This is a genomic window from Desulfovibrio intestinalis (assembly GCF_014202345.1).
Classification (GTDB): Bacteria; Desulfobacterota; Desulfovibrionia; order Desulfovibrionales; family Desulfovibrionaceae; genus Desulfovibrio; species Desulfovibrio intestinalis.
On the sequence record NZ_JACHGO010000010.1, the window covers coordinates 1 to 57,671 of the forward strand.

The following is a 57,671-nucleotide window of genomic DNA, read 5'->3' on the forward strand; positions in this document are numbered from 1 at the left end:
GGTGGTAATAGCTTTCATTGGGATGGCCTCCTGCAAAGGTTTTTAGGCTACCTTATGCATACCCGCTTCAGTCGGGCGGGGCCATCCCATCATTTCAAAGTTAATCTGCTCTAGACGCAGTATTTCAAAATAAGCGTTGGACCAGACAAAAACAGCCCGGAAGCTTCCGGGCTGTTTTTGTCTGGCATAATGCCCGTTGCGTAAGCGCGGGCAGCGATTCCTACAGGTAGGGTGAAAAAATCCAGCAGGCGGCGTTACGCAGTCTGACGGGCAGCGACAGTTTTTTCAGGTCTGCAGCAGTAATTTCTGTGCTCTGGGTTATGGTCGCGTCGATATGTGACGCGATCTGCTTGCAAAACTGCGGATCAAACACTTCCATATTCAGTTCAAAATTGAGGCGCAAACTGCGTGTATCCAGGTTGGCCGAACCCACCTGGCTGTAATAATAGTCCACGGTGAGCAGCTTGGTGTGGGCAAAGGGCGGCGGCTGATACCATACGCGCACGCCAGCTTCGATCAGCGTGGGCAGCAGGCGAAATTGCGCCCAGTGCACATAAAACAGGTTGTTTTTGGCGGGCAGGACCACGTTTACGTCCACGCCACGCTGCGCGGCGCTGCGCAGGGCCGACACAAGGCCGTGCGAGGGCAGAAAATAGGGCGTCATGATGCGAACAGACTGGCGGGCGGCATTGACCACCCCGCAGAAAATGTCGTTGAGCACATCCGCTTCTGAACCGGGGCCGTCCATAATGATGCGGCAGTGGCTTTCACCAGCGGGCAAGGTGCTGGCCGGAGGAAGCGGGGTGTACTTGCCCGTGCAGAAACCCCAATTGAGCAGAAAGGCCCGGCGTAGCTGGTCGACAATGGGCCCCTGGCAGTGAAAGTGCATATCCTGAACGTACTTGGTCTTTCCGGCTGCGATATTGTCGTCGGAAATATTCATGCCGCCCGTAAAGGCGGTATTGTCGCAAACAAGCATTTTGCGGTGGTTGCGCAGGTTGATGCTGAAATTGGGCGGAAAAAGGCGCGGCGGCAAAAACATTGCAACATGAACGCCGTGTTCTGCCAGTTTTTTCCAGGGTTTGCGCCAGGAGTACAGCATGCCTATGCCGTCTACCAGCAAACGCACGTCAACGCCGCGCTGCGCCGCTTCGGTCAGGGCTTCACCAAACTCTGTGGCGATCTTGCCAGCATTGAAAATATAAGTGCAGAGAAAAACCTGCTTTTGGGCTTCCCGAATGGCCTTGAGCATAAGCGGGTACGCTTCGTCGCCATTGTGCAGGGGAGTGAGGCTGTTGCCGACGGACAGATGTTGCTCCGTCAGGTGGCGGCCAATTTTTTCCATACTGATGATGTAATCGGGCAGCCCTTCCGGCGGTGTTTTGGGAAAAGGCGGATGGGCATAGTCTGGTTCAAGCGGTTCCTGACGCCGCATTATGCGGCTGGCGTGGCTCTCTGCCCGGCTGATGCCAAAGGTTGCGTAAAGAAGGGGACCCACCAGCGGCAGAAGCAGGGCCGTCACAGTCCATCCCAGAGCCGCACGGGGATCGTGCTTGGTCAGCAACGCGTGGCAGACGGCAATCCATGACAAGATGTGTACGGCCAGCAAAGCCAGTGTTTCCAGCACTCCTATGATCATGCCATATCCTTTGCGAGGGGTTGGTTCTAGAGCAGATTAACTTTGAAAACACACATTTTCAATAATACACGCTCATTGCGGCGCTTAATCGCGCAAATAAATAGCAGTGCTGTCTTCATCCGTAGCTTCGCGGCGGCCGTTGCCCCAAGGGCTTATGGATGGCGACAGCGATTGTATGGAGAAAACAGGGTTGTTACACTTGCTGCCTTTTGGCGTAGTTTCCTTCGTCACAACGCTTAAAGCCTGCGTCGCAACGGCTGAAGCTACGCTTATGCCTCCACGGCGGGCGTTTGCTCACGCAGTCACCTGAGCATTTCAAAATTGAAATGTTCTATTACTGCAATTCGCCGAACGCACGCCAAAAGGGGGCAGAACGGCCAGATGCCGGGCTGAAAAAAGATTTTCTGTCCCGGTTCTGGGCAATTGCAGGTTGGAAAATGTACGCCAGACTCAGGCCGCCCGCGTTATCCGGTTGACGGCCCGAGTCTGGATAAATTCATATTATCGGCCCTGGTGACGCGGGTTGAGCGCGATGCGGTTGCGTTCAACAGCTACGGACAGTTCGGGCAAGAGATCACGCAGGGCGTTCATGTCGTTGGCCTTGGCTGCACGTTCCACGCAGCGGGCCATGCGCGCCAGCACACGGAAACCGAATGCATCGGAATCGTTGGCAATGCGTCCGGCAGCTTCGCCAACGCCGTGGCAACTGCCCCCTTTGTATGCCCGTTGGGCGTCTTCCATTGCCACGTCCAGACGGTGTACCAGCTGTATGAGGGTTTTATCCTCCTGAACTGGCGGCGTCGCCATAGCTGGTGCTGTTGCCTGCGGCACGGGCTGGGCCTGCGCTTCTTCCTGCCGTCTCGTTGAGGGCTGTTCCGCAGGCGCATGGTTTTCTGCGCCTTGCCCTGCGGGCGGCGGCGTTGCACCTGCGATAAAGTCCACAAACGAGGGTTCGCTGTCGGTTCCTTGCCTTGTGGAGGCAATGCGCGGGGCACCGGACGGCTTTTCAAGGCCTGCCGGGGCAGGAGCAGAGGACGGAGCAACAGGTTCGGGTGCTGATTCGGAAGCAGCCACGTTGCCCAGAAGCTTCAGTATGAGCCTGCCTGTGGCCGTGCGAGGCAACTCCCGGGGCTTCTGGGCCGTTGCCACGGGTTCCTGAGCGGGCACAGCCGTTGGAGTGGCCGCTCCCTTGCCTTCTGTTTCAGAAAGATTGGGACCGGGCCAGGGGATGGCGCGCAAGGGCTTGGCAGGCGCATCTGACGTCGCAGCGTCTGTGCCGGGCAGGCTGGCATTCTGCGCCTTTGGCGTTGCCAGCGACCTTGCCTGAGCGGGGCGCTCAGCGCTTTCAGCGGAGGCGCTTTTGGTCATGGGCATGGGTTCGCCCACCCATTCGCCGGAACCAGACATGCTGGGGCTCACATAGGAGCGGGATTCCGGCGCGTTTTTTGCGGTTTGGGAAGCTGAGGCTGTTGCAGGTGCGCTGACACTTGCGGTACGCGCGCCTGTGGAAGACGGCGTGCCGATGGGCATGGGTTCACCCACCCACTCATCGCCTCTCAGACTGTCGTGCAGCGCTGCGTCAGGTTGGGGCAAATTGCGGTCCGGGTATTCCTCAGGGCTTGCTGCCTGGGCTGTCTCTGCCGTGCCCGCAGCGCGAACTTCCGGCTGGGCCTGAGGCTGTTCTGCCTTTACGTCCTCACCTGCGTGCGGGGTGTTCGGCTGCGGGGCGCTGGGCGCAAAAGACGCAGCAGGCGCGTTGACTGGCCGCAGTACGGCTTCACCAATTTTACCCTGAATCGTAATGACGGGCTGGCCCGCATGCGCGGTGGAGTTGCTTATGGCAGCGGCCAGACTTGCCGCCGGAGAACCTGTTTCGTCCGCACGGGATTCCGGCGCGGCGTCCACACCAGAAATGGCGTCTGTAAAAGCGGTATGTTCAGCAGCTCCGTCATTGGCCGGTTGAGCGTTGGTGGGGTCTGCTTCTGCTGTTGAAAGCTCTTCAGGCTGCGCTTCTGCGGGCATTTCTGCCGCATCAGAACTTTCGGTCAGGTATTCGCCCTCAACGGCCACAACATCTTCTGTGGCGGCTTCTTCGCCAATGTTTGCACCGAGTGGTTGGGCGGGTTCCTGCTGGCTTTGCTCTGGCCGGATCACTTCAGGTTGGGCTGGCTCAGACTGGGCTGGCCCTGTTTGCACAGGCACGGGCTGACCCAGAGAATCCTGATCTCCCACAGGGGTGGATGCATCAGGCTGGCCATCAGAAAAATGAATATCAGAAGGCTGCCGCGTTGCATCCTCTTGCGGTATGGTCTGTTCTGGCCCGGAAAGGGTGTTTTCAGGCGCAGTGGCATCAGCAGGGGGTTCAGGTGTCGAAATGCTTTCAGTGTCCCACTGAGGGCCTTCCAGCCCCGCAGCGGCAATGAAGTCGGCCGCGTCTACAGATGCATCAGACGCTTCGTGCGCCGTGGCGTTTTGTTCGGAACCGTCGGGTGCAGAAGCGTCGTGCGCAGTGTCAGTATCCTTGGCACTGTCAGGCGTCACAAAGGATTCAGCTCCGGGCAGAACGCTGTTGAATTCGCCCTGTCTGTGCTCCTGTTGGGGCTGTTCCGTCTGTTTGGGTGTGCCCTCGGCGGCCAACTCTTCCACAGGCTCTGCATGGGCTTGCGGCGTCGCGTCCGTCGTGTCGTCTTCAATCAGGTTCTGACCGTCGCCATCTTCAAGGCCAGCGGAAGCGGCGGCCTCACTGGAAGCGTCAGAGTCAATGGAATTATCCGTGGAACCCGTGGGATCTGGGGAACCTGAGGAATCCGTGGAGCCGAGGGTATCCGTCGCGTCGGCACCATCAAGCATATCTGCGGCATCGCTTGCGTCAGCGTCAGCGGTGGTGGCTTCTGAAGCGGCAAGAGATTCAAAGCTCAGGTCAGCGGAGAGTTCTTCATTGTTTTCGGCAACGTCACCCACGGCGCTGTTTTCGGGCATACCCGGCAAAGGCAGTTGCAGGGATTCCAGATTGGAAAGATCCGGCATATCGGGGTCATTGGGATCTTCCGGCTGTTCCGGCAGGGGAGCCATGTGGGGCAAAAGCACCCCGGCATCCGCAACCATAGTCGCCTCTGTGGCGTCAAGGTGGGCGTCCGCGTCTTCATGCGGTTCCATTGCGGAATCAGGGCCAGAAGTGGCGGAATCAGAAGCCTCGGGCCACGGCAGCGTTGTTTCGCGCATCTGATCGGTCATGCCGAGAATCTGCGGCAGGGCCGTAAGGTCGGGCAGACGCATGCTGCTTGCATCGTGAGGTGTCCAGGGGGAACTTGCGCCGAAAAGGTCGGGCAGCTCTGAAAGAGAAGCCTCTGCCGTGTCGGGGGCTTTGCCTTGGGCTTCTTCAGTATGACTGTGCCCATCAACAGTTTCAGCAGTTTCAGTATCAACCTGGGCATCCCCGCTATCGGGGGCTTCCTGCACGTCTTGCGCATTGAGGGAAGGCAAGGAAAATCCTGCTTCTTCAAATACTTCGCGCAGGGTCACAGCAAAAGCGGCCCGGTCTACCGGCTCCAGCAGTGCGTGGGTATAGCCGGACTCAGCCAGGGCGTCCCAGCGGCTGTCGTCGGCAGTGATGGCCAGTGCCTTGAAAAAGGGCAGGCCCGCGTCAAGCGCCTGATTTCTGAAGCGGTCCAGCGCGTCGGTTTCAGCAGGGCCGTCCATAGGCGAATGCACCACCAGCAGAAGGGCCGGAGCTTCCTTGTTGAGCTCCAGAGCTTCGCGCATGGTGCGGGCTTCTGTGCTTTGCAGGCCTTGGGCGGCGGTCAGGTGCGCCAGATCCTGACGCTCCACGGCTCTGTCGGCCACAATGGTCACATGGGCTTCACGCGGTTCTGGCGCGGCGGCTTCATGTTCCAGCGGTTTGAGGCGCAGGGTGAAGGAAATGGTTGTGCCGTGGGGGCCGCATTCCACATTGAGATAACAGTTGTTGGTTCCGGCGAGTTCCCAGGCCCGTGTGAGGGCGAGGGTAGAGCGGCTGCGCGGGGGAATGCCAGCGCCCGTATCCGTTACCGTAAAGAGCAGGTGGCCGGGGTCGGCGCTTTCCGGTACACGCCGGACAGAAAGGTGCACGGCCCCGTGCGTGGTGGCGCGTACAGCACTTTCCAGCAGCAAGCAAAGGGTTTCGCGCAGGGTTTGGGCCTGCCCTTCGTACATGTGCCCAAGCAGGGGCGGCATATACCAGGCCAGCCCTATGCCGGCATTTTCGGCTGTGGTGCTGACGGCGTCGTGAGCCTCGCGCACCATGTGCTGCAGGTTGAAAGCGCTGCGGGGCTCGCCAATGGCACTGTGGTCCAGGCTTTTACCGGGATTGTCCACGGCATGCGCCAGATCGGTGGCAGCCTCAAGCATGTTTTCAGCGTACTGCCGCACAGCCGGAGGCAGCGAGCAGTTGTTCAGGGCCGCGCCTTCACGCATAAGACGGTCAAGAGGCGCGCGCAGGGCATTTTCCCACAGGCAGGGATCAGCGCCCGAAAACGCTGACGGGGCAGTCCGGTTCGCGGCACTTGTTTGCGCAGGCATACCTTCGGGGCTGTTGTCACCGCCCCAGGAAAGTGTGGACTGCGAAGGCGTGCCCAGCGGCGCTTCTGCGCCACGCTTCCAGGCATTGCCGCTGCTGGCGGTGGGTGATGGCGGCAAAAGGCGCAGATTGGGGTCGTCCAGCGGCTGATCCAGATTAATGGCCCCGTCTTCCATCATAAGGGCTGCATCGGCATCACCTATGCCTCTGGCCGCCATATCGGACATGCCAGGGCCGCCAAGGCCTTCCAGACCGGGCAATGATTTGCCTTTTTTCTTGCCTTTTTGTTTTTTGTCGTCAGCGCTGTTCTGGGCCATGTCGCGCGGGGCTCCGGTGCCCGCGATGATAAGCGCGCTCAGGGCCGTGCCCCACAGAGGGGCGGACGCCATAAGATTGGCGGCATAGCCGCTGTCGACACCAAGAACCCCGGCAACCACAAAGGCAGGCGGCAGCAGGCAGCCCAGCAAAAAGCGTCTTGCCCCTCCAAGGCCCATAACGGCTCCGCCGATGGCGCTTGGCACAAAAATAAGAGTGCATATGGGCCACAAGGCCAGATAGCGAATAATCCAGCTGAAGCCCGGCATGAGGGGCAGCAGCGCCAAGGCTGCGCCCGGCAGAGAAAGCAGCACAAACTGCGCGTCCAGCAGGCGGGAGCGCTGCTTGGTGCGCAAAAGGTGTCGGCCCACATGCGGCAGCAGCATAAGCGCCACACCGGGGCTTATCACGGCGGCAGCCTCAAGCATGGTGATATGCCCGGAACCGTAGCCGGGCATGCCCATAATGGCCTGCGCCAAGGCAGCGGCCACATACAGGGCTGTCCAGATGCGCCACTGGCCTTTTTCAGAAAGGCCGCGCAAAAGGCAGAGCAGCATGACCACGCCCATAGCCAGAATTGCCGCTGTTCCCGCAAGGCTGCCCCAGTTGTTGGCGGCGTCCTGCGGGGTGCGCAGCATGGGTTCAAACCACAGGCCGGGCACGCCGTCGAGGCGAATATAGCAGGTCAGCGGTTCGCTGGTGGCCTCGGGCAGCAGAAGCACGTCACGCTGGGTTGGAACAATCTCTCTCCATTCTACACTATCAGTAAGAGGATTGACGTGCGGTTCGTAAAGAACAGGGCCGTCGGGCACGCTGGCCCCCATATCAAGCAGCATGGTTCCCGCTTTTGCGCCCTGGGGCAGCGGGGCAAGCGTAAAGCGCAGCCACATGATGCCCACGGCGCGCGGCAGGGTTTTCATGTTCAGCGGCTGAAAGGCGCTGGCATTGGCCGGGGTTGCCACTTCTTCCACGTCCATAGTGCCTGTCTGGTCAATGAAATACTGAAGCCGGGGCAGCAAGGGGGCGCTTGAAGCGGACAGGGCGGGAGGCACCATGCTTTTCTGAATGCTGACGGGAGGCGGCGAAAGCAGCGCCTCTGTGGGCGCAGCCCTGAGCGCGCCCGGAAGTGCGGCCAGAAAAAACAGGCACAGCAGCGTGGCGCACAAGCGCGCAGCAGCATTGCAGCCACGCCGGGGCTGATGAGCCTCGGTGTGATTTTTGCCGGAATGGGGGCCGGTATGGATGTATGTCATGATAATTCCGCCTGTATCCTCTGGCTGTATGCGGCAAAGCCCCGGTAAAGGGCGTATTTTGAACCCAGAGGCGCGGCAGCAAGCCGCGCCTTCAGTTTTAATGCAGGTGCTCCATCAGTTCGGAAACGGGCTTGCCGTCCGGCGCGCGCGCGGCGGGATTCACCTGTAAAAGGCGTTTCCAGGCAGCCTCGGCTTCGTCCTTGCGCTTGAGGTCGTAGTACAGCACAACGCCTTCATTGAACATGGCGTTTTCAAGGTCGGGCTGTAGTGACGAAGCTTTGCGGAAGCTGGCCACGGCCTTGTCGAACTGGCCAAGTTCGCGCTGCATGATGCCAAGGTCGGTGAGCACGTGCGCGTTGCCGGGTTCAATGGACAAAGAGCGCTCGTAGGCGGATATGGCCTTTTGGGGCTGCCCGGTGTCAAAATAGAGATTGCCCAGGCTGATCCAGCGTGAAGCGTCGCGGGGATTATCCAGCACGGCTTTTTCCAGTTCACCTATGCGCGCCGACAGTTCGGGCGTAACTTGCGGCATTCCTGCTTGCGGAGCGGGGCGCGCATTTTCAGGAGCCTGCGCGGATGAAGCCGGAGCGGCCGCCTGCTGCTGCGGCATGGACTGGGGAGAGGAATCGTGCAGCATGGATGGAATCAGGCTGCCCACATACAGGCCGAGCACCAGGGCCACGGCCACGCTCATGATATATGTGCCTTTGCGCACGGTGCCAGCCGGGGCTGCCTCAGGCTGGTCGTGCCTGACGGAAGCCTTGGAAGCTGGCTGTGACACTGGCTGGGTGCCGGGAGCCACACTGCTGGACGTGGTGGAAGAAGGCTTTTGCCCTTGTTCCGAGCCGGGAGAATTTTTGCTTTTACGACGGGCCATGAAGTCCTCTTGGTGTATTTTCGCGCCGGGGTTGTAGGTTCCCGCAGCGTTGCATACGCCGATGCGGCGTTTTAAAGCGTTTCACTTTTGTAATGCCCGCAAGAATCTGGACACAAACTCTTGCCGCGAAGCACATTGCGGGCCTTGCTTGCTTTTGAGCGCCAGCTGTACGCGTGCGCTGCGTTGGAGCAGATTACATTGAGAATGTGTATTCTCAAAATTTTCGGCACGCCTGTTATGGCGTTTGCCCGTGCCAATACATAGTCGGACAGCGGCTGCTGCTGCGCGTATGCCTCTATGGCGGGCGCTATTTACACCGCCGTTTGTGTATTCTTGCATGAACGTACACAACACGGACAAAAGCGCGCGTTCGCCGATGCGCCTTCAATGCTGGCGGTATTTTCCCCGCTTGCTATGATTGTTGCGGTCTCGGGGCCGCAATATTTGCTGTAAAAGGTACAACCAGTAAAAAAAAGAGGCAAGCCCGCAGCTTGTGTAAGCGCTGCGGGCTTGCCCGTATTTATGGCCTGCATCCTGCCCCTTTGTCGGGCATGGCCGGAAAGTTGCTCATTCTGGTTCAATGCCTGGGTGTTCCGTCCGGGCCAACCCGGATGAAGCAGGCAGACGCCAACTTATTTTGCATTTCCGGCGGGAGCCTTGGCTTTTGCGGCCTTGTCAGCGCTTTTGTTTTCAGGCTTGGCGCTCTGTTCTGCTTCAGATTTGGCGTTCTGTTGCGGCTGCTGCGCCTTCTCCAGTTCCTGCACCATGGCCTTTTTAAGCTCTTCAGCGGCCTTGGGATCATTGAGGCCAGCGCTCAGGTGTTCCACACCCTTGGCCGGATTTTCAAGAAAATAGATGTACAGCACGCCAAGACTGTAACGAACGGAAGCCTCGTCCTTGATGACAAGCACTTTTTCAAGCGCTTCGGCGGCTTCCTTGTTGCGTCCCTGATTGTGCATGATGACGCCAAGCAGGTAGAGAGGCTTGGAGTTGCCAGTATCAAGCGTCACGGCACGCTGGGCAAAGGTTTCAGCCGCATCCCAGTTCTGCGCGCTTACAAGGTGTTCAACCAGATGGATCATGGCGGTGCTGTCGTTGGGATTTTCCGCCACCTGACGCATGAGCTTGCCTATCTGCTGGGCATCGTCGTCCTGCCCGCCAGCCTGAGCCGCCGGACCGGGCCGCCGCTGTTCGGTAAGCGAAGGCTTTTCAAAACGTTCCTTGAGCGAAGCGGCCAGCATGATTACAAGGCCCAGAGCCAGTACAATGATAAGCGCGCGCGAAGAAGTTGTGCGCTTGGGGCTGTCAGTCATGATTAATAATCTCCCATTGGGCAAGGCGTGCGGCAAGAGCGCGCTGGCGCGCCCCCATAAAGGCCAGGTAAGCGCCAAGGCCAATCCATACGGCGGCGTTGGCCATGATGATCCAGGTCAGGGTGTCCATATGTCCTCCGTAGCAAGCCCGCCTCGCGTCCGTTCGCACCAGTGGGGAGCACGCGAGATTTTAGGCCGTGCGGTGCGGTTACAGTCCTTCTTGCATCAGCCTGTTCTGTTGCAGCGTATCAAGGCGGGCAGCCAGATCAAGCTGGCGTTTGCGCATCCAGACCAGCCCGGCCCACAAAAAACCGAAGGATATTACGCAGGCTATTACCGTGAGGCGCATTTCCGGCTCCAGCCCGCCGCCCTTGCTGCCAAAGACAGCCGGATGGATGGAGCGCCATATGCGTGCGGATAAAAAGACCAGCGGCACGTCAAGAAAGGCCACAATGCCAACCACGGCGCACACCACGTTGCGGCGCAGCGGCGGCAGGTCAAGCCCGCGCAGTACCAGATAGCCCGCATAGATAAACCACATGATGAGGGTAGTGGTCAGGCGCGGGTCCCACGTCCACCAGACGCCCCACGAGCGCCGCGCCCACAGCATGCCCGTGACGAGCGCCAGCGCGCTCAAAAGCACGCCCACTTCGGCGGCTGCGGCACACAAACGGTCGGCACCGGGATTGCGCCGCCACAAGTAGGCCACGGAGCCCAGAAAGACGACAAAAAAACTTATGAGCGTCCACCAGGCCAGGGGCAGGTGGATGTAGAAAATTTTCTGCGGCAGGCCCAAAGTCTGCTCAACTGGAGCATAGGCATAAATGAGCCACTGGCAGGCGGCAAAGGCCAGGCCGCCCGTGAGGGCCAGCAACTGCGGCAGCGGCGAAAACTTTGGCATTATTCGTCTCCTGCGTAGATATGGCCGAACAGCAGAAGCCCGGCTCCAAGAAATACGGCGTCAAAAGCTGCGGCCACGCCAAGCCACACGCCGGGGCCATCGGCACTGGGCGCGCCAAGGGCTTGCGCCCCAACGCTTATGCCCGCCAGCAAAAGAGGGGTCAGCAGAGGAAAAAGCACAATACTCAGCAGCGATTCGCGTGCAGCCTGCCCTTGGGCCAGAGCGCCCAGCAGCGAGCCCATAGCGCACATGCCCACATCAGTAAGCGCCAGCGCAGCCAGCGCCTGCGGCAGCGGGCCGCTCAACTCCTGACCAAGAAAAACCACGCCTGCGGGAAGAAATATGACTTGCGCCAGCAGCAGCAAAACCAGTCCCGCGCAACCCTTGCCAAGCCAGACGGCCTGAATGGGCGCGGGGCAGAGCAGCAGCCCCAGGCGGGCGTTATTGGCTTCCTCAAGAGCGTAAAGCTGATTGAAAATCAGCACCTGACAGAAGGCGGAGCTGAGCCAGAACACTGCAGCTGCGCTTTGCGGCGTCATGCGTTCGCCCACGCCCTGAGACAGGCTGAAAACAAAGAGCAGCAGCAGGCCGAGCAGCAATGCCTGCACCAGACCGCTGCCGCGCGCCAGCGTCAGGGAAAGGTCCTTGCGGGCCATAGCCAGGGTCAGGCGCAGCACTGTGGGCCTCCCTGCGGGGCTTCGCCGTTTTGTCCAGAATTCTGTATACAGCCGTCATTGTTTTCAGGGCCTTGAGGGGCACCTGACGTGCTGCCTGCAACTGCGTCACTGGTTTCAGCCTCGGCGTTGCTTGCAGCCGTGACATTGGACACAACTGCCGTACCGGGCAGGTACCCTGATGGAGAGCCGTCGTAGGCCAGTTTGCGGCCTTCCAGAGCCAGCAGGCGGTCGGCCAGTGGCGCGTCGCCTGCCAGATCATGACTGATAAGTATGACGCAGGCGTCACGAGCACGGGCATCAAGCACTTCACGGCGAAGCAGAGCCAAAGAGCTGGCGTCTAGCCCTGTGCCCGGTTCGTCCAGCAACAACAGGTTGGGTGCCTGCATGAGCACGCGAGCCAGATTCAGGCGCTGCGCCATACCACGCGAGAACACTCCGGCGCGTTCATGCGCGTGGGCTTCAAGCCCCACACGCTCAAGAGCGGCCATGAGACCCTGGCTGGAATACGCAAGCCCGCAGGCAGAGCGCCAGAAGTTGAGGTTTTCCAGCGCCGTGAGGCCGGGATACAGAAACGTGGAGTGACCGAGGTAGCCCACGCGGGCGTTTTCAGCCAATCGTGATTCGCCAGCGCTGGGGCGTGAAAGCCCCGCCATAATACGCATGAGCGTGCTTTTGCCCGCGCCGTTGCCCCCAACCAGCATGGTCACGCTGGCGGGCGCAAAGGCACAGCTCACATCCTTGAAGATGACCTTGACCCCGTAGGTCTTGGCAACACGCACAAGTTCCAGCACTGGCGGCTCTCCGGCGGGCTAGGCCGCTCCGTTCCTGCGGTTGGCTCCGGCTTCATCGTCATCATCGTCTTCGGCCAGTTCTGCGGCCTCGGCGGCGCTGGCCTGCTTGCGGCGGCGCAGCCCGATCAGGGGTACGATGCTCATGATGGTGCCGCCAATCCACAACCAGTTGACCAGCGGTTCCACACTGAGCTTGACCACAACGTGCGAATCTTCGTCCAGACCAAGCAGCGACGCGTATATTTCGTTGCCAAAGCTGGGAATCACGTCAACTTCAGAGAACTGCATGCTGCCGAATTTTTCGTACAAGCGGCGTTCGGGAGCCACAATACCAAGGTCTTTGCCGTCTTTGTCGGTAATACGAACGCGTGCGGCAATATAATCGTAACCGGGACGGGTGCCTTCATTCAGTTCCAGCAGCGTTGCGGTGTAGCCAGCCAGTTTCTGGGACTGCCCCACGGTAAAGTGCAAGTCGCTTTCCTGCTTGTACGGGCCGGAAAAGGCGATGCCCAGAGCCATGAGGGCCATGCCGAGGTGCGCGCCAAGAGCACCAAGGCTGTTGGGCTGCCTGCGCACGGATTTGTCGGCCAGTTGAAAGAGTATACCTGTGAGAATGGCGATGGCAGAGGCCGCGCCAAGCAGGGCAGTGGGCTGGCGGAAGCCCATAAACCAGATGGCCGCGCCGCTGGCCACAAAGACGGCCACCACGGCAAAGAAGGCGTTTTTGTTACGCAAACCGCCGCCCCAGCCGAGCCAGGGGCAGGCCGCCATCATGAGCATGAGCAGCGCGCCCAGGGGCAGACAGACGCGGTTATAGAAGTTGGCATCAAGCCCGCGCGGGGCAGAAGCCCAAAGTTTGCTGATAACGGGCCACATTGTGGCCACAAGAATGATGGCCGCCAGAGCCAGCAGCACCCAGGCCACCAGCGTCAGGAAGCCCTCGCGGCTGTCCAGACCAGCCAGGGGGCGGCCCTGCTTGGGAGCTATAAGGGGCACCCAGAGGGAGATAACAAGGCCAGCAATGATGAACCACGTGAGGGGCGTGCCCACACCGCCGTCGCCAAAGGCGTGCACAGAGTCAATAACGCCGCTGCGCACAAGATAGGTGGCAAAAAAGGCAGAAACCGTGGTCAGGGCCATCATGGCCACGTTGACGCGGCCAAGCTTGTTACGGCGGTCTTCAATAATCAGGGTGTGCAGTGCTGCGGAACCGATGAGCCAGGGGATGAGAGAGGCGTTTTCCACCGGGTCCCATGCCCAGTAACCGCCCCAGCCAAGTTCCATATAGGCCCACCACGCGCCAAGCACGATGCCCGAGGTCAGGAACAGCCATGCGAGAATGATGACCGGGCGCGAAATGCGGTACCACGCGCCTTCAGTGGACGCCTGACCCGAAAGGGCCTGGGCCAGCGCCAGACATGCGGGAATGGTAAAGCCGCCGTAGCCCAGAAAGAGCAGGGGCGGATGAAAAATCATGCCGGGGTTCTGCAGCAGGGGGTTCAGACCGTTGCCGTCCGCCGGGGCGGGGCTTTGCAGAATAAAGGGATTGCTCCAGCTGGTAAGGATAAGGGCAAAGAAGCCCATGATGGAGTAGAAAAATGTCCAGTACCACAGGCGCGTGGAACCACTCAGGTTCTTATAGGCGCGCGTACATGCGAAAAGCGAGCCGCTGACGCCCACGGCCAGCGCCCAGAACAGCATGGAGCCGGGCTGCCCGGCCCAGAATGCGGTCAGGCGGTAAAAGACCGGAAGAATGCGGTCGGTATAGCTGGCCACATACTGCACCTGAAAATCGTACCAGAACAGGGCGTGCAGCAGAATGGCGGAAGAAAGCAGCAGTGCGCCGCTGATGACTACATGGGCTTTTTCGACAATTCGCAGGGAGTCTTCGCGTCCTTGCCACAATTGCAGCAGGGCCAGGCCGCCGCCGCCCAAAGATGTGAGCAGGGCCAACAGAAGGAGAGCAAAGGCAAAAACGTACATGGGACTCCTTTTACAAGGCCTTGAGGCCGTGGTGCGGGGCCGCGCGCCGCCTTATGCGGAAGGGCTGCCCCCATGCGCAAAATGTCCGGCAATGCGCCGGGCCAGGGGTCTGTCAGACCAAGTTCACAGCGATGCTTTCGCCATCAAGGCCATTGCATCATCTGGGGCATTTTTACTTTGAAATATGTAGCTAATGGCAAGGCATCGCTGCCATCGCCGCAGCAGTTGCCCGCCATTGCGGCGCAAGCGCAGTTTCAGTTGTCTCGCACAGGCTCTGCGTGAGACAGCGCTGCCATTTCTTTGCGCTGTTAAGCGCCAGAGAGAGCGTTGTAAATCTGTCTCGCAATCCGGCGTCAGCTTTGCCGATTTTCTTTTTCGTACTTGGACGGGCACTTGGTCATGAGCGTTTTGGCCACAAAACTGCCCTGGGCGTCCATGCCGCCTTCAACGATAACTTCCGCGCCAGCCTTGAAGGTGTCGGGCACGGTGCCGCTGTAGCGCACGGCTATGGTCTGGCTGGCATTGTCCTTGTCTTCAAGCAGAAAATTTACACCCGTCCCTGCCGAAGTTTTTTCAATGCCTTCAGGCGCAACGGTCCCGAAAAGCCGGGCAGAGGTCAATTTTTCAGGGGTAGCGGCTCTGGCTTCAGAAACGTTCAGAAAGTAAACGCTGTTTTCCGAAAAGCCCGAATAGGTCAGATAGCCGACGCCGCCAAGAAAAAGCAGCAGGGCTACTATATAGATGCCGGTGTTTTTTTTGCGGGCCATGAGTACCTCATTTCTTCGGTATGCGCGGTTTGTCACCAATCGGAAAACACGCCGTGGCAGGCGTACCCCGCAAGTGAATCATAGCCCGTGACGTGGTGGGCCCATATGCGCGTCTGTACGGGAAACAACCTAGACCATTTCCAACTCTCTGACAAGGTGAGAATAATTATTGTTAGAAGGGCCAGGCGGGCAGCGGCGCGGATTTTGTGATTCAGACACAGAGGACAGGGTACGGGAATTCCCATCTTAGAACTAGGCAAGTGATTAATTACTTAAATAAATTCCGCAGCGGCACGAAAATATATACGCGCAAAAAATGGGCGCGTCAGTCGCCTGCATGACAGTTTGAGGGGATTACGGCAGGCAAAAACTTTTTTTGCGTGGCCGGGTGTTGGCGTCATTTTTGTCACTTGGCAGGCTGTTTTTGTTCGCTTGCAGGAAATGGGCGGGCGTTTCCTGCAAAAAAAGACGGTTTGCCGTCGGTGCTGCCGGGTTTATGGCCGACGGGGCAGCCCGTGTTTAAAGGGCTGCCCTGCGTCGCTGGCCTACATGTTTTTGATAAAGGTCACATAGTCTTTAGCGTTCTGGGCGACGCGGGGCAGGTATTCCGTACCTTCTTTTTCCGCCTGTTCTGTGCCGTAAAAGGCGAAAAATGAGCGGTAGTCGGCATGGCAGTAGGAAAAGCTCAGTTCAAAGGGCCGTAGAATTTCTGTCAGGGTATAGTGGTATCTGCCAGTGGAAGAGTAGTCATTGGCGTCAACGCCAGCGCTTACGGCCAGAGCGATTTTACGGCCTTGCAGTTTTTTTCCCTGGGAACCATAGGCCCATCCGTAGGTGAGAACCTCATCAAGCCATTTTTTCATCATGGGCGGGCAATTGAACCAGTACAGGGGAAATTGCAGCACCAGTTTGCCGTGTTGCTCCACAAGGGCCTGCTCGGCAGCGGCATCAATGGCGCTGTTGGGGTAGATTGCTTCAAGATGGCGCACCGTGAACTGATCGGTATGTTTTTTCAGTTCCTGGCCCCAGGTTTTGTTGATTACCGATTTTTCAAAACTTGGGTGTGAAAGTATGACAAGGGTTTTCATGAGGCATTCTCCCCGCGCTGCTTATAAGAGCGCATGTGTTTCAATTTCGGGATGGCCGCTTCCCCGGCGGGTGCTTCCATAAAGCGCAGCCACACCATAGAGAGTTGTATGCCTGTAGGTATTTTTGTAAAGTATGCACATTTATAACATATACTAACTTTTAGGAAAGTGTGGATGGAAGAAGATACGCAGCTTTGTTGCCTCACGGGCGTCAACGTAAAGGATACGGGATTCGGCTATACGCTTTCCCTTATTGGCGGAAAGTACAAAATGACGATTCTCTACTGGCTGGCCGGGAAAAAGGTGTTGCGGCACAATGAACTGAAGCGGGCCATTGGCGGCATTTCGTTCAAGACTTTGAGCGTTATGCTCAAGGAACTTGAAGGAGACGGCCTTGTGCTGCGCCGCGAGTACCCCCAGGTGCCGCCCAAGGTGGAATACTCGCTGACGGAACGCGGGCTTTCGCTTATCCCTGTGCTGGATGCCATGTGCTACTGGGGCGAAAAAAACAGGCCGGATCAGCCCGTAAAGGCATGATCCGACCCGTGTTATTGTCGCGTTGCCGTGTAACGCTGATGGTTTTTCCAGACGATAGGGGCTACCTCTAGAGCAGATTAACTTTGAAAATACGTATTCTCAAAGTTTAATACACGCTCATTATGGCGGCCTTCATGGCGGGCGTCTGCTCACGCAGCCACCTTGGCATTTCAAAGTTGAAATGCTCTAACCGGAGAGCATTTGCCCCAAGGGTAAGAGAAAGGCCCTTTGACGCAGCCTGCTGAACCCTTAGGGAATATCCCGAAAAGAAGGGGCCGGGGGCCGCCGGGACTGATCTGCCCCGCCGTGAAAGCACATGTGCCTGATGATGCCGTCTACCAGCCCCACCTTGGGAATAACGAATCTGCCCGCGCCGGATCTGGCCGCCACGGTAAGGAATATCTCCAGAGCTGGCACAATGACGTCTGCCCTGTATTCGTTGAGGCGGTACCGGGCCATGCGCTCGGCATAGGGCAGGCTGCGCAGGTCTTCATACAGGGCCTGCAATTCGGCGCGGCTGGTGGCTTTGCCTTCTTTTTTATCCAGAAGCTTCGCGGCCTTGTTGATGTTGCCGCCCGAGGCAATGATCTGGCGTGGCCTGTAGATTTCGGCCATGCGCGCCAGATGGGCGTCAAGGCGCAGCCACTCTTCTGGCGCCACAACCTTGGCCAGCATGCGCAGGGTGCCCACCTGAAAGGACTGAGCCTCCAGCAGGGTGTTGTTTCTGACGGCGATGATCTCGGTGCTGCCGCCGCCCACATCCACGTAAAGCGCGGTTTCGTCCGAATCAACCCAGCCGGAAAAGACATTGGCCTCAAAAAGAATTTCTGCCTCTTCAACACCGGATATAATGGAAATTTCCAGCCCGGTGGCCCGCCCCACGCTGTTGATAAGTTCCGGCCCGTTGGCGGCGTCGCGCATGGCGCTGGTGGCGCAGATGCGGTAGTGGTCCACGTCATAGGCCCGCATAAGGTGCACAAAGGCCGTCATGGCCTCCATAAACATGTGCTGTCTGGCATCCGAAATGCGGCCACTGGTGAAAACATCGGCCCCAAGCCGCACAGGAATACGCAGGTAGGCGTTTTTTTTGACGGATTTATCCGGGCTCAGCCCTGTGACATCACTGATAAGACAGCGGATGGCATTGGAACCCACATCCATAGCGGCGACGGTTTGCAGTTTCATCCTATTCTCCGCACGAGGCCGAGGCCGGGGCCGTGGTTCTGGTTGCCTGGGCTGCCGTAACGGTAGCGGCGGAAGGTGCCAGGCGTTCTTTCAGGGAAGAGGCAACAGCCTGCGGTGCGGGTTTGCCGCCGCTGTGCAAATGGGCCTTGTGCCGGTAATAGTCGTGCAGCATGATCTGCGACCGGCAGGGAATGGACGCAAGCCCCGCATGGTAGCTGTTGGCACAGGTGTCGGTAAGCACGCGGGCCTTGATGTTGTCTGACCACTGGATGGCAAAAATATCCCTGAGGGTCTGGGCCAGTTGCGGGCAGTATACGGGGGCGGCCACTTCAAGCCGTCTGTCGAGATTCCTGGGCATCCAGTCTGCACTGGAAATAAAGACTTTTTCCTCGTCATTGTTGCAGAAGATGATGATCCGCGCGTGCTCCAGAAACTTGTCCACAATGCTGATGGCCCAGATGTTGTCGCTCAGGCCCGGCTGCTGGGGTTTGAGACAGCACGCGCCGCGCACGATAAGGCGTACCTCCACTCCGGCCTTGCCTGCCCTGTAAAGCAGATTAATCATGCTCTCGTCGGTCAGGCTGTTGAGCTTGACATAGATGTAGGCTGGCTTGCCCGCCCGGGCGTTCTTTATTTCCGCTTCGATAAGCCGTGAAAAAACGCTGCGCATATTGTGCGGAGCCACCACCAGCTCCTTGCTGGTCATAGGTTTGTGCGAGGCCCCAAGAAAATTGAAGATGCTGCGCGCGTCTTCGGCAAAGTTCTGGTTGGCGCTCAGCAGGCCAACATCGCTGTAAAGGCGGGCCGTGTCTTCATTAAAATTGCCCGTACCTATGTATACGTAGCCTGTTTTTTTGCGGCCTTCTGTGCGTTCTACCAGCACCAGCTTGCAGTGCACCTTGAGGTCCCTGAGCCCGTGGATGATACGCACCCCCGCCTGATGCAGGACATCTATGGTCTTGACGTTGCGCTCTTCGTCAAAGCGGGCCATCAGTTCCACAAATACCGTAACCTTTTTGCCGTTCTGGGCCGCGTTGACCAGCGCGTTGATAACGCGTGAATGGTCTGCCGTGCGGTAGAGGCTTATGGAAATGTCTGTAACCTTGGGGTCAATGGCTGCCTCGCCAAGAAAATCCACCACATGATTGAAGGTGTGGTAGGGAAAGTGCAGCAAGATATCCTTTTTCTTCACCACCTTGAGGATGCTCGAAAAGGGTTTGATGTCAGGGTGTTCCAGCGGCGGCATGACGCGGTTTTCAAGGTCGGGCCGTACGCGGGGAAAATTCATGAGGCTGCGCATCATATGATAGCGCGCGCCGGGATCAAGTTCGCCGCTCTTGAGGCTGAGTTTGGAGGCCAGCAGGTTCAGCAGATCCTGCGGCATGGCCTGATCGTAGATGAGGCGCACGGGGCGTCCACGCAGTCTGTGCTCCAGCCCTTCTTCCATCTTTTCGATGAGGCTTTTGGACACGTCGTCGTCAAGCGTCAGTTCGGCATCGCGCATGACCTTGAAGGTGTATGCCGAAATGGCAGCGTAGTTGAACATGAAAAAAATATCGTTGAGGCAAAGGCGGATGATGTCGTCCACAAAGATGATGTCGCTGCATCCGGCGGTAGAGGGCATTTCCACAAAGCGCGGGCACTCGGCGCTGACCGGAATGCGTATGATGGCATAGCGGTTTTTTGTGCCGCTGGCTGGCTGCATTTTAACGGCGTGGTAAATGTGGCTGTCTTGCAAAAAAGGCAGATTGGCGCTCTTGTTGAGCATGAGGGGAACCAGCTGCGGATTGATGACCTGGGCGAAATAGTCGCGGCAGAATTTTTCCTGCCCGGGCGTGAGCTGGGTTTCATTGCGCACGCGAATGCCCTGCTCCTGCATGGCGGCAAGGATGCTCTCATACGTTTCGCGAAAGGCGGTCTGCGCTTTGCCCACCTTGCTGTTGACGCGTTGCAGGGCTTCCTGCGGGCTGAGGCCACCCATAAGCACGATTTTTTTGGGGTCACGGCTGCGTGAAAGACGCGCCAGCGAAGCGACACGCACCTTGATGAATTCGTCCTGATTGCTGGAGAAAATTCCAAGAAAGCGCAGCCGCTGCACGAGGGGATTGGACGCATCGCGAGCTTCTTGAAGTATGCGCTCGTTAAAGCACAACCAGCTCAATTCCCTGTTATTCATCTTGGCACTGTCTTTCATGGTCAAAGCTCCAGGCTCCGCGATATGTTATGGTTGCCTGTGCATGTACTATTTCTATGTGAAGATCATGTGACAAAAGGAACAGAGCGTGATTTTGATTTTTGCGCGATGGAATATCTGTAGCGGCAGTGTGGGCCGTTAACTGCAAAAATCCACATGCGTGCTTGCAGTCTTTGCGTAAAAGATCTGTGAAATGCAGGTGATGAGACAAGCATGCGGTGCGGGGTAATGAGTAGTCACGGGTAGTAGGCGCATTAGTTTTTCAAAGTTACCATGCGCTAATCGTACGCTTATTGAGCACAAGCCAAAACAGGAAAGCCCGCGTTTGCGGGCTTTCTGTTCTGTGGCGAGATTTCTGCGGCACTGCCAGTGGCAAGACAGCTGCGGCATATATTCAATGGTGTTAGCGTAACTTGAACGCGAAGGGCAGCACGACCAGCGTGTTTACTGGTTGCCCCTTGAGCTTGCCGGGCGCAAAACGCATATTTCTTGCGGCATTGAGGGCAGCCTCTTCAAAATAGCCGTCCGGCGTGGCGCTGATAACCTCACAGTTACGGGGCTGGCCGGATGAATCCACCACAAGGCGCACCTTGACGGAACCCTGCACATTCATACGCCGGGCCTTGGTGGGGTATTCAGGCTCAACACGCCGGGTAATGCTCGGCCGCTGGTCCAGCGTATCGCTCTCATAGGCGCTGAGGCCGCCTACTGTGCGCGGCTGGGGGCCAGCGGGAGCAGACGGCGGCGGGGGCGGAGGCGGAGTGGCTGCCTGCTCCTTGGGTACGGGCTTGTCGCTTTTTTTTGGGCTGATCTTTTTTACGTCCGGCTTTGGTGCTTCCAGTTTTTGTGGCTGCACTTCTGGCTTTTTGGGTTCCGGCGGCGGGGGCGGTGCTGGCGGCTCAACCGCCGCTGGCGGGGGAGGCGTCAGAGCGGGAACCGGGGCAAACTCGGCAAGGGCCACGCGGTACACTCTTTCCGCGTTGTTTGGGGCTTCCCTGGCAATAAACACAAAGCCGCCCAGCAGCAGAAAGTGCATGCTCAGGGAAAAGAAGAGGGTCATGCCACGAGCGCCCACCTTCATTGCAGATTGTCCTTTTTGCTGCCGGAAGCCGCTGCCCCGCTGGTTTCCGCGCCGGAGGCGTCGTCGGGCAAGGATGTGGTCACAAGGCCCACGTCGCTGACGCCCGCACCGCGCACGCGATCCATAACGTGCATGACCATGCCGTACGGAACGTCTTTGTCTGCGCGCACAAAAAGCTGCCGCCCGGCGTTCTTTACGCGCGTGGTGAGCACTTCGGGCAGGTCGGCCAGCCCGGTTTCATACTCGTCGAGGTAAAGCGCCCCATTGGACTTGATGGTGAGGATGATGTGGTCATCTTCGGTAGGTAAAACCTCTGAAGTCTCCACCTTGGGCAGGGCTACATCAAGCCCTTCGGTCATCATCGGGGCCGTGACCATAAAGATAATCAGCAGCACCAGCATGACGTCCACGAAGGGGGTCACGTTGATATCGGCAACAAAATCGTCGTCTGTGGATGCGGCCATAATCAGCGCTCCTCGGCAAAGCTGATGCCCTTGCTGTATCCTGGCGCTTCGTGCTGAAGCCGATTGAGCAATTGCCCGGCGTAGTTGATGCACACGCCCTCAATATATGTCAGCTTTGCACGGAAGATGTTGTAACCGCACACTGCGGGTATGGCCACAAACAGGCCGACCGCCGTGGCAATAAGCGCCTCGGCGATGCCGGGGGCCACTGTTGCCAGCGAAACGCTTTTCATTTGGGCTATGGCTGTAAAGGAATGCATGATCCCCCACACGGTGCCGAACAGGCCGATGAAGGGAGCCGTATTGGCTGCGGTGGCCAGCAGCGCCAGCGATGATTTGAGCCGCGCCACTTCTTCGGCAATGGCAAAGTGCAGGGCACGGCGTACGTTGTCGTTGAGCAGTCTGTCGGTATCGCCCGTGCGTGTGAGGCGGTTATATTCACGTACTGCGCGGCGGGTGATACCGTACAGGGGTGACTGCCTGTCAGCCTCCATCACGGGCAGGGCCTGACTCAGATTCGCGGCATCGTCAAAGGCCACCAGCCCCTCTTGGGTTCGGCTCTGAGCAGCGCGCAACGTGAACCATTTGCCGCACATATAGGCCCAACTGGCCACAGACATAAACAACAGCAGCACCAATACACATTTTGAAATAAGTGTAGCCTGCAATACGGCCTCAATCATGGAATTCACTCTTTTCCCCCTTGCTCAAATTTTGAAATTAAAACAGCGCTGCCTGATTAAGCTCAATAACCTGCCGAATTGATTGAGTCCGAACTGTGTATGTTCTCACGTTAATTTTATACGCATCTAACATTGTTGCTTTTGACGCATAAATTGCGTGTGAGAACATAGCTTAATCTGACTATTATGAAATAGAAATTTAATTTCTATTTTAATTTGTTCTTGTCATCACGTCAAGATTATTGAGCAGTGTCATTTCTTACTTTGTTCCATAGCGTGACGACGGCATATTTTTTAAGTACTGGTGCAGCTACGCAACGTCGGCGATCAACTTTCGCTCGTACAGGCGGGCGGCATTGAGCACAACGAGAACGGAACCAGCGTTGTGTACCAGGGCTCCTGTTATGGGGTTGAGCAGTCCCATGACCGACATGCTGATGGCGACAAAATTTATTGCCATCGACAGGGTAATATTGAATTTGATGGTATTGACAGTGGCATCAGAGAGGCGCTTCAAGTAGGGGATTTTTGCGATGTCGTCGCCCATCAGCGCGATGTCGGCTGCGTCAATGGCAATATCGCTGCCCATAGAGCCCATTGCCACACCAACATCAGCGATTTTCAATGCCGGGGCGTCATTTACGCCATCGCCAATCATGCACACAACATGGCCTTGCTGCTGCAATAGTTTGATATGCTCGACCTTCTGCGCAGGAAGCAAGTCAGAATAGACAAGGTCAATTCCGGCCTGTTTCGAAAAATAACTGGCAGTTTGTTGATGGTCGCCAGTCAAAAGCACAACACCTGTTCCCATATCATGCAGTTTATTTACCATATCTTGCGCACTAGCCCGGAGAGTGTCTGAAAACGCCACTGTTCCCGCGCAGACGCCTTCAAGGGCTATCAAAATTACGGCCTTGCCCTGCATACGCAGGTCTTTCAAGACGGCAGCGGTTTTTTCATCCACATGCACACCGTTGTCCTGCAAGTAGCCGATGTTCCCGATGAGCGCGTCAGTGCCGTCAACACTGGCGCTGATGCCCTTGCCGGGTGTCATGATAAAGCCGTCTGCCTTTGACAGAGGAACACTCTTTTCTTTGGCATGAGCCACAATGGCCTTGCCAAGCGGATGCTCTGACAGCGCCTCCATCGAAGCTGCAAAGTGCAGCAGGCCGTGCGGCGTTTTTTCAGGCAAAAAGGAAATGATATCGCTGACAGCCAGTGTGCCGTGGGTAAGTGTTCCTGTTTTGTCAAAAGCTATGCGGTCAACCTTGCCCATATTTTCCAGAGCTTCACCGGATTTAATCAAAACCCCCTGTTTGGTGGCCTGACCAATGGCGGCCATGATGGACGTGGGCGTCGCCAGCGCCAGAGCGCAGGGGCAAAAAACCACAAGAACGGTAACAGCCCGTACGATATCGCTTGTGATGGCGTATGCGCCAACGGCAATAATCATCGCTATGGGAACAAGCCATGCGGCCCATTTGTCCACAATGCGCTGCATGGGCGCTTTGCTGTTTTCTGCCTCTTGCACCATGCTGACAAGTTTCTGCAAAGAAGAGTCTTCGCCGGTCTTGATGGCTTCAATATCAATTGCCCCGAACCGGTTGATTGTTCCACTGAAGACGTCGTCTCCCTCAGTTTTATCTACTGGCAGAAACTCTCCGGTCATGGCTGACTGGTCTATGGATGTGTTGCCAGCGCGGATAGTTCCGTCCACTGGCACAGTTTCACCCGGCAAAACCCGCAACAGATCACCGCAGCGGATTTGCTCAACGGCAACCATTTCTTCACGCATGGTTTCGCCGTGTATCGTAAGCCTACGGCCCTGTAGGGGCATGAGGCTGATTAATTCCTTTATGCCTTTTTTGGCCTTCTCTACGGTTCTTTCTTCCAAAATGGCGCCGATAGCCATAATGAACGCGACCTCTCCGGCGGCAAAAAGTTCACCAATATAAATGCACGCAAACATGGCTATGGAGATAAGCAGAGCGGATGTAATACGGCGTTCAAAAAAGACGCGGTACAGAGCGAGATAGACTAAAGGAAACCCGCAAATGAAAATCGTAACCCAGGCCGGGTCTAGCGGCACATAAATGTCCCCCAGCAGGATCACAAGGCTGGCGGCCAGAAAAACGCCCCCCAGTACAGTCATGCGTAGCCCGGACAGGGTATAGAAGAGAGTTTTAAGCATGCGTGCGTTTCCTTTTTTGCGGTAAAAATAGCTTTTTTATATACCATGTACCCCTATGGGGTATGTGAGGTAGGAGAAAAAATATATGTGGCAGCACCACATATATTGGTAAGTCAGACAATTCTTGAAAACTGCTCAATGGCTGATGTCAGCCGCTTCAATACTTCGGCCTCGTTTCCATTTTTGACGCCGTCCAGAACACAGTGCTGCATATGGCCCTCAAGCACGACCTGCCCTGTTTTATGCAAAGCAGACTTGACCGCGCCTATCTGGATAAGAACGTCTTCACACGGCTTGTCATTCTCGACCATCTTTATGATGCCTTTGATCTGGCCTTCAATACGCCGAAGCCGCTTGGTAACAGCGTCGACGTCCATACAGTCTCTCATGCTTCCACCCTCACTTTTACGAACGCTATACCCCTGTGGGGTATAGCGTCAATAGGTACAACAAATACCTCATTTTGCAACAGCGAGGTATCTTCCCAATTTTCAAAGGTTATTGACAGGAAATGTTGCACCCTTTATGTTCATAAAATGAAATTCATTTTCATATTTAATCAGGCCGTAAGCGTCAGGCCCCGGATGTTCAGCTCTTCCTTATGCGTGTCATTGGAGAAGAAGGTGTCCGTTGCCGCGGTACAGTTTGACGGCTCAAAAGACAGAGGAGTGGCGTATTGAAGCTACAGGGCCACCTGCTGCGCTGATTTTGACACTCATGACACATAAAAGAGGCAACGCATGAAACTACCTGATGAATGCTGCAATCTTGGGGATATTCGTTGTGAAATTGACCGCCTGGACAGTGAAATTATCAAGCTTCTCGGCCATCGCCTTGCCTATGTTCTTGCAGCGGCACAGTTTAAGAAAAGTGAAGAAGATATTCCCGCTCCAGAGCGTGTGAAGGCCATGCTGGCGGATCGGCGAGTCTGGGCCAGGGAAGCAGGCCTTTCTGAAGACTTCATTGAGAACTTATTTGAACAGATAACCAGCTGGTATATTGCAACGCAGATTGAGCACTGGCAAAAAACGCGCGGCCAGGTCAAAGGCGCCAGTCATGGTTGAAGCAATACACTCCCCCTTGCGCTTTGCCATTCAGGGCGCCTGCCGAAGCGCATCGCAAAAAGGACGTCCAGTGCTTGCCGTTGCGGGCGTTTCTGTGCCCACTGTGGATATGCTCTCTCTTTTTGCACGCTATTCCCCGCAAATGGACGCAAGCTTGTGGCTTGGCCTGAAGAAAAAATCACTGCTCGGGCTTGGGGTGGCCCTTGAATGCACAGGGCATGGCGCAGACAGGTTTACGGCCGTTTCTGCGGAATGGCATACCCTTATGGAAAATGCCGTGGTGGTGGGCGATGCGGCTCCAGTTGCTCTTGGCGGTTTCCGGTTTGATGCCGCTTGCCCGGCGTCTTCCATATGGCTGGGGTTTACTGACGGTGTGCTGGTGATCCCCCGGTTGACCATTTTTCAAGATGGGGCAGACAGCTGCCATATTGTTGCGGCGGATCACGTTCCACCTGGCGCGGATGCCGCTGCACGCCTTCAAGCCATACTTTCTACCTTTAGCAGGCGGGCGGATGACGAGAAGATGACTTCTCCTGAACAGGAAGGGCATGTTTCCATTTTTGATCCCGAAGAAGCAAAAACTCAATGGCACGGCCTCGTTAATGGCGCTATGAACGCCATTTCACGAGGTTCTGCAAGAAAGATTGTTGCCGCTCGTGCCATACAGGCCACGTCCACAGCTCCGTTCACTGTGCCGAATATTGTCAGACGGCTGCGGGCAGAGAACTCCAAGGCCGCCGTTTTCGCGTTTGGCCGTCGTGGAGCCTACTTTGTGGGAGCCACGCCGGAGATACTCATAACCGCCAGTGCAGGATCATTTCAGACGATGGCTCTGGCCGGAAGTGCTCCCCGCAGTGAAAACTTGGAGCAGGATGCCTTATTGGGGCAGGCCCTTCTGGATTCTGATAAAGATCAGATTGAGCACGATTTTGTGGTGCAGGCCATGCTGCGGGCCTTAAAACCGTATTGCAGAAAAATTGTGGCAGACTCTGCGCCATCCTTGCACAAATTGCGCAAGGTGCAGCATCTTGTCACGCATTTTTCGGGGGATATTCTTCCCCGCAAGAGCCTCCTTGACGTTGTTGCGCGTCTGCACCCCACACCCGCTGTTGGCGGGGTTCCCACAGAATCCGCGTTGGCTTTTTTGCGTGAGCACGAAGGCGTTGACCGGGGATGGTACGCCGGGCCCGTTGGCTGGCTTGATGCCGACGGCAACGGAGAATTTATGGTGGCCCTGCGCTCGGGCGTGATCCACAGGCAGACCGCTGTGCTTTTCGCTGGCTGCGGACTTGTGGCGGGCTCAGACCCGGTCAAGGAATATCAGGAAACGCGGCTCAAGTTTTCAACAATGCTCGACGGTTTGTGCCCCGCTCGCAGCAGCGCAAAGGCTGGCGGTCAGACAACCCACTAAAGCTGCCGAGCTGCGCGTTCTGCAAGGGTCGTTAACAAGTTTGTCCGATGCCTCCACACAACACGCTCTTACCAGTCAGTCTGGTCGTCTGGCAGGGCGGCAGGGCTGCCACACAGGAAAGCGGCTATGAATACAGGTAAAAGAACTCGTCTTTCCCGTATTATGGATGAAAGCTCCAACCGGACGCTCATTGTGCCTATGGATCACGGAACAACATCTGGAGCCATACAGGGACTGACAGATGCGCGGGAAACCATGAAGGATATGGTTGCCGGAGGTGCGGATGCGCTGGTTCTGCACAAAGGGCTTGTGCGGCAGGGGCATCCAGCAGGTAGAAGGCGCGCGGCTTTGATAATGCATCTCTCTGCCTCTACCGACCTGTCGCCTCTTTGCAACAGCAAGGCGCTTGTGGGGTCGGTAGAAGAGGCTTTGCGGCTCGGGGCCGATGCTGTTTCAGTGCATGTCAATCTGGGGGATGTTGAAGAACGCCGAATGCTGGTGGATATAGGCAGGACCGCGGAATCGTGTGACAGTTGGGGCATGCCCCTGCTTGCCATGATATATGCGCGTGGCCCACATATTAAAAATGCTCATGCGCCTGAAGTGGTCGCCCACTGCGCACGCGTGGGTATGGAACTGGGAGCCGATATTGTCAAAGTGCCCTACACGGATGAAGCTGGCGCGTTTACTGATGTAGTAAAAGCGTGCGGCGTGCCTGTGGTCATTGCTGGCGGAAAGCGCATGTCGTCGGATCACGAGTTTTTGCACATGGCGGCAGATGCAATCAGGGCAGGCGCATCTGGTTTGTCCGTGGGACGTAACGTCTTCCAGCATCCCCGGCGCAAAGCGCTGCTTAAAGCGTTGAGGGGCATTGTGCACGGCAACAAAACTGCAGAAGAAGGTTTGGCCTTACTGGCAAGACCAGGGCCGCAGATTTCTGTTGCGTGACCTAAGTGCGGCTGGCCTGCAAGCGTGCTCGTACCTGCCTGCGTGCGTCCATGTTATTCAGGAAAGCATGCAATAAATAGCCGTGGCTCCGGCAGGAGCCACGGCTATTTCAGTACCATCGCGGTTGAATGCAGGGACTTGCCTGTCACATAACCGCGTTAAAAAGGGCAGCCTTATTTATTCAGACTGCCCGGATTGCCCTGCCATTAAACGTGAAAATCACTCGGCTCAGGCAACTTTTGCCAGGGCCATCACATCGCCATTAACAATCAGTTCAAGGTGTTCCGTCAGTTTGTCAGCAGGCCAATCCCACCATGCGATATTTTGCAATATGTCGATTTCCTCGTCGGAAAAACGCATGCGGATAAGCTTGGCCGGATTGCCGCCAACAATGGAATAGGGCGGTACATCTTTTGTCACCATTGAGCATGAGGCCACGCACGCTCCGTTTCCTATGCGGATGCCCGGCCTGATAACCGAGTTGAAACCAATCCACACGTCATTTTCAATAACCGTATCACCCTTCATGGGCAGTTCAGAAATGGGTGGCGTGACCTTCTCCCACCCATTGGCAAGAATATGAAAAGGATACGTGGAAATTCCGGTCATCTTGTGGTGCGAGCCGTTCATGATGAATTTGACTTCCCGGGCAATGCCGCAAAATTTGCCGAATATGAGCTTATCTCCCATAAAGGGGTAGTGATAAAGCACAAAGCGTTCAAAGTCGTCCACTCCGTCCGGCAAATGCACAAGGGTATAGTCGCCCGCAATGATATTGGGATTTGTTGTGATGTTTTTCAAAAACCGCACGCTAGGCGCAGCCGCCATGGGCTTTATGGTCAAGGGGGAAGGGCCGTACATCTTTCCTCCGGTATGACATTTTGTGTTCACCGCGGCCATGAACCAGGGGGTTTTGCCTTTCAGGGAGTTTTTCCGGCAAGAGCGGTAAAACAACGACTGTTCTGTTACGTTTTGTGTGAGACAATTGAAGCTTCCGCCGGGCCACAGGCAGGACAGCTTTATATCCACGGCGATGGGATGGTTGCCTGTTTGTTGGTTGCCTCAGAGTGAGTTGGAACAAGGAGCGGTTCGCGCTCCCTGTTCCAACAGGGCGGGAGTTGTTGAAACGTATGGGGAATCCGCAGATCAGCTGGCGGGGGCTCCTACCTTCCAGCTTTGGGCTTCCTGACGGCTGTTCCACAGCCGTTGGTACAGCGGGCTGGTTTCAAGCAAAGATTCATGCCTGCCCGTGCCTTCAATGCCGCCCTTGCCGTCCAGAACAACTATCTGGTCGGCACTGGTAACCGTGGCCAGGCGATGCGCCACCAGCACAACGGTTTTTGTGCGAACAAGAGCATTGATGGCTATCTGGATCTGGCTTTCATTCTCTGGGTCAACCGAGGCTGTCGCCTCATCCAGCAGCACGATCGGGGTATCTTTCAGAATAGCCCGCGCAATGGATATTCTTTGCTTTTCACCGCCGGAAAGTGTGGCTCCAGCCTCGCCAACCTGCGTTTCATACCCTTGGGGCAGGCCGGTGATGAAATCGTGGCAGCGAGCCATGCGGGCAGCCGTGTAAACTGCTTCGGGCGAAGCTTCAGGCGAACCAAAAGCAATGTTTTCAAACACTGTGCCGCGAAACAGATAGACATCCTGAAACACCATGCTGAGACTGCTGAACAGGGATTCGGCAGTAAGCTTTTGCGCGGGCACGCCGCCAAGGGAAATCTCGCCGCTGTCCACGTCCCAGAATCTGGCTATAAGGCGCAGGATGGTTGTTTTGCCTGCGCCTGACGGGCCGACAATGGCGGTGATTTTTCGGGCGGGAATTTTGAATGAAACATCCTGCAGCACCGGATTTTGGTCATAGGAAAAGGAGACCTTGTTGAAGTCAATGCCCACATCTTCGCGCGGGGCAACCTCTGTACCTTCTTTCAGCGGCTTTTCTTTCAAAAGGGCTTCAATGCGGTCAAGGGTTACTTCGGCTGACTGGGTGACTTCATATACGCTGCCCAATGCCTTGATGGGTTCATAAAGCCTGAGCCCAAGCACAAGAAAGGTAAGGTATGCGAACAGGCTGGTTTCGCCCCCCAGGAAAAGATATGCGCCAAAAACAAGCAGAATGATGAAACCCAGGTCAAGCAGGGCCTGAAAAGCCAGCATCAGAGGGGTGGTGCTGAAAACCAGGGCAAGGTTGTCGCGCTTGAACCGGGCCAGTGCCGCGGCAAAAGACCGAAAGCGTTCGCCCCCCTGCTTGAAACCTTTGACGACCTCCATTCCCTGCACATACTGGATGACGCTGGAACTGATGGTAACAAGGGAATCGCTGCGTTTACGCATGCCTTTGCTCAATGCCTGCTGGCATTTCTTGAGCAGGGGAATAGCCAGCGGCACTGGCACCAGTGCCGCAACGGCCAGCCGCCAGTCCACAGAAAACAGAAAGGGAGCCAGCACGATGGGCATCACCATTGCGCAGATAAATTGGGGAAAGGCCATGCGGGGCAAAAGAGTCAGCATCACCAGCTCATCAGACACAAGCGCCGTGGTATCGCCCGCATTTTTGCGGGAAAAGTAGCTCATGGGCAATGTGCGTAAATGTGCGCCGATTTTTACACGGATTTTTTCGCACAATTCGGTTCCGGCCGGGTATGCCGCTCTGGTGAACAGCCAGCAAAAAATGCCCTGGGCAATGTAGCTGAGGGCAATGCCCACGGTATAGAAACCCACGTTACTGGCGGTAAGGCTGCCAGAAAGCAGGTCATGCAGCATAAAAATCAGAATGCCGTAGGGGATGCCCATAAACAGGGTTTCAAGGGCTTTAAGCAGCGCCGCCCGGTACATCTGGGAGCGGATAGTCGGAACAATGGCCAGAATTCGTTTTATCAGGCGGATCATGCCAATGCCTCCGTGGCGGTAAGGTTCCAGTCTTTACTGGACATGTGCGCTGCCCACATTTTTTGATACAGGGGATTTGTCTCCAGCAGGTGTTCGTGTGTGCCCCTGGCTACCACGGCCCCACCGTCAAGAACCATGATTTCATCAGCAGACGTGATGGTGGAGAGGCGGTGGGCAACGACGATCAATGTCTTGTCCCGCACAAGGGCATTAAGGGCTTTTTGGATTTTTGCCTCGTTTTCGGGGTCAATAAAAGCCGTGGCTTCGTCCAGCACCAGCACCGGAGAATTTTTGAGCAGTGCCCTGGCAATGCAGATGCGCTGCTTTTCTCCTCCGGAAATGACGGAACCCTTTTCCCCGACAACATGAGCATATCCGCCTTCAAGCGACATGATGAAGTCGTGGCATTGCGCCATTTTGGCTGCGGCCTCAATTTCTTCTTTGGTTGCGTCGGCCTTGCCGATGCGCAGATTGGCTTCAATTGTGTCGTTGAAAAGAAAGATATCCTGAAAAACAAAGGAAACATGATCCATCAGGTCGTCCATGGTCATGTTGCGGATGTCTGCTCCACCCAGGCTTATGGAACCGCTTTTTACATCCCAGAATCGGGGAATAAGCCGGGCCAACGTACTTTTGCCCGCCCCCGACGGTCCCACCAGGGCCAGAAATTGCCCGGGATTCAAGTTAACGCTCACATTACGCAGTACTTCCTGTTCGGCATAGGCAAAGGAAACATCCTTAAGGCCAACGCTGCTGTCTGCCGGTTTGAGGGGCTGTGTTGTCTCTGGCAAGGTGGGGTAAGACAACAGGTAGTCTATGCGTTTGCGGCCCTCGACCTGGTGTTCGAGAAAAGACCCCAGGGTCATGAGCTGGTGCAGGGTGGCGCCGAGGCCAAGGCCCATAAGCAAGAACAGAAGAAGCACCGAAAGCGTGATGGAGCCGTTGAGGTACATCAACGCGCCCACGGGCAGAATGAGCAGCATGTTGGCATTGATGCACATGGTGAAAATCGTCATGGGCGTGGACCAGCGCTTGCACATCTCCGCCTCGTAATAGGCGCATTCCGAAACGCTGTCCGCGTATGCCTTGAATGAACTTTCCGTGCGGGTAAATGCTTTTATGATAGGCATTCCCTGAATGTACTGAACCATGGCGGCATTGGCATTTTCATTGGCAGTGAAGTACTTGCCGCGCATGTCCTTGTTTCGTGAAACGGTCAAAGCCTGTGCGACGATGCCAATAGGAAGAAGGCATATGGAAAGGATGGCAAGCCGCCAGTCAACGCAGAACAAAACACCCATGGAAAGCAGCAGGTAGAGAAAACTGCCCACAAGGTCCGGCAGGTTGTGCCCTATAAAAATTTCCATCTGCTCCACGTCTTCAAGCATGACTTTTTTGATCTGCCCGCTGGCGGTCTGGTTGAAAAAGCCCAGCGGCAGCCGTGGCAGCCTTTCTGCGATGGCAATGCGCAGATCATAAAGAATATCGTATGCAGAAGCGTGAGAAAGCGTCGAGGACAGGCCTGAAAAAACATACTTGAAGACAAGGCAGACAACGGCCGCGCCAATGAATGGCCAAACCATGCCGGGACTGGCGGCCTCTGCCCCGCCAGCGGCCAAACGGTCAATGAGAAAATACAGGATGATAAATGGCGCGATACCCAATAACTGGGTCAATAATGAAAAGATGCAGGCCAATGCCATTTTGCCCTTGTGGGCCCCAACCATCTGAAAAAGGCTTCCCAAACTGCTATTACTGGCGCGCATGCACTTGATACCTCCGTGGACGAAGTTTTGGCTCTCTGATTTGAAGAGAACCTGCCACATGGCGTGATACATGTTGCCGCGTAATCCGTAACGGAGTATGGGCAGCTTTTATCCTTAGTTTTGATCGGCCTTGAGAGTATGATTTCTCAAAGTTCAAGGCATGTTTGTTACAGCGTTTAACAGCACGAATGAATTGTGTTGTGCCATCGGGACAGGCGTTATTCACGCAGGCACCAGGGCAATTGCAAAATTAAATTGCCCCGCCCTCTGGTATAACTGGGAAAAATATGAGCAAGCTGGAGTATTGCTCTGATTAATATTGAATGTCAATTTCTTTTTCAATTTAGTCAGGTTCCAATTTGGATACGACTATTGCACAAGCAAAAGAAAGAATGTCTTCAGGGGGAAATACATTAGTAACATTACAAAATATTTAACATATATAGAGTAAATGCAATTGATTCTTAATTTATAAAAGTAGTGTTACACTATGTTATGGATCTGTAATAACACACAGGTCTACCTCAAGCCCCGAAGCCAGTGCGGCAACGCTGCACTGGTATCCTCCCGCGCACCATACGTCTTGGCTCGTCCACGTTGCTGGTGCAGCCCCTTGCTTGCTGAAATCTTCCTCCTGGCCGCAGCCATGCTCCGGCGCGTGCTGATTCTTACCTGCCTCCGCGCGGCAGTCCTCGTCGGGCGGGAGCACAAGCCAGTTCGTATCGCTGGAATCAACGCGCACCTGAAAGCTGTTCAGGGGCAAACTCAAGCCTTTTCCAAGGGCTTTGAGCACGGCCTCCTTGCGTGTCCAGCAGCGGTAAAATGCAGCGGTGCGCTCTTCAGGCGAAAAACTGTCTATAGCCTGTGCTTCGCGCGGGTGCAGCTGTGTGGCAAGATCCGCCAGGTCCGGGAGAGTAAGTTGACTTTCCACATCTATGCCCACCGGGGCTTCGCGGCAAAATGCCGCCCAAACCATGCTGCCTGAATGAGAAATGGAAAAATGCAGCCCCGAACCCGGACTGTAGGGTTTGCCGTAAGGATTCAGAAAAAAATCGTCGTCGAATTTTTTGTGGCCTGCAGCCTCAAGCATTCGCCGTACAAGCGCCCGTCCGGCTATGTGGCGTACGGCATCTGCGCTATGCCTGAAGCGCGCGGACTTATCCAGTTCGTTCTTTGTAACGTAAGGCCGGCAAGCCTTGCTCCACTGGATTTCCTGGTCAATACGCAGACCCATGCACCGTATGACGCCGCGTGGTATTTGAAAAAAGCGGTAGCTCGAAAAATTTGTTTCACACGTCATCTGGTTGCCTTGCCGGGTATGCACAGAGCTGGATAGTTATGAAAATTACCTTACCCAGTACTGCACGCATGAAGGGGAGGCAGTTGGGATTTGCCAATGTGTTGCGTTTACGCCGCCTCTAACCGGGGAGCCGCCAGAGCAACCTTAGAGTGAATCTGCGCTTTCAACGTGAAGCTGTGTCAGATAACGCCGCAGTCCAGAGTTTCCGTGTGCCATGTCATTTCCGGTCCGTTCTGGGTTGTGCAAAGCTGCTGGATAAAATGGTTGCCGTCCATTCCGGAACAGAGCAGGTGTCGCCCCCCGGAAAGAAGCCCTGCAAGGATTTGGCGTGCGGTAATGGCGACGATTTCTCCTATCAGCTTCACGCTTGAACCCTGCCATGCAAGTGTTGCTTCAAGCTTTTTGGGCTCGCCTGAAGATTCGCCTTCCATACTGAGCATATAGCATGTGTGTGGTGCTGTTGCCTGGCAATCGGTCTCGGAAGCTCGCACCAGTTTTTGCACAGATGCGGCGGTTTGTTCCTCTGTCTGCCAGGATTCGTCGGACCTGATCTGAAAGAGCGTCTGCATGGTGGCCGGGGGCATAAAGACATACAGCTTTGCGTTGCCGATGGCGTATCGTTCTGCAACATGCTGGAATTCATGATTGAAACTTGGATAAAGCAGAAATTTGCCGCGTGCAAAGCGCACATCCGCAAAGTGCGGGCCTTCACTGCTTTTAACGATCTTTCCGTCTTTACGGCAGACCATGCCCTGGCCGTATCCGTCCTTGAGGCTGTACACAATGTCGTAAGCGGCCGTCTGCGACATGGATTCGCCACAATTGATGAAGGACATGCGCATACTGTGGACAGAATCAAACTCCTTTTCTGCCCAATATGCCGCAAACAGGCCAGACAAACCGGGAAAAATGCCTGCTGAAAGGACGAAAACCTGGTTTTTTTCGCGCAGGACGTCGTGCATAGGCGCGAGCCTGTCAAAAACCACTTCGTCCCCGGCCAGGTCTATGTAATGGCAACCAGTCTTGCAGGCGGCCTTGCCCACGGTATCCAGAATGAGGCGGGAAGGGCCAGCGCAATTGATAAGCAGGTCACAACCTTCGGCAAAAGACAGAACAGAATTTTCATCCAGTGCGTCTACCTGTGCGTAACACCCCCGGCCGTTCAGCCGCGCGGCTGCTTCTATGCCTTTTTTACAGTTTCGCCCGCCAAGCCGGAATGAAAAAGAAGTATTTTTCAGCAATGATGACAGGCAAGCCTGCCCTCCGGCTCCGTAACTGCCCAAAATGCCGATGACAGCATCGCTGTGGGGCGGTTGGCGGTCATTGCCGTTTGCGTAAAGCGACATGATAGCTCCTTGTGCCTGCTGTGCTGCAAAGACGGGCGAGCTGGAAAATTCAGCTCACCCGTCTCTGGGGATGCTATGAAAGAATACGGTTAAGTTGGCCAGCCAGTTTGCGTACATGCGGTTCTTCAAGGCATGTCACATGGCTGCCCTCAACATCCGTGAAGGTCACGTTTCTGGCTCCGCTTTCACTCCACAGAGAAACCACGTCCATTGATTTTGACATCACCGGGTCGCGTTCAAGGGGGGCAAACACGGTTACAGGGCCGCCGTACTGTTCCGGCCTGTATTGGGCCACGGAAATAACGCTTGTGCGGTATATGGTGAAAATTCCGGCAAAATCGTCAAGAGTCATCCGGGTGAGGTACTGGTTGCCCGCCTTGATGGCGAGGTCATAGGCCAGACGGATGCGGTCCATTTCTTCCATTTGAGCAAGCTGTTCGTACTTGCTCAGGAAAGATTCGCTCAGGCTTCCCTGAACCTGTTTTTTCCAGTCGCCTTGTCGCAGATGCGTTTTATCCCAGTCGGAAAGCTGCGAGGCCACGCTGTTAAATTCTTCTCCGCTTATGTCGAGGCCCGTTTCTTCCAGAGGAATCATCAGTTCCTTGCAAAGCATATAGAAAGCGAAGATGTCGTCATCTATCAGAAAAGGCGGCTTCATTGAGCTTATGAGAGCAACGTGGCCCACTTCCTGCCCAGCGGATTCCAGTTGTCTGGCCATTTCGTAGGCGATAATGCCCCCCATGCAGAATCCGCCGAGGTAATACGGGCCATGCGGCTGCACCGCGCGTATGGCCTCAATATAATTTGCCGCCAGGGTTTCAATGCTGGCGCCTGAAGATACATATGCGTTGATATCATGCACCTGCAGGCCGTACAGGGGTCTGTTGCAGGCAAAATGTCTGCGCAGATGCTTATAGACGAAAAGCCGCCCGCGGCCGTCGCTGATGATAAAGAATGGCTCCTTATCCCCCTCTTTTTTCATGGGTATCAGCGGGGTGGCGGTGTGAAATTCATCGTCTTCTTCTTTATTGCCCGCCAGCATGTTGCGCAGGGTTGCGGCCATGCCAGCCAGGGTGGGCTGCTCAAACAAATTGCGCAGGGTCAGTTCTTTCTGGACGGCATTGTCTGTAAATTCCTCACGCATACGGGCCAGCAGTTTGGTCAGCAGCAGCGAGTCGCCGCCTACCTCAAAGAAATTGGCATCGGCGCTTATTTTTTCCACGCTCAACACTTCGGACCATATGGCTGCCATTTTTTCTTCAAACGGGTCTGCCGGCATCACATAGGCCTTGGGAGTTTCCACCTGTGCGCGAGCGCCCGTACCGAGAGCCTTACGGTCCACCTTGCCCGTGGGGGTCAGCGGCAACCGCTCAAGCATGCTGAACCTGCCCGGGAGCATATAGGCCGGGAGGCGCTGTTTCAGGTATTCGCGCAGTGCGGGTTCATTCAGTGTACGTACGTTTCTGGTGTTCTGGGCCATAAGGATATGCTGTCCCAGCGCGCCGCAGGGATGCCCGGGCACGGGAAAGGCCGTCTGCTTTAAAAAACTGCTTTGGATCAGTGTTTCTTTCCAGCGTTCTTCGGACAGGAAGGGCGAATCCTGCTCCACACGTTCGTCTTCCAGTTCGCTGAAATCGATCAGAAACTCCATAGTGACCAGCAGCGGGTAATTGGCTCCGGTCTGCTCGAGGATGAGGACGCATCCGTTATGGTCAAGCAGGCTGTTGAGCCAGAGCATGGTCTGCTTCATGTTCGCGGCATTATGGAGCACGTTGTTGGCGATGATTACGTCAAAGCTGTTTTCTTCATATCCCTGACGCAGCGGGGGGCTATTGATGTCAAAGAGGTTGTAGGTGATGAACTCGTACCCGCTGAATTTATCCTTGGCCTTTTCAAGAAAGAAGGTGGAAATGTCGGTGTAGACGTAGCTGGTGTGCGCCGGATCAGCCAGGGGCAAGGTGACGGCGGTTGAACTGCCCACACCCGCGCCAACCTCCAGAACACGAAGCGGTTTGCCGGAATCGCGGTCTTTCACTATGGAAGCAAAAGCCGCGCTCAGAATGGAGTAGTAGTACTGGCTCATGGGATTATACTGATACACATCTTCCGCGACGGCCCAATCCCCTTCGGGGAACAGCAACTGCTGGGGATTGATCTCCTGACGGAAGAGCTGTGTCAGATGTGTGCAACTGCGCTCCATATAGGTGAGCAACTGGTGCCTGTTGCCAATACTGTGCGCTAGCGAGCGCACCTGTTTCCAAAGGGCATCAAGAGGAGCCTGAGGCAGGGCAAACTGGCTTTGATAGAGGTTTTTATCCAGTTTTTCCAGCAGACCCTCGCGGGAAAGCACGTTGAGCCAGCGCACCAGAAGCTTTTTGTGCACAGGGGCCACGCCCCCGCGTGTCATGATTTCTTGGGTGGTCAGGGTTTCCTTTTTTGTAAAAAGCCCGATTTCGCGCAGGGTATGGCACATGTATGCCAGGCAAAGTTCGTCCAGGCTGGCCCAGAAATCGGAAAAAGCCTGTATGTCCTTGACGCCTTCAGGCAATGCCCTGGCCGCGTGACGGCTGTTCAGCAAAAGGGAGCGCCAGGCGATTTCTCCATCCTGCGCTACAGTGTCTTTTGCTTCTGCCACAACGTCCTTGCTGGCATCATCAGCGGGAACAATGTGGGCGTGCAGGCAGCGGCTGCCTTGTGTGCTGTCTTGGTCAACCGTGAGAATGGCTTCCCTGACGCCATCAAGCATCTTTAACGTTGTTTCAATTTCTCCCAGCTCAATGCGGAACCCGCCAATTTTTACCTGATGATCTTTGCGGCCAAGAAATTCCAGTACTCCTCCGGGAAGGTGCCTGGCCATATCTCCGGTATGGTACAGGCGCTCGCCGCTTACCGGGTGGCAGATGAAACTTTCGCTGGTTCTTGCTTCATCTTTCCAGTAGCCCAGAGCAAGCCCGGTGCCTCCAATATACAGGTCGCCAGGGACAAAATCCGGGCAGGGCTCCATAGCGCTATTGAAAACGTAGAGTTTCTGGTTTTTCAGCGGATAGCCGTAAGGAATGCTTTTCCACTCCTCCTTTACCTGGTCGACGGGATAGGCCACAGACCATATGGAGGCTTCCGTCGCTCCTCCCAGGCTGACCATCCGGGTATGGGGAGCCACTGAGCGCAGATCTTCGGGCAGTTCCAGCGGAATCCAGTCGCCGCTGAGCATGGCCAGACGCAGGGCAGAGAGGTCGCCCTTGATGCTTTTGCATTCCCCTAACAGCATTTGCAGCAAGGCGGGAACCGTATTCCAGCAGGTGATTGCATGCCGTTCCATCAGCTGCAGCCAGTGCCCGGGCTCTCTGGTTTTGTCCGCATCGGGAATGACAAGGGTTCCACCTGCGCCAAGGATGCCAAAGATGTCGTAAACCGAGAGGTCAAAGCTGAGGGAAGAGAGGCCAAGAATTGAGTCCGCTTCCGTGACGCCGAAGCGCTCATTGATGTCCAGAATAGTGTTTACCGCTCCGCGGTGGTCTATAGTCACTCCCTTGGGAGTTCCGGTGGAGCCGGATGTGAAGATGACATAGGCCAGAGTGCCGGATGACTGGTTGAAAGAGGTTGGAACAGGCGAAGACAGCGCGTCTGGCTGGTCAAGACCGCCGGGCCCGCCCATATCCGGCGCGGCAATGCCTTCAAAAATATCAAAAGCGTCAGGTACAAGGGGAGTTACACCTTCCGGCCATGCGAAGGCCTGTGCCTCGCTGTTTTCGCATATGGCCAGCGAAACGCCGCCTTCCAGCAGCAGCTCTTGCCGCCGTAATTCGGGAAGGGCCGGGTCCACGGGCATGTAAGCGGCCCCGGCGTACGCCGTTCCCAGAACAGCGGCTACCTGCTTCCATCCCTTTTCCAGCATAACGGCCACAAGAGTGTTTTCTTCCACTCCCTTGCCGCGCAGTTCGCGGGCTAGGCGCAGGGCTTTATGGCGCAGCTCGGCGTAGGTGACGGTCAGGCCGCTTGTAATGACAGCGGCCTTGTTGGGAAACCGCCCGGCAGAGTGTTCAAAGAGCTGGTGCAGAAGCAGGTCGGGCAGGGGAGAGGAGGTGCCGTTGAATGTGACACGCTCCAGAACCTGTGGTTCGGGCAGCAGCCTTCTTTCTGTGTCCAGCCATGCCGCGTCGCTCTGCGCCAGGCGCAGCAAAAGCGACTCAAAGGCCGTGAACATATCGTCAAGCAAACCCTGTGGAAACAGCTCTTCTATGGCATCCCAGTTGCAAACCAGCATGCCATCTTGCTCGAATACCTGGTTATCAAGCCAGACCTGAGGCGTTTGGGTGATGTAGTACAGCACTTCGCCAAAGCTGCTCAGGCCAAACTCGTTGCCGTTATCGGTCGGGGTGATGCCGATGGTGCTGGTAAAAACCACAGGCATTTGCGCAGAGGCCCCGGCCTGGCGGATCTTTCCCATTTCCCGGATGGTTTTGACCCCGCTGAAATAGCGGTTGTCCAGATCATCCCACAAGCGGGCCTGAGTATTTTTTGCCCGTTCGGCAAAGCTGGCGCGCGCCCTGTTGTCAACTTCAAGCAGGTTGAGGGCGGTGAACTCCCCTATAACCTCCATTATTTGCGGGTGCAGGGGAAGGCGGTTGAAGATGGTCATGTTGAGGGTAAAATGCTGCTCTGCGCTCCAGGCGGCCAGAATGTCGGCATATACGCTGAGAACCACGCTGGTGGGCGACAGCCCCAGCTCTGCCGCCTTTTGTTTGATCTTTATCCAGTGCGGCTTGGGCAGGCAGAATCGGCGATGTGAAAATTCGGGGTTGGTAATGCCCGCAGGATTTTTGGCAAGGGGCAGTTGCGGCGCATCGGGCAATAAGGGAATGCGCGTTTCCCAGTAATTTTTTGACTTCTGGTACTCTGCCGACTGCTCAAGAGATTGCTCTGACAGAACATAGTCTCTGAAAGACAGGTCAAGCTCCGGCAGCAGGTCGCCGCGGCCTTCATAATAGGTATGGAAATCGCGGAAAAGAAGCTGCAGGCTGTAGCCGTCGGCAATGAGCTGGTCAAAGCCCATATGCAGGATGCCAACGCCGCCGGGCAGCAGGGAAACCCTGAGTTCAAACAGCGGCCATACGTCCGGGGCAAAAATATGGTGCGACATTCCGGAGCGGATCTCTTGCAGCCGTAATTCCTGATCTTCGGACGAAACTTCCCGCAAATCCAGAACGTGTATGCTGTAGGGCGGCACATTTTCCAGAACTTTTTGCATGTTGCCGGGCAACATGACAGCCCGCAGCATGGCGTGCCGTGTAATGGTTGCCTGCCAGGCCTCATGCAGCCTGTCCAGATTCAGGTCTGTTTTGCGCAGTTCGATATAGGCATGGCAGGCGATATTGCCTATTTCGAAGGCTTCATCCCGGCCCACAAGATACGCAGCCTGCATGTCATTCAAGGGAAATGGATCATGCGCTTGCTGTGGGCTGGGGTGAATGACGGTTTCTGCTCCTCCGCCTTTTTTTTCTGCCCGGAGCAGATCCAGAATTTCCGTTTTAACGGCGGAAATCTGGCGCAGCAGATCTTTATTCATAACGCCTTTGGGGGCGGTGTACCGCACAGCTCCGCCTTCTTCCCAGAGGCGCACTCCCTGCTTTTCGATGTGTCCCAGAAGCTGTTGCGCAGTCATATGACGCCTTCCTCCATGTCCTCGTGATGATTTGCCGCATCCACCATTGCCGCGAGTTCTGCTATCGTGGGGGCATCAAAAAAACTTCTCAGCTGCAGTTCCGTATTGCAGCGGCGTCTGAGAAGGGTCAGGATTTGTATGGCGATCAATGAATTGCCGCCAATTTCGAAAAAATTGTCGTCCCTGCCAATGCCTGTTTTGCCCATAACCTCCATCCATATTTCTGCAATGGCGCGTTCCAGATCGGTCTGCGGCGGTGCATTGTTCTGTCTGTCGGCCTGTTGTTCCGGCATGGGCAGGGAGCGTCTGTTGATTTTGCCATTGGGCAGAAGCGGCATGGAATCAAGCCGCACATAAATTCCTGGAACCATATAGTGCGGCAGTTTTTTTCGCAGGAAGGCACGAAGCGCCTTGTCGTCCAGATCTCTGTTTTTCTCCGTCAGGTAATGGCAGATAAGCTGCTTTGTGTTTCTGCCTTTTTCGATGCAGGAGGCGACGGCAAAAGTTACGCCGGGGTACTGTGTGAGAGCGGATTCAATTTCGCCAAGTTCCACACGGTGTCCCCCGATCTTGACCTGAAAATCCTTGCGGCCCAGGAACTCCATATTTCCGTCAGGGAGCCAGCGGCCAATATCGCCGGTGCGGTATAGAATTTCGCCCGTTTCTGGGTGCGGAAAGAAGCTGAAAGCAGTTTTTTCCGGGTCATTCCAGTAGCCTCTGGCCAGACCCTTGCCAGCAATAAAGAGCTGGCCGGGCACATTGTCCGGGCATTCCTGCAATGCCTCGTTAAGAATATGAAAGCGCTGATTTTTTAATGGGCGGCCATATGGTATGCTTTTCCAGTTCTGTGGAACATCGCCAACAATATAACAGTTGGACCAGATGGAAGCCTCCGTTGCGCCGCCCAGTGCAACTACCCGCGCGTCAGGCCAGAGCGAGCGGATTTCACCGGGCAGGGAGAGCGGGACCCAGTCGCCGCTGAGCAGAACCAGAGACAGGCCGCCGGGGATATCGCCCTTATGGCTGCACTGGCTGTCTATGATGTAGGTCGTGAACATCTGCATCAGCGTGGGCACTGTATTCCACAGGCTGACGTTTTCCCTTTTCGCCAGTTCAAGCCAGTGGGACGGATCACGGGTTTTGTCCGGGGCTGGCAGCACAATGGTTCCGCCAGCCGCCAGCAGGCCAAAAATATCGTAGACCGAGAGGTCAAAATTCAGGTCGGAGAGACTGAGCATCCTGTCTTGTGGCCCGATCTGAAACCGGCTGTTGATATCAAGAATGGTATTTACAGCCGCGGCGTGATCGATCATGACCCCTTTGGGCTTGCCTGTGGAACCGGACGTGTAGATCACATAGGCCAGATCGCGCGATGTCTGCTTCCAGACAGGAGCGCGCGCCGGGGCCTCTGCTGCGTCCGCAGAAAGGGAATCCACCGCAACAGGCTTTACCCCTTGCGGCCATGTCAGGCTTTGCAGCAGAGAGGATTGGGTCAGGGCAATCCGAACGCCTGCGTCTTCCATGAGCATTTGAAGGCGTTCCGGCGGCAAGCCCGGGTCAATGGGGAGATAGGCCGCGCCGGAGTAGAGCACTCCCAGAACTCCGGCTATTTGCTCCCACCCCTTTTCCATAACTACGGCAACCAGTTCCCCGACCTTGCAGTTCTGGCTTTGCAGCATACTGCCCACAGCATGAGCCCTGTTGCGAAGTTCCGCGTAGCTCAGACATTTTTCTGGCGTGACAACGGCTTTGGCGTCCGGCCGCAGCAGGGCCTGCCCGTCAAAAAGGGCATGCAGCAAGGTGTCGGCGGTTGCTTCTTCCGTGGTGTTTGCTTCAGCGTGCCGTTTCTTGTCTTCTTCAGGGAGTTGCACGGGATGCTTGAGGGAAAATACGCTGTCGTCCTTGAGCATACGGCGCAGCAATGCCGTGAAGGCTTTGAACATGGCCGCAATTTGCCCCTGTGGAAAAGCGCTTTCCACAACGTCCCAGTTGATATGTACCTTGTTGTCGAACTGGAAGATGCTGAAGTCGATGAGCACCTGGGTGGTTTGGCTGATGGAGTATTTGATTTCCATCGCTTCTCCGCCCAAGGTGGAGCTTTTGCCAATATCGCCGACTTTGAGAATGTTGGTGAACACCACCGGCATCAGGACGTTATTATTGGGCCTGTAGCGCATAAGCTCACGAACAACCTTGACGCCGTTAAATTCCGTATGCTCCATATCCATCCAGAACTGGCTTTGTAAAAGCCTGGCCCGGTCCAGCAGGGTGGAGTTTTGCGGGCATTGGCAGGCCAGCAGAAGAATGTCGGTGAAGTCGCCAAGAATGACGCCCGCTTCGGGATGGATATTGCGTCTGTTGAAATAAGAAATGCTGAGTGCAAAATCGTGGTGGCGGTTCCAAAGGCGGAGTACGTCAGTAAAAGCCGCAAGCAGGGTAAACGTTCCGGTAAGGCCCAGGCGCGCAGATTTCTGCTCAAATTCGCGCCAGTCCTCCATATCCCATATGTCAGTATGGCGGCTGAAGCGGCTGCTTGTTGCTGTGGCCGTATTTGCTTCCCGGTGGAATTCGGGAGCCGGAGGAAAGTCCGGCAGCCGTTCTTCCCAGTAAGCCTGCGCCTTTGCGAAATCTGTACTTTTTTCGCCAGATTCGAGGCTCAGCACGTAGTCCCTGAACGTCAGGCTGAATTCAGGAAGCTGCGCGTCAGGATTTTCATAAAATATTTTGAGATCTTGTAGCAGTATTGGAAAACTTGACGCGTCCAGAAGCAGGGCATCTATGCTGAGGTGCAAGCGGGTTACATCTTCGTCAAGAAGGCTCAAACGTATGTCAAACATGGGCCAGACGCCCAGTGGCAGAACCTGATGCGACATTTCATCGCGAACACTGTGCAGCCTTGCCTGCTGTTCCGCAGCAGGCAGCCCACGCAGGTCAAGAATGGATACCGTGTAGGGGGGCACGCTTTCCAGCGCCTGTTGGGTCGCATCGGGATGAATGACCGTGCGCAGCATGTCATGCCTTGCGATAACGCTGCGCCAGGCCTGCTGGTAGCGGGCGGCGTCCAGATTCTTAATATCAAATTCTTGATACCCATGAGTGGACACGCTGCCCAGGTCCATGCCGCCGCTGCGTCCGGCAAGGTAGCTTTGTTGCACATCGGTCAAAGGGAAAGGCTTGTGGCGGCTGGCCGGGGCCGTGCGCATTGAGATGTCGGAGCTTTGAGCGAGTCCTTGCCCCGTCTTCTGTTTCAGCAGACGAGCCAGCAGTGAGCGTTGGCCTTCGGAAAGCATCGATACCTCTCGTCGTTATAAATGTGATGTGATTTACAGTTGCTCAGCAGGCAAAACGGTTCTGGTACAAGTGAACGGTTTATGGGGCATCATCCGTATGCATAATCTTGTGCATCAATTGGCCTGCGGTTGATGGCAAAATACCAGGTTGTGGCTCGCCCGCCTGTGCTCCTGTTGCGCGGTTTTTATGGAGTGGTGCTGCGGTGCACTCACCAATCCCCGGATTGGCCCTTTGCAACATGCACAGTAAAAAACGTTTTTTCCCGGCATGATGCTGGTTTTTCATGATAAGGCACAAATTCTGGGAAACCGTATGGCAGCGCCTTTCCTGAGTCAGGACCTCTATAAAATATGAATTTAAATTTTGTTTTCATTAAGGTCATCAAGATGACCACAGGAATGAACTGGTCAGGCTGCCTGTAGTGCAGGCCGTAAAAACATGCTCAACCTTTGCAAGAGCTCATCACGCGCCCCATGCAGGAAAAAATGGTTTCCAAGTATGGAAATCTGCGAAAAATCACCGCTGGTATGGATTTTCCAGTGAGACATGATGGATTCCGGCGCATCGGGGTCTTCCGTGCCGCAGAAGGCCGCCAATCTGACATCCAGCGGGGGCTCCTCCGAGGCCTGAAACGCTTCGGCCAGAATAAAGTCAGCCCGTAAAAGAGGCAAAAGCAGGGCCATGATATCTTTGTTATCCAGAACTTCATCAGGGGTTCCCGCATAGCGGCGCAGGGCGTCTGCAAAATCAGCGTCGGGCAGATGGTATATGGGCCGGGGCTCTGGCACATGAGGCGGGCGGCACGCAGAAACCATAAGGCATTGGGGGCTGGGAAGAGACCTGCGGCGCAACTCGCGGCACAAGGAAAAAGCGAGCAGGCCCCCAAGGCTGTGCCCAAAAAAGGCAAATGGCATGTTCAGGTGGGGAGTCAGCACGTCACAAAGACTCTGTGTGGCCTGTTCCAGGTCTTTGAAGGGTGTTTCATTGATGCGCTGTTCCCTGCCGGGCAGCTGAACGGCGCATATTTCTATTTCAGGCCCGAGCCTGTTTTTCCACTCCCTGAACACGGAGGCTCCGCCCCCGGCATACGGAAAACAGAACAGCCGCAGCTTGGGATAAGGCGCCGGGTGCGTCACAATCCATTTATTATTGTGTATCTTCATAATTCAATTCGGAGTGTTGTAAGTTTTAGCGGAGCTGCGCACGGTATTGCGCAGCTCCGCAAAATATTGATTGTGGCTAGAAGGAGTAGGCTACCGTTACGCCAAACTGCCGGGGGTCGCCGTCGAAGGCCAGGGTTCCGTAGCCGGAAATGTCTTGCCGCACTGTTCTGTATTTGCGGTCAAAGGCGTTCTTGCACCATACGGAAACATCAAAATCGCCTGCCAGATAGCCCAGGCGCAGATTCACCAGTTCGTATCCGGGTTCCTTGGTGTCGTTTTTGGCGTCGTGGTAGAAAGGTCCGGTGCCGAGCACATCAACACGGCCGTAGACACCGCTTGAGTGCTGGTACATGGCGCCGAGGTTATAGGTATACTTCGGCACGTTGGGCAGTTCGTTGCCGGAATAGTTGTAGTTGTCCACGCGGTCGCGCCATGTGGTTATTTCAGTTTCGGTGTAGCCAAACCCACCAAACAGGTCCAAACCTTCAAGGGGTCTGGCCCGCAACTCGGCTTCGAATCCTTTTGAGTTTGCACGGTCGGCGTTGGATATCTTTGTCACGCCCTGGCTGACCACTTCTGACGCCTGCTTGTTCTGCATGTCGATATAGAATGCGGCGACGTTGGCAATAAGCTTTTTGTCCAGCCATGAAGTTTTAAAGCCGACTTCATAGCTCCATGTGTACTCGGGGTCATAGGTCAGGGTGCTCTTGGACGTGGCGGAGCCGTAGTTATAGCCGCCAGCAAGGTAGCCCTTGGAAACCGTGGCGTAGGCCAGAACATTTTCGGTAACGTCAAAGCCTACTGAGAATTTGGGCAACAATTCTGCGCCCACAATGCGTTTTTTGTAGTTTTTCTTGTCAGCCATCATAGGCATGCCGCCAAAGGTGGCGTCCATCGTGTAGTCCTGGCTACCCCATTGATCCATGTAGTCGTAGCGCAAACCGGCGGTCAGATGCAGGCGTTCAAAGAGGGTGTATGTGCCCTCGCCAAAGACGGCAAATCCGCCCATGCTGATGTCGGTTTCGCGGTTTTCGTCGCCAGCCAGCAGCATGCCTGTGCCATAATAGGGATCAGACATCCCGCTTTTGGAGCCCCCGTTCACGTTGAGCTGCTCCGTAAATCCGTAAAGACCGGCCAGCCACGAAAACGGGCTTTTGCTTTTTTCGGACGAACTCAGACGAAATTCCTGGCTCCAGAGGTAGTCGTGCTCTTTCAGGCTGGCGTTCATGTAGGGCAGCGGAACAGAGGTAGAGTCCATGTCCCATTTTGAGTCGTCGCCAAAGTAGCGTCTGCCGGTGACGGAGAGAAAGTCGACCTCATCACCCTTGTACTTGGCGCGCAAGCTTTGGCTGTTGCCCCGCCAGTGGCGGTTGTCGTCGTCGTTACGGCTGATTTTGTGAAAGTCGGTTTTAAAGGGACCATCTATGTAGTGCCCATAACCGAATTTGTCGTGGCTGTTCGCAGCGTCAGCCAGCAGCGAAATATCCAGGCGGTCCGTGGGCGTCCAGCGCAGTTGCCCTCGCCCGGTTATGCGCTTGATTTCATTGGCGTCATCACGCTTGGAATACTCGTTTCTGATTGCGCCGAGGTCGTAGTTCCATTTACCGGCCAGGTTGATGAACAGTTTATCCTTCACCAGGGGGCCGCTGGCGCTGCCGCCCACCTGATAGCCCGGAGCGGCCCCGTGGTTTGTGTCATACAGGCTGAATTCGCCAAACAGCTTGCCACGCGGAGTGTTGTCGGGCTGGCGGGTAACGATGTTGATGACGCCAGCTTCGCTGTTGCGGCCGTAAAGCGTGCCCTGGGGGCCTTTGAGCACTTCAACGCGGGCCACGTCAAAAAGATCCTGATTTTGCATGAAAACAATGGGCACGCTAATGTCGTCTATGTACATGGCTGTTCCAGAGTACAGCGATGTAACAAAGCTGCCCACGCCACGGATGGTCGTCTGCTGGTAGGAACCGGAGTCCTTGACAAAAACGTTTGGGATGTACCGTTGCAGTTCCACTGTGTTCTGGATACCGGCTTCTTCAAGCTCGGTTTCTGGAAAAACAGCAACGCTCATAGGTATTTTCTGTACGTCTTCTTCGCGTTTTTGAGCGGTAACGGTAATGGAATCCAGTGCATAGGGCTTGTCGCCAGTCTTGTCTGCCAAATCCTCCTGCGCGCCAGCCGGATCAGCCAGCATTGCGGAACAAAGCAGAGCTGCAGCCAGCCCCCCCAGCTTTCTCAAACGACTTTTCCTCGCTGCTTTGCCGAAACGTGGCTTTTTTTCATGAAAACTCATCCAACCTCTCCTTCACTAACGGGTTTTTATTGATCCATTTTTCCTGCATGTGTCGTTCTGCGGCCCAGCCAATCTGCCCACAGAAGTTTCCACTCGGCTATTGCCGACACACTGCAAGCTCCTCCCAGAAATGTGTTTTCAATTTTTCGCAGCATTGTGCGGTTTTTTTAATCAGCGCTTTCGTCAACACTGCCCCCGGTATTTCCCAATTTACCCAAGGATTGCGGTGCGACAGAAAACGCACGGGCCGTTGTTTACCGGGATATGTCGTCGCCCTGCCCATTCAGGGCTGCGCGTATTTCTTCCTGAGACATGTTTTTGACCTGTTGAAACAGCTCTGCCGTGGCCGATACCATGCCTTTTTCTTCTTCCTGGTCGGTCAGGTATCTGGCCAGCTTGGCCACTGTGTCGTGGGTGAAAAGCGCATTAAGGGGCAGCTTCATGTTGAACACTTCCCGCAGGCGGGAATCCAGTTTTATGGCTGACAAGGAGTCGCCGCCGATATCAAGGAAGGGATCGTCAATGCCTACGTCCGCCAGTTCCAGCACCTCTTTCCAGATGTCGCTCAGGGTGTGTTCAAGCACCGTGCGGGGGGCAATGTAGGGCACATCAATGTCTGGGCGCGGATACCCGCTGTCCTGTGGTTGCACAGGTTCATCGGCCTGTGTGTGGCGGCCCTGTCGCGCTTCATGCAGAAAGGTGGTCAGGTCTTTCGTGCAAACGGCAACGTGTCTGAGGCCTGATTCGAGGATGCGTTGCAGGGCGTCTATCCCCTGCTCGGGCGTAAGGCCGTCAATAGCCGTACTGCCCCTTTGTGGCGCATTGACGGCAGACTGCTTGCTCATGCCTGTATCCAGCCAGTAGTTCCAGTTGACCGAAACGCAGTGCACGGGCGTCCTTTGGCAATGGGCACGGGCATCAAGCACGTTATTGGCTGCAGTGTAGTCGCTGCTGCCCGCCATGCCGCCAACCGCAGCCAGTGAGGAGCAGAGCAGAAGAAAGTCCGGGGAATATGTTTCGCACAAGCGGTGCAGCACCGCCGAACCCAAGACCTTGGGCCGCATATTGGTTTTTGTTTCTGCCAGATTTTTTATGGCAGCGTCGCTGACCACCCCGGCCGTATGAATGACGCCGTCCAGGCCTCCAAACTTTTCAACGGCTTGGGCAAAAGCCTTTTGCATGGCCGCTTCATCGGCCACGTCGCACGACAGGGCAAGGACCTGGGCGCCGTTTTTTTCCAGAGCCAAAAGCTGTTTTGCGCGTGAAGACTGCTGTGTATCCGAAGCGCGTTGTGCCACGGCTTCCCATTGTTCTTTTTCCGGCAAGGGCGATCTGCCCACGAGCACGAGGCGCGCTTGATATTCACGGGCCAGAAATTCCGCCATAACGCTGCCAAGGCCGCCAAAGCCGCCGGAGATCAGGTAAACGCCCCCATGCCGCAACCGTGGGCCGTGGGCCTGGGGCTTCAGATGCACAGGCTGGAAGTGCCGCTCCCATCGGCTCTTACCGCGGTAGGCAAGAATTTTCGTGTCCTCTTTGGGTTGAAGGGACAACAGGTCTGCAAGGATGTTTTTCAGGTGCAGTTCTGCGCTGGCGGGGTCAGCCTTTTCCGGCAGGTCAACGGCAAGGCAGGCCAGGTCCGGAAATTCTTGAGGAGCGACAAGGCATGGGCCCAGCAACAGGGCCTTTTCCGGCACGATTTCCTCGTCGCCAAGTACTGAGTGAGCATTTGTTGAAAGCACGCCCAGGCGCAGCTGCTGTCCGCTCCATGCGGAATCATCAAGGGCGCGGACAAGGCAGATCAGACTGTCGTAGGCATGCTCGCGCAGGGGTTCAATGTGCTGTGACGTCAGCGTATCGACATTCCACAGGTGCAGAAAATACTCGGCCCGGCAGTTTTCTTTGGCCAGAAGAGTGAAAAGTGACGCATAATCTTCAAGATGCGCGGGGCGGATGCTGAACGAATTCTGGTCAAGGCGGGCGAAGGCATCGCCTTTCCATACCTGAATCACGTCCTGATTCATCTGGCGCAGCAGCCGGTCAATAATTTTTCCGTGCTCGCCGTCGTTCATGAAGACAAGCCAGGTGTGCCGATCCAGGGCGGAAATGTTTCTGGGCTCACCAAGAAATGACTGGCGCTTCCATGTTGGCGCATAAAACCAGCCCGCCGTATCTTTATTTTCTGTCTTTACTGATGGTTCTGCGTGCGCAGCAGATTCAAGAGGGCGGTCAAGGAAGAAGCGTTTTCTTTCAAAAGGATATGTGGGCAGGGGAACGCGGCGGCCCGTACCTTCTGGATTCAGGCAGGTCCAGTCGACGGAAGCCCCTGCGCGCCAGAGTTCGCCGAGCGAGCGAGTCATAAAGGCGTCTTCTGGCTCCGCATCACCCATGCCGGGCAAGCCTGCGATCATAGGGGTTGCTGTTTGGGCAGCAACTTTTTCTCTAAACAGTTGATTGGATACGCCAATTTCAAGAACGACGCCTGAAAATTTTTGCAGGGCGGCGGTCAGCCCGTTGAGAAGATCAACCTCGTGATGTTCCGGGCTGAGCCAGTAGTTCAGGCTGCTGGCCTCGGCGGCAGTAATCCAGTTTCCAGTGACAGGGGAAAGCAGGGGGATTTGCGGCATGCGCGGGGCAATGGCTTGAAGTTTGCCCTCAATGCCAGCAAGGCTTTGACCCCGCCTTTCAAGATCGTTTGCAACAGCAAGCAAAAGCGCTTCTTCCAGCGACAGAATGCCTGCCAGAGCAGCCCCGGCATACAAGCCCGCGCCCTGCCCCATAAGCATGGCTGGCACGATGCCCTGAGCCTGCCAAAGTTTTGCAAGGGCGATCTGTACAGCGCACAGGGTAGGCACTGCATGAAACTCTTCGCGAGATTCCGTACCTGCAGTCATTGCCTCGCATATGTCTGCACCCAGAAGCGGCTGCATAATACGCGCGCATTGATCTATGATTTGGCGGAAAACGCCTTCCTGTTTATACAGGCTGGCGGTCATGCCCGGGCAGGCTCCCTGGCCGGGCAGAAGAAAGAACATTGCGGGCCCGGCTTCGGGCGCGGGGCCACATATGGGGCACGAGCCGTCTAGCTGGTCAATGGCGTCAGAAATGTCCCGGCAAGAGACTACGGCGCGATAGGGAAATTCCTTGCGGCCCATTTGCAGGGTGTGTGCTACATCGCCCAGCGCCAGTTCTTTCGTTTCAGCAAGGTGCGTGCGCAGATTTTTTATGGATGCAGCCAGCGCGCTTTCGCTACGGGCAGACAGGGGCAGTATGTGCCAGGGGTGCCCATTGCCGCCCTTTTGCCGCACCGGAGCTTCTTCAACAATCATGTGTACGTTTGTGCCGCCAAAGCCAAAAGAGCTTATGCCAGCAATACGCTTGCTGTTGGCTGGTTCCCAGGGCTGTAGGCGGGTGTTCACATAGAAAGGGCTTTGCGCGAAGTTGATGGCTGGATTGGGCCTCTCAAAATGGAGGCTGGGGGGGATTTGCTCATGGCGGAGCGACAGCGCCACTTTTATGAGTGAAGCCACGCCCGCCGCAGTATTAAGATGGCCGATATTGGTTTTTACAGAGCCAATGGGGCAGTACTGGCTGGTGCCGGTTTTGCCAAAGGCGTCGGTAAGGGCAGAGATTTCCAGCGGATCGCCCAAAGCCGTGCCCGTGCCGTGTGTTTCAATATAGGAAATATCCTCGGCCTGAACATCCGCCATGGCCATTGCTTCGCGGATGACGTTCCTTTGTCCGGCCAGGCTTGGCGCAGTAAATCCGGCCTTGTCCGAACCATCGTTATTAATGGCAAATCCACGGATTACGGCATGGATGGAATCCCCTTGGGCAAGGGCGTCTTCCAGCCGCTTGAGCACGACCACACCCACGCCATTTCCCTGAACCGTGCCCGATGCGCCAGCATCAAAGGCCCGGCATTTGGCGTCTGGCGAAAGGAAGCCGTCGCCATCAACACACAGATAGCCGTGTTTTTGCGGAATGGTGAGGCAGATGCCGCCAGCCAGCGCCATGTCTGTCTGGTACTCAAGCAGCCCCTGGCAGGCCATACTCACGGCGACAAGCGAACTGGAGCACGCACTCTGGACCATAACGCCCGGCCCGGTAAGGCCAAGCTTGTAGCAGACGCGCGTGGCAAGGTAGTCCTTGTCATTGCCCAGCAGCACGTCAAAAAAACTGGTGGGAGCCCACGGAAGAAATTCGCTCCCCAGACGCATCAGGTATGTGCTGATGGCTGCGCTGGCATAAACGCCAACGGGTATTGTCATCTTGCCCGGCACATAGCCCGCGCTTTCCATCGCTTCCCATGCGCATTCAAGAAAAAGGCGGTGCTGCGGGTCCATATATCCGGCTTCCCGCTGGCTGATGCCGAAAAAATCGGCATCAAACATGTCTACATCATCAAGAACGTAGCCTGCTTTTAAAAAATTGGGCGCGTCCAATATGGCTCTGGGCACAAAAGGTTCCAATTCGTCAGTGGAAAAAAAGCGAACTGCGTCCTTGCCCTGTTGCAGGTTATTCCAGAACGTATCCACGTTTTCCGCACCGGGGAATCTGCCTGCCATGCCAACAATGGCGATACTCAACTTGTCTGCTTCCATGAAATTCCTTGCCTTATCGCTATCGGGTTTGGCGTCTGTCGCGCAGCATTTGAACGGTATTGCGCCGTTTGTCGCCCCTCGTGTCAGCGGTTGGGGTATGCTCCTGTCTGCCTGCCGCCAGCAGATTGGCCTGAGCGGCTACAGTGGGAAATTCAAAAACGGTGATGACTGGCAAATCTTTTGAAAAATGCTCGCGCAGCCGGTTTGTAAGCCGTACCGCCAGAAGCGAATTTCCGCCTGTTTCAAAGAAATTCTCATTGCGGCCGACATGCTCGCGCGCCAGCGTTTCCGCCCACATGGCGGCAATTTGCAGTTCAAGATCATTGCGGGGCAACGCGATAGTGTGCGGGTCTTTTGCGGGTTTGTGGGCGCCTGCCTTGGCAGCAAGCGCAGTGCGGTCTACCTTGCCGTTGCCTGTCAGTGGCAGGCTGTCCACAGGAATAATGGCAGAGGGCAGCATGTAGGCCGGTACGCTGCGCTGTAAAAATGTCAGCAGCTCCGGCTCGTCGCTCAATCCATCCGTGTGCGGCACTACAAAGCATACCAAGCGCCTGGTTTCTCCTTCTCCGGCCACCACCGTAACGGCTTCGCGTACACTGGGGTGCCGCAGCAGGCAGGCTTCAATTTCACCCAGTTCAATCCGGTGCCCCTGGATTTTCACCTGAAAATCATCCCGGCCCAGAAACTCCAGTACTCCTTCGGGGCGGTGTCTTGCCATGTCGCCTGTTCTGTAGAGGCGTTCGCCCGTATGCGGATGGGTAACAAAGGCATTGGCGGTTTTGGTCTCGTCGTGCCAGTAGCCCAGAGCAAGCCCGATACCGCCGATGTAGAGATGGCCGGAAACCCAGTCCGGGCGTTGCCTCATTTGTGCATCAAGCACATACAGGCGCTGGTTTTTCAGGGGGCGGCCATAGGGGATGCTGGCCCAGTTCTCGCCGGGGGCTTCCACCGGGTAATGCGCCACTGACCAGATAGAGGCCTCTGTAGCGCCTCCAAGGCTGACCAGATGCAGGGACGGAGCCAGTTTTTTCAAATTTTCCGGCAGATCTGTGGGGATCCAGTCACCGCTCAACAGGGCAAGGCGCAGGGCGGCTGGCAGCGTTTCGCTTGTGTCCGTCATGTGTGTTGCCAGCATATGCATGAGCGCTGGCACAGAATTCCACAGTGTCACATGATGCTCGTGTATCAGGCGTAACCAGTGGCCCGGCTCTTTAAGGCTCTGCGGATCGGGCATGACAAGCGCGCCGCCGCAGGCAAGCATGCCGAAAATGTCATATACGGACAGGTCAAACTGAAGGGCGGAAAGAGCGAGAATCCTGTCGGTGGCCCCCACATTGAAGCGGTCATTGATGTCCAGAATGGTGTTGGCAGCACCCCTGTGATCGATCATTACCCCTTTGGGTCTGCCGGTTGAGCCGGAAGTGTATATGACATAGGCCAGATCAGCGGGCTGCGGCGGCAGTTCTTCCATATCGTCGCGATCATCGGCGGCGTCCAGCGCGTCCACGGAAATGGTCTTGATGTTGTCAGGCCAGTGTATACGCGCGGCTACAGAAGATTGTGTAAAGACGACGCCAACCTCACTGTCGCGTAAAATCCAGTGCAGTCTTTCTTCGGGAGTATCAGGGGCCAACGGCAGGTACGCCGCGCCGGACATGAATATGGCAAGGCAGGCCACAACCTGTTCCCAGCCTTTTTCCATAACCACAGCCGCCAGAGTACGGGGCCGCAGCCCCTTCTGCATGGCCTCGCATGCCGCGGCCCGTGCAAGCTGGTTCAGATCACTGTAGCTGAGGGTTCGCGTACCGCTGACAAGCGCCATATCCTGCTGATGCAGGGCAAGCTGCTGTTTGAAGAGTTCCAGAAGCGTCGCTTCCTGCTGCACTTCGGTCGTGTGGTTGAATGCTTTGCGGATGTGTTGCTGGCTTTCGGGCAAAGCCGCAGGCGCTGCCAGTTCCCAGGTTTTTTCATCGGCAAGCGCGTGCAGCAGATTGATATAGACCTGGAACATGTGGTCGATCATCCCTTCAGGAAAAAGCCCCTTAACGGCGTCCCAGTTCAGCACCAGAGCGCCGTCCTGTTCGTAGGTCTGGTGGTCCAGCCATACTTGCGGCGTCTGGGCGCAGCCGGAGACCATATCGCCCAACCGTTTCAGGGCCGTTGCGCTTTTTTCGGACGATCCCGTTTTAACGGCCCCGGTAAAGACAACTGGCATGCCTTCCATGCGGCCGCCCGCGCGCCGCGTTTTTTCGCGCAAAACCTGAACGCCGTTGAACAGCTTGTGGTCCATATCTTCCCACAACTGCCTTTGCAGTTCGCGGGCCCTGCCAGCAAAAGTGGGCGCGCTATTGCTGTCGACAGCAAGTAAAACCAGGGATGTAAAATCTCCCACAATGGCGTCCACCTGCTGGTGCATGGGCAGGCGGTTAAACTGGGTAAGATTCAGGGTGAAGCGGCTGTTCTGGCTCCACATGCCAAGAATTTCGGCATAGGCGCTGATGAGCAGGCCGGATGGGGTCACGCCAGCCTGTGCGGCGTTTTCTTTGATGCGGAACCACTGGCGGCTTTCAAGCACCTGGCTTTTTCTGACAAAGCCTGGGTTGTCCAGCTTCGAGGGCTGGCAGGCAAGGGGCAGGGCGGGAGCCGGAGGAAGTGTGTCTACCTTGGCCAGCCAGTATTCTCGATCCCGATGGTACTGTTCCGTCTGCGCAATGGCGCTTTCCGCCAGCACATAATCACGAAAGGTCAGTTCAAGGCCGGGGAGTTTGAGGCCGGGGTTGTCATAAAAGGCCATCCACTCCTCAACCAGCAAAAAGAAACTCCAGGCATCGGCAATGAGCGCGTCAAAATCCAGAAACAGCCTGGTGTGCGTGCCGTCAGGCCCTTGATATATGATGGCCCGTATGTCGAAGAGGGGCCAGGTATCCACAGAAAGCATCTGGCAGGACATGACCGTTCGTGTGCGCTTCAGTTCTGCTTCTGCCATATCACTGGCCGCAGAACGCATGTCGCGAACGTTTATGCGGTAGCCCGGAACCGTTTCAAGAACACGTTGTCCACTTTCAGATAAAAAGACGGCGCGCAGCATGTCGTGCCGGGCGACAACCTTTTGGCATGCTGTTTCAAGCCGGGGGATATCCAGTTCCGTACTGTCAAATTCAAAAAAGATATGGCTGGAGACGTGCCCAAGTTCGTATGTGCCCATGCGGCCGATCCAGTAAGCATGCTGAATGTCGGTAAGGGGAAATGCCTTATGACGGGAGGCGGGGTCAGGCACGATGGCGGGAAGGGCGGTGTTGTTTTGTTCTTCTTTTCGCGCATGTGCCGCATGCTCCAGATGCGTGGCAATCTGGGCAATGGTGGGGGCGAGAAAAAGTTTGTCCAGAGGCAGCGTTAGCCCCAGATCACGGTGGATGCGCGACACCATGCGGGTCGCCAGCAGGGAATCGCCGCCACTCTGGAAAAAATTGTCGTGTATGCCGACCCTGTTCTGCCCCAGCTCCTGCTGCCAGATAGCCGCCAGTTTCTGTTGCAGCAAGGACTGGGGCTCATCACCGGAAGCACGGTCTGCCTGCGCTGACGGATCAACCGCTGGCAGAGCCTTGCGGTCAACCTTGCCATTGGCGTTGAGGGGCAGCTTGTCCAGGGCAACATAGATTTCAGGAACCATATACTCCGGCAGATTTTGCAGCAGAAATTCTGCCAGATCGCCCGAAGCCGTGTTTTCACTCTGGGCCACATAAGCTACAAGGCGGCGTGTTCCGTGCTCATTATTTACGGCGGTTACCGCTGCTTGCAGGATGTTCGGGTGACGCAGCAGCGCGGCTTCTATTTCACCCGGTTCAATGCGGTGGCCCCTGATTTTCAGTTGAAAATCCATGCGGCCGAGAAATTCTATGGTGCCGTCAGGCCAGTAACGGCCAAGATCGCCTGTGCGGTACCACCGTTGCCCGTCAAGATTGATAAAGCGCTGTGCCGTAAGGTCTGCATCACCAACGTAGCCTCGGGCTACGCCAGCGCCGCCAATCCACAGTTCGCCGGGCCGCCAGGGGGGGCAGTCGCGGCCCCGCTGGTCCACAACCCGGTAGCGCTGGCTGGGCAAAGGGTTGCCGTAAGGAATGGAAGTCCAGTGTGCTGGCGGCACAGACGTAACATGAAAGATATTTGACCAGATGGCGGCTTCTGTTGCTCCGCCCATTGCCACAAATAGGCATTGGGGCGCGCGATTCCAGAGCTTTTCCGGCAGATCCAGCGGGATTCTGTCGCCAGAGAGCATGCTCACGCGCAGGGGAAGCTGGCCCGACTGCGGGGCGTCCTCAGCTGCTGTCAGCAGCATGTCCAGCAGGATGGGAACAGAATTCCAAATGGTTACACGGTGACGCAGTATTATGGCATGCCATACGGCAGCGTCGCGCCATGCTTCATCCGGCACCAGTACAACCTGGCCCCCGGCTCCGAGCACGCCAAAAATGTCATAAACTGACAGGTCGAATTCCAGCGCGGATACGGCAAGCACCCGGTCATGTTCCGTCACATTCGCCTGACTGTTTACCGCTTGCACGGTATTCCAGGCTGCCGCGTGCTCTATGGCGACGCCCTTGGGCATGCCAGTGGAGCCAGAGGTAAAGATTATATAGGCAAGCGTGCCGCTTCCTGCGTATTCTGGATGCGGAAGTGGCTTCACGGTTGCGCTTTCGGCCACATCCAGAAGGGTGGCAGTGCCGGGCCATTTCTGCCCGGCCGCCAGCCCCGCCGTGGTCAGAACAAAGCGCACATCGGCCTTGCGGTGCATATATTCCATGCGTGATACGGGCTGGCGCGGACTTATGGGCACATAGCATGCCCCGCTTGCGAGCACGCCAAGCACTGCCGCCACCTGATCCACGCCGCGCGGCAAGGTTACCGCTACTGAATCACCGGGGCTGACGCCGTTTTTTTGCAGCAGGGCTGCAATGCGCAAAGCCTGCTGGGCGAGCGCTTCATAACTCACTGTGGCTCCGGACGTTCCGTCCAGAAGCGCCGCTCGCTCGCCGTGCCTTTTTGCCTGAGCAAAAAAACTGGCGTGCAGATGGTTTGAAATGTCCTCTACGGGCTGCGCTTCAGCAGGGGCATGCGGTGTATGCAATGGGATGGGGATGTCTTTGTTCAGACTGTCTTCATCATCTTCAAGTATGGCCATCAGCCTTTGCATGTACGCGGAAAACAAGGCATCAAGCATGCCCTCGGGGAAAAGCTCCTCAATGGCGTCCATTGCAAAAAGAATTTCATTTTCAATATCATGAACTTGAAAATCAAGGCTTACCTGCGGTGTTTGAGATATCATATATCCCAGCTTGCCCAGGGTTTCGCTGCACTGCTTGTCCACCAGCCGCATTCCCAGAGTGCAGGCAAAAACCACCTGGGGCGTATCGCTTTCGGCAGCGCCGTTTCTGGCCAG

At 56.0% G+C, this 57,671-nt stretch carries 34 protein-coding genes (1 of these 34 running past the window's edge); 4 read left to right on the top strand and 30 right to left on the bottom strand.

Translation table 11 applies throughout. The features are described 5' to 3' along the window. Positions 1-220: 220 nt before the first annotated feature. From HNQ38_RS13200 to HNQ38_RS13250, 11 genes are all read right to left on the bottom strand, one after another. Positions 221-1,639 (bottom strand): phospholipase D-like domain-containing protein, encoded by a 1,419-nt coding sequence (locus HNQ38_RS13200; protein WP_183722041.1) that lies wholly within the window; start codon positions 1,637-1,639, stop codon positions 221-223. Positions 1,640-2,140: 501 nt separating this feature from the next. Then, a complete protein-coding gene (locus HNQ38_RS13205; RefSeq protein WP_183722044.1) occupies positions 2,141-7,762 on the bottom strand; it encodes a 7TM-DISM domain-containing protein in 5,622 nt (1,873 codons plus the stop codon). Positions 7,763-7,859: 97 nt separating this feature from the next. Further along, on the bottom strand, positions 7,860-8,639 hold the full coding sequence (locus HNQ38_RS13210) for a tetratricopeptide repeat protein (RefSeq protein ID WP_183722047.1): 780 nt from the start codon (positions 8,637-8,639) through the stop codon (positions 7,860-7,862). 632 nt (positions 8,640-9,271) lie between these two features. Then, complete coding sequence (locus HNQ38_RS13215) at positions 9,272-9,952, bottom strand: tetratricopeptide repeat protein (RefSeq protein ID WP_183722050.1); 681 nt, start codon at positions 9,950-9,952, stop codon at positions 9,272-9,274. Continuing rightward, positions 9,945-10,082 carry a CcmD family protein gene (locus HNQ38_RS13220; RefSeq protein WP_183722052.1) on the bottom strand — a complete coding sequence of 46 codons (138 nt, stop codon included), beginning with the start codon at positions 10,080-10,082 and terminating at the stop codon, positions 9,945-9,947. The genes HNQ38_RS13215 and HNQ38_RS13220 overlap by 8 nt, the downstream gene beginning before the upstream one ends. Before the next feature lie 78 nt (positions 10,083-10,160). Then, positions 10,161-10,853 (bottom strand): cytochrome c biogenesis protein, encoded by a 693-nt coding sequence (locus HNQ38_RS13225; RefSeq protein ID WP_183722068.1) that lies wholly within the window; start codon positions 10,851-10,853, stop codon positions 10,161-10,163. Continuing rightward, on the bottom strand, positions 10,853-11,530 hold the full coding sequence (locus HNQ38_RS13230) for a heme exporter protein CcmB (protein WP_183722071.1): 678 nt from the start codon (positions 11,528-11,530) through the stop codon (positions 10,853-10,855). The genes HNQ38_RS13225 and HNQ38_RS13230 overlap by 1 nt, the downstream gene beginning before the upstream one ends. Next, the gene (locus HNQ38_RS13235; RefSeq protein ID WP_183722074.1) at positions 11,518-12,321 is read right to left on the bottom strand and encodes an ABC transporter ATP-binding protein; all 804 of its coding nucleotides are present in this window, start codon (positions 12,319-12,321) and stop codon (positions 11,518-11,520) included. The genes HNQ38_RS13230 and HNQ38_RS13235 overlap by 13 nt, the downstream gene beginning before the upstream one ends. Before the next feature lie 18 nt (positions 12,322-12,339). After that, entirely contained in the window at positions 12,340-14,304 is a 1,965-nt protein-coding gene (locus HNQ38_RS13240; protein ID WP_183722077.1) for a heme lyase CcmF/NrfE family subunit, read from the bottom strand. A gap of 353 nt (positions 14,305-14,657) precedes the next feature. Continuing rightward, positions 14,658-15,071, bottom strand: a complete 414-nt coding sequence (locus HNQ38_RS13245; protein WP_183722081.1) for a cytochrome c maturation protein CcmE — start codon at positions 15,069-15,071, stop codon at positions 14,658-14,660. 545 nt (positions 15,072-15,616) lie between these two features. After that, positions 15,617-16,159: an NAD(P)H-dependent oxidoreductase gene (locus HNQ38_RS13250; protein ID WP_183722084.1), complete on the bottom strand. Its 543-nt coding sequence runs from the start codon at positions 16,157-16,159 to the stop codon at positions 15,617-15,619. Between the two features lie 174 nt (positions 16,160-16,333). Here HNQ38_RS13250 and HNQ38_RS13255 point away from each other — a divergent pair, with 174 nt between their 5' ends. Continuing rightward, positions 16,334-16,696 (top strand): winged helix-turn-helix transcriptional regulator, encoded by a 363-nt coding sequence (locus HNQ38_RS13255; RefSeq protein WP_183722087.1) that lies wholly within the window; start codon positions 16,334-16,336, stop codon positions 16,694-16,696. 249 nt (positions 16,697-16,945) lie between these two features. Here the strand turns inward: HNQ38_RS13255 and HNQ38_RS13260 are convergent, their stop codons facing one another. From HNQ38_RS13260 to HNQ38_RS13290, 7 genes are all read right to left on the bottom strand, one after another. Then, positions 16,946-17,881 (bottom strand): Ppx/GppA phosphatase family protein, encoded by a 936-nt coding sequence (locus tag HNQ38_RS13260; RefSeq protein ID WP_183722090.1) that lies wholly within the window; start codon positions 17,879-17,881, stop codon positions 16,946-16,948. Between the two features lies 1 nt (position 17,882). After that, positions 17,883-20,075, bottom strand: a complete 2,193-nt coding sequence (gene ppk1, locus HNQ38_RS13265; RefSeq protein ID WP_221277907.1) for a polyphosphate kinase 1 — start codon at positions 20,073-20,075, stop codon at positions 17,883-17,885. 403 nt (positions 20,076-20,478) lie between these two features. After that, on the bottom strand, positions 20,479-21,156 hold the full coding sequence (locus tag HNQ38_RS13270; protein ID WP_183722093.1) for an energy transducer TonB: 678 nt from the start codon (positions 21,154-21,156) through the stop codon (positions 20,479-20,481). Next, positions 21,153-21,620 (bottom strand): protein TolR, encoded by a 468-nt coding sequence (tolR, locus tag HNQ38_RS13275; RefSeq protein WP_183722096.1) that lies wholly within the window; start codon positions 21,618-21,620, stop codon positions 21,153-21,155. The genes HNQ38_RS13270 and tolR overlap by 4 nt, the downstream gene beginning before the upstream one ends. 2 nt (positions 21,621-21,622) lie before the next feature. Then, a complete protein-coding gene (locus tag HNQ38_RS13280; protein ID WP_183722099.1) occupies positions 21,623-22,312 on the bottom strand; it encodes a MotA/TolQ/ExbB proton channel family protein in 690 nt (229 codons plus the stop codon). Between the two features lie 301 nt (positions 22,313-22,613). Beyond that, positions 22,614-24,497 (bottom strand): heavy metal translocating P-type ATPase, encoded by a 1,884-nt coding sequence (locus HNQ38_RS13285; protein WP_183722101.1) that lies wholly within the window; start codon positions 24,495-24,497, stop codon positions 22,614-22,616. 113 nt (positions 24,498-24,610) lie between these two features. Beyond that, the gene (locus HNQ38_RS13290; RefSeq protein ID WP_246388162.1) at positions 24,611-24,874 is read right to left on the bottom strand and encodes a metal-sensing transcriptional repressor; all 264 of its coding nucleotides are present in this window, start codon (positions 24,872-24,874) and stop codon (positions 24,611-24,613) included. Between the two features lie 363 nt (positions 24,875-25,237). On the opposite strand from HNQ38_RS13290, the gene HNQ38_RS13295 reads away from it, so the two are divergent. From HNQ38_RS13295 to HNQ38_RS13305, 3 genes are all read left to right on the top strand, one after another. After that, positions 25,238-25,561, top strand: coding sequence for an isochorismate lyase (locus tag HNQ38_RS13295; RefSeq protein ID WP_183722119.1), 324 nt, complete (start codon positions 25,238-25,240; stop codon positions 25,559-25,561). Further along, positions 25,554-26,972, top strand: coding sequence for an isochorismate synthase (locus HNQ38_RS13300; protein WP_183722122.1), 1,419 nt, complete (start codon positions 25,554-25,556; stop codon positions 26,970-26,972). The genes HNQ38_RS13295 and HNQ38_RS13300 overlap by 8 nt, the downstream gene beginning before the upstream one ends. 126 nt (positions 26,973-27,098) lie before the next feature. Continuing rightward, the gene (locus HNQ38_RS13305; protein WP_183722125.1) at positions 27,099-27,920 is read left to right on the top strand and encodes a 2-amino-3,7-dideoxy-D-threo-hept-6-ulosonate synthase; all 822 of its coding nucleotides are present in this window, start codon (positions 27,099-27,101) and stop codon (positions 27,918-27,920) included. 228 nt (positions 27,921-28,148) lie between these two features. Here HNQ38_RS13305 and HNQ38_RS13310 read toward each other — a convergent pair whose 3' ends face one another. The 12 genes from HNQ38_RS13310 to HNQ38_RS13365 all read right to left on the bottom strand — a co-directional run. Then, a complete protein-coding gene (locus HNQ38_RS13310) occupies positions 28,149-28,781 on the bottom strand; it encodes a CatB-related O-acetyltransferase (protein ID WP_183722128.1) in 633 nt (210 codons plus the stop codon). A 285-nt stretch (positions 28,782-29,066) separates the two neighbouring features. Beyond that, a complete protein-coding gene (locus tag HNQ38_RS13315) occupies positions 29,067-30,815 on the bottom strand; it encodes an ABC transporter ATP-binding protein (RefSeq protein WP_183722131.1) in 1,749 nt (582 codons plus the stop codon). Next, positions 30,812-32,581 (bottom strand): ABC transporter ATP-binding protein, encoded by a 1,770-nt coding sequence (locus HNQ38_RS13320; protein WP_183722134.1) that lies wholly within the window; start codon positions 32,579-32,581, stop codon positions 30,812-30,814. The genes HNQ38_RS13315 and HNQ38_RS13320 overlap by 4 nt, the downstream gene beginning before the upstream one ends. A gap of 493 nt (positions 32,582-33,074) precedes the next feature. Next, positions 33,075-33,815, bottom strand: coding sequence for a 4'-phosphopantetheinyl transferase family protein (locus tag HNQ38_RS13325; RefSeq protein WP_183722137.1), 741 nt, complete (start codon positions 33,813-33,815; stop codon positions 33,075-33,077). Between the two features lie 245 nt (positions 33,816-34,060). Beyond that, positions 34,061-35,227, bottom strand: a complete 1,167-nt coding sequence (locus HNQ38_RS13330; RefSeq protein ID WP_183722140.1) for a saccharopine dehydrogenase NADP-binding domain-containing protein — start codon at positions 35,225-35,227, stop codon at positions 34,061-34,063. A 73-nt stretch (positions 35,228-35,300) separates the two neighbouring features. Beyond that, the gene (locus HNQ38_RS13335) at positions 35,301-40,889 is read right to left on the bottom strand and encodes a non-ribosomal peptide synthetase (RefSeq protein ID WP_183722143.1); all 5,589 of its coding nucleotides are present in this window, start codon (positions 40,887-40,889) and stop codon (positions 35,301-35,303) included. Further along, entirely contained in the window at positions 40,886-44,179 is a 3,294-nt protein-coding gene (locus HNQ38_RS13340; RefSeq protein ID WP_183722146.1) for a non-ribosomal peptide synthetase, read from the bottom strand. The genes HNQ38_RS13335 and HNQ38_RS13340 overlap by 4 nt, the downstream gene beginning before the upstream one ends. A 79-nt stretch (positions 44,180-44,258) precedes the next feature. Continuing rightward, the gene (locus HNQ38_RS13345; protein ID WP_183722149.1) at positions 44,259-44,465 is read right to left on the bottom strand and encodes a hypothetical protein; all 207 of its coding nucleotides are present in this window, start codon (positions 44,463-44,465) and stop codon (positions 44,259-44,261) included. A 122-nt stretch (positions 44,466-44,587) separates the two neighbouring features. Next, entirely contained in the window at positions 44,588-45,343 is a 756-nt protein-coding gene (locus tag HNQ38_RS13350; protein WP_183722152.1) for a thioesterase II family protein, read from the bottom strand. A gap of 76 nt (positions 45,344-45,419) precedes the next feature. After that, a complete protein-coding gene (locus HNQ38_RS13355) occupies positions 45,420-47,576 on the bottom strand; it encodes a TonB-dependent receptor (protein WP_183722155.1) in 2,157 nt (718 codons plus the stop codon). Between the two features lie 308 nt (positions 47,577-47,884). After that, a complete protein-coding gene (locus tag HNQ38_RS13360; protein ID WP_183722158.1) occupies positions 47,885-52,234 on the bottom strand; it encodes a type I polyketide synthase in 4,350 nt (1,449 codons plus the stop codon). A 19-nt stretch (positions 52,235-52,253) separates the two neighbouring features. Next, on the bottom strand, positions 52,254-57,671 hold the 3' portion of the coding sequence (locus HNQ38_RS13365; protein ID WP_183722162.1) for a non-ribosomal peptide synthetase. Its footprint extends 1,293 nt past the window's final position; only the last 5,418 of its 6,711 coding nucleotides appear in the window; its start codon lies beyond the right edge, outside the window; it ends in the stop codon at positions 52,254-52,256.

Bases quoted from the DNA above. Each gene is read 5' to 3' on its own strand.
- HNQ38_RS13260 (WP_183722090.1), bottom strand. From the start codon at position 17,881: ATGAAACTGCAAACCGTCGCCGCTATGGATGTGGGTTCCAATGCCATC.
- HNQ38_RS13290 (WP_246388162.1), bottom strand. From the start codon at position 24,874: ATGGACGTCGACGCTGTTACCAAGCGGCTTCGGCGTATTGAAGGCCAG.
- HNQ38_RS13345 (WP_183722149.1), bottom strand. From the start codon at position 44,465: ATGAAAAACCAGCATCATGCCGGGAAAAAACGTTTTTTACTGTGCATG.
- HNQ38_RS13305 (WP_183722125.1), top strand. From the start codon at position 27,099: ATGAATACAGGTAAAAGAACTCGTCTTTCCCGTATTATGGATGAAAGC.
- HNQ38_RS13360 (WP_183722158.1), bottom strand. From the start codon at position 52,234: ATGGAAGCAGACAAGTTGAGTATCGCCATTGTTGGCATGGCAGGCAGA.
- HNQ38_RS13250 (WP_183722084.1), bottom strand. From the start codon at position 16,159: ATGAAAACCCTTGTCATACTTTCACACCCAAGTTTTGAAAAATCGGTA.
- HNQ38_RS13285 (WP_183722101.1), bottom strand. From the start codon at position 24,497: ATGCTTAAAACTCTCTTCTATACCCTGTCCGGGCTACGCATGACTGTA.
- HNQ38_RS13350 (WP_183722152.1), bottom strand. From the start codon at position 45,343: ATGAAGATACACAATAATAAATGGATTGTGACGCACCCGGCGCCTTAT.
- HNQ38_RS13225 (WP_183722068.1), bottom strand. From the start codon at position 10,853: ATGCCAAAGTTTTCGCCGCTGCCGCAGTTGCTGGCCCTCACGGGCGGC.
- HNQ38_RS13340 (WP_183722146.1), bottom strand. From the start codon at position 44,179: ATGCTTTCCGAAGGCCAACGCTCACTGCTGGCTCGTCTGCTGAAACAG.
- tolR (WP_183722096.1), bottom strand. From the start codon at position 21,620: ATGGCCGCATCCACAGACGACGATTTTGTTGCCGATATCAACGTGACC.
- HNQ38_RS13300 (WP_183722122.1), top strand. From the start codon at position 25,554: ATGGTTGAAGCAATACACTCCCCCTTGCGCTTTGCCATTCAGGGCGCC.
- HNQ38_RS13210 (WP_183722047.1), bottom strand. From the start codon at position 8,639: ATGGCCCGTCGTAAAAGCAAAAATTCTCCCGGCTCGGAACAAGGGCAA.
- ppk1 (WP_221277907.1), bottom strand. From the start codon at position 20,075: ATGAAAGACAGTGCCAAGATGAATAACAGGGAATTGAGCTGGTTGTGC.
- HNQ38_RS13245 (WP_183722081.1), bottom strand. From the start codon at position 15,071: ATGGCCCGCAAAAAAAACACCGGCATCTATATAGTAGCCCTGCTGCTT.
- HNQ38_RS13335 (WP_183722143.1), bottom strand. From the start codon at position 40,889: ATGACTGCGCAACAGCTTCTGGGACACATCGAAAAGCAGGGAGTGCGC.
- HNQ38_RS13330 (WP_183722140.1), bottom strand. From the start codon at position 35,227: ATGTCGCTTTACGCAAACGGCAATGACCGCCAACCGCCCCACAGCGAT.
- HNQ38_RS13320 (WP_183722134.1), bottom strand. From the start codon at position 32,581: ATGCGCGCCAGTAATAGCAGTTTGGGAAGCCTTTTTCAGATGGTTGGG.
- HNQ38_RS13310 (WP_183722128.1), bottom strand. From the start codon at position 28,781: ATGTACGGCCCTTCCCCCTTGACCATAAAGCCCATGGCGGCTGCGCCT.
- HNQ38_RS13215 (WP_183722050.1), bottom strand. From the start codon at position 9,952: ATGACTGACAGCCCCAAGCGCACAACTTCTTCGCGCGCGCTTATCATT.
- HNQ38_RS13255 (WP_183722087.1), top strand. From the start codon at position 16,334: ATGGAAGAAGATACGCAGCTTTGTTGCCTCACGGGCGTCAACGTAAAG.
- HNQ38_RS13240 (WP_183722077.1), bottom strand. From the start codon at position 14,304: ATGTACGTTTTTGCCTTTGCTCTCCTTCTGTTGGCCCTGCTCACATCT.
- HNQ38_RS13205 (WP_183722044.1), bottom strand. From the start codon at position 7,762: ATGACATACATCCATACCGGCCCCCATTCCGGCAAAAATCACACCGAG.
- HNQ38_RS13200 (WP_183722041.1), bottom strand. From the start codon at position 1,639: ATGATCATAGGAGTGCTGGAAACACTGGCTTTGCTGGCCGTACACATC.
- HNQ38_RS13220 (WP_183722052.1), bottom strand. From the start codon at position 10,082: ATGGACACCCTGACCTGGATCATCATGGCCAACGCCGCCGTATGGATT.
- HNQ38_RS13270 (WP_183722093.1), bottom strand. From the start codon at position 21,156: ATGAAGGTGGGCGCTCGTGGCATGACCCTCTTCTTTTCCCTGAGCATG.
- HNQ38_RS13315 (WP_183722131.1), bottom strand. From the start codon at position 30,815: ATGATCCGCCTGATAAAACGAATTCTGGCCATTGTTCCGACTATCCGC.
- HNQ38_RS13295 (WP_183722119.1), top strand. From the start codon at position 25,238: ATGAAACTACCTGATGAATGCTGCAATCTTGGGGATATTCGTTGTGAA.
- HNQ38_RS13325 (WP_183722137.1), bottom strand. From the start codon at position 33,815: ATGGGTCTGCGTATTGACCAGGAAATCCAGTGGAGCAAGGCTTGCCGG.